This is a genomic window from Streptomyces sp. NPDC038707 (genome assembly GCF_040636485.1).
GTDB lineage: Bacteria > Actinomycetota > Actinomycetes > Streptomycetales > Streptomycetaceae > Streptomyces.
This window is the reverse complement of sequence record NZ_JBEZUP010000016.1, coordinates 57,672-115,342: the sequence shown is the minus strand read 5'-3', so window position 1 is coordinate 115,342 and position 57,671 is coordinate 57,672. Positions and strand designations below refer to the sequence as shown.

The following is a 57,671-nucleotide window of genomic DNA, read 5'->3' as shown; positions in this document are numbered from 1 at the left end:
CGCATGCGCCGGGTCACGGCGGACCGCTCCATCCCGCTGATCGCCGACGAGGTCCAGACCGGGGTCGGCCGCACGGGGGCCTTCTGGGCCGTCGACCACAGCGGCATCACCCCCGACGTCATGGTCCTGTCCAAGGCCATCGGCGGCAGCCTCCCGCTGGCCGTGATCGTCTACCGCGACGACCTCGACACCTGGCAACCCGGCGCCCACGCCGGCACCTTCCGCGGCAACCAGCTCGCCATGGCCGCGGGCACCGCCACCCTCGCCTACGTCCGCGAGAACGCCCTCGCCGAACGCGCCGCCGTCCTCGGCTCCCGCATGCTGACCCAACTCACGGACTTCGCCCGCGAGTACGCGTGCGTGGGAGACGTACGCGGCCGCGGGCTGATGATCGGCGTCGAGCTGGTGCACCCGGAACCGGACCGACGGGAGCCGGGGGCGCCGGCGCGCGGTGCCGGGGTACCAGAGGGTCCCGGTGAGGCCGGTGATCCCGGTGATTTCGGTGATTTCGGTGGAGCCGGTGATTTCGGTGGTGCCGGTGATGTCGGTGGTGCCGATGAGCCGGCCTGGTCCGGCGGTCGTCCGGACGCTCCCGGCGGTCCAGGGACCTCCGGCATCCCTGACGCCCGTACCGCTCGTACGGCTCCCGCCGCGTTCATGGGACCCGCCGCCCGCCCGCCGTACCCGCCCGCGCCCGGACTCGCCGCCGCCGTCCAGCGCGAGTGCCTGCGGCGGGGACTGATCGTCGAACTGGGCGGCCGGCACGCGTCCGTGGTCCGGCTGCTCCCGCCGCTGACGATCAGCGACGAACAGGCGACAGCGGTACTCGACCGCCTGACCGACGCGATCACGGCGGCGGCCCGCGACCACGAGGCCCACGGCCCCCACCAGCCACGGCATCCCGACCACGCCCCGCACGCGGGCTGAACACCCTACGAAAGCCGAGGAAGGACGGTCCCGGTGGCGGTGGCCACTGGGGCGTCCTCCCGAGACTTCGCCCTCCTTACGGGCCTCCGGGCCGGCACCGACCGCCGGCCACCCCCGCACCGCCCTTCCGCGCACTGTCCGCTCGCCCGGCAAGGAACCGGGCGGACGGCGGAGCCGACCCGCACAGCATCCGCAGACCAGCCCCGCAGGAGCCGTCATGAACGCCACTCCCCACCCCGACGGCCGCTCCGGCGCCCCCGACGACCAGCAAGACTCCGGCACCCCGCCCGCCGCCGTGCCGCTCACCGACTCCGTTCCCCAGCAGAAGAGGCGGCAGACGGACACCAGCCGGCGGACGGTGCCCGGTCCCGACCGGCTGCCCGGCCCCGACCGGCTGCCCGGCCCCCACCCGCTCCCCGGCTCCGATCCGCTCCCCGGCTCCGATCCGTTGGACGATCCCGATCCGCACACCGCGGCCCAGACCGCCGCCGTCGAGAACCTGCTGCGGTGCTGGGTCCGCGAGACGGGCTTGGCCGCCCCCGCCCCCGCTCCCGCCCCCGCGAGCCTGCGCATCCCGCTGCCCGCCAGCGGCACCGCCCTGATCGCACCGGTGCGGTACTGGTCCCCGACGGGCTGGCACCGCTTCGGCCCGCCCCGCCTCGCCTCCGCACCCGCCACCGCGCCCCCCGTGGACGCCGTGACCCTGGCGGCACTCCTGACCAGGGAAACCCCCGCCCCACCCGACTCCCGGGGCAGGACGGCTCCCGCCGCGGACCCCACCACACCCGGCCCCCGCACCGGCACCGGCCGCGCACCCGCGACCGCCACGGACTCCCGCCCCGGCAGCGAGGGCACCGGCTGTGTTCCCGGCGGCGGACCCGTTCCCGGTTGCCTCGGCGAACTCGTCACCGGCCCCGGCCCCGCGGCCGGCGGCGAACTCGTGGCCAGGGTCGCCGACTCCGTCCGCCGCACCACCGAGTTCATCCGGCACCGGCGCGAACACCCCGCGGACACCCCCGACCTCTTCCTCAGCGCCGAACAGGCCCTCCTCCTCGGACACCCGCTGCATCCCACCCCGAAAAGCCGGGAGGGCCTGACCGACGCCGAGGCCGACCGGTACTCACCGGAGTCGCACGGCTCCTTCCCCCTGCACTGGCTCGCCGTCGCACCCTCTCTCCTCGCGACCGACTCGGCCTGGACCGAGCGCGGCCGTCCCGTTCACGCCGGTCACCTCGTCCGGAGCCTCGCCGGAACCGACCTGCCGCTGCCCGACGGCCACACCGCACTGCCCCTGCACCCCTGGCAGGCACGCGAGGTACGGCACCGCCCGGCCGCCGCCGCTCTGTTCGACTCCGGGCTGCTGCGCGACCTCGGCCCGCTCGGCACTCCCTGGCACCCCACCTCCTCCCTGCGCACCGTCCACCGCTCCGGCGCCCCCGCGATGCTCAAACTCTCGCTGGCCCTGCGCATCACCAACTCCCGCCGGGAGAACCTGCGCAAGGAACTCCACCGAGGAGTCGAGGTGCACCGGCTGCTGCGCACCGGCCTCGCCGGGCAGTGGCGCACGGCCCACCCCGGCTTCGACATCGTCCGCGACCCGGCCTGGCTCGCCGTGGACGACCCGGACGGCCGGCCCGTACCGGGAATCGACGTGGTGATCCGGCACAACCCGTTCACCCCGGCCGACCGCGTCGGCTGCGTCGCCGGACTCGTATCACCCCGCCCCCTCGCGGTACCGCCGGCCAACGCCGGAGAACGCCCCGCCACTTGGCCGGTGCGGTCGCGGCTGGCCCATCTCCTCGCACGGCTCGCGGTCCGTACCGGCCGGTCCGTCGGCGCCGTGGCGGCGGAGTGGTTCCTGCGCTATCTGGAGCAGGTCGTCCGCCCCGTCCTCTGGCTCGACGGCGAGGCCGGCATCGCCCTCGAGGCGCACCAGCAGAACACGCTGCTCCTGCTGGACGGCGACGGCTGGCCGGCCGGCGGCCGCTACCGTGACAACCAGGGCTACTACTTCCGCGAGTCCCGGCGGACCGAACTGACCGCACGGCTGCCCGGCATCGGTGAGCGCAGCGACACCTTCGTACCGGACGAGGTCGCCGACGAACGCTTCGCCTACTACCTCGCCATCAACAACGTGTTCGGCCTCATCGGTGCCTTCGGCTCCCAGCGCCTGGCCGACGAGCGCCTGCTCCTCGCGGCCTTCCGCCGCTTCCTGACCACCCTGGCCTCGGGACCCGCCGCCCTGCGTACCTCTCTGCCCGGCCTCCTGCTCGACTCACCCGTGCTGCGCTGCAAGGCCAATCTGCTGACCCGGCTGCACGACCTCGACGAACTCACCGGCCCGGTCGACACCCAGTCCGTCTACGTCACCCTCACCAACCCCCTTCATTCCTGAGCGACCTACGCACCCGACCCACCTCGACTCCTGAGAGGAGAGCACCGTGCTTCCCACCGACGCGCTCGCCGGAACCGGCCCCGCCCCCGCCCACCCGGACAGCGCCGGCCCACGGCCCGGTACGGCGGGTCTCCGGCACTTCCCGTTCGGCCCGTTCCCCGTGGCGGACGACGAGCCGGACAGCGAGGAAACGCTGGAGCTGCGACTGCCCGCCGAGTTCCTCGGCCTCCGCGCCGGGGCGACGGCCGGCCTCCTGGACACGATCGGCACGTGGGGCGCGGTCACGACCACCGCCGGCTCCTTCCAACTGCTGCCCGTACAGCTCGACCGGGACCTGCCGCTCGTCCACCGCTGGATGAACGACCCGGCCGTCGCCGACTTCTGGGAACTCGCCGGACCCCCGCACCGCACGGAGGACCACCTGCGCACCCAACTGCGCGGCGACGGGCGCTGCGTACCGTGTCTCGGCGTACTCGACGACATCCCGATGAGCTACTGGGAGATCTACCGGGCGGACCTGGATCCGCTGGCCCACAGCTATCCGGCCCGGCCGCACGACACCGGGATCCATCTCCTCATCGGCGACGCGGCCGACCGGGGACGAGGGCTGGGCTCCGCCCTGCTCCGAGCCGTGGCCGACCTGATCCTCGACCGGCGTCCCCCCTGCCCACGGGTGGTGGCAGAACCCGATCTTCGCAACACCCCCTCCATCGCGGCCTTCCTGAACGCGGGCTTCCGGTTCACCGGTGAGATCGACCTGCCCGGCAAGCGGGCCGCCCTCATGATCCGGGACCGGGTCCTGCGCGATGCGTTGTAGCGGTCCGTACTTGTTTGCTCACCATGAGATACGAGCGGGGGTGGCGCGGTGTTCCCGGACCGGAGAGAAAAGTCCGGCGAGCCTTCCGCCCGCGCCGCCACTTGCCCCGGAGAGCCCGCCTGCCCCGGAGTGCCGGAGCCCGTGCGCCGATGGGCCATGCCTCGCCGATGAGCCGTGGCCCGCCCAGAAGCCGTGCCCCGCCCAGAAGCCGTGGCCCGTCCAGAGGCCGTGGCCGGGCGGGACGTCGCCGCCCCTCCTCCGCCGTCACCGTCCCAGCCACCCCCACCCCGCAGGAGCCCCGGCCGTGATCCCGCCCCCCGTCCCCCTCAAAACCCCCCGTTTGTCAGTGCGGGGCCGTAGGGTGGTCAGGCTATGACGAAGCCCTCCCTCTCCGAACTCCTGCATGCCGCCGTCGCCGCCGTCGGCGGCACGGAGCGCCCCGGCCAGGTGACCATGGCCGAAGCGGTCGCCGAGGCGATCGACGACGGATCCCACCTGCTGGTCCAGGCCGGCACAGGCACCGGTAAGTCGTTGGGCTATCTCGTGCCCGCGCTCGCGCACGGAGAGAGGGTGATCGTCGCCACGGCCACCCTCGCCCTGCAACGCCAGCTCGTCGAGCGGGACCTGCCGCGCACGGTCGACGCCCTGCACCCGCTGCTGCGCCGCCGCCCGGACTTCGCCATGCTCAAGGGCCGGTCGAACTACCTGTGCCTGCACCGTCTGCACGAGGGCATGCCGCAGGACGAGGAAGAGGGACTCTTCGACCAGTTCGAGGCCGCCGCGCCCACCAGCAAGCTGGGCCAGGACCTGCTGAGACTGAGGGACTGGGCGGACGAGACCGAGAACGGCGACCGGGACGACCTCACTCCCGGCGTCTCGGACCGCGCCTGGGCCCAGGTGTCGGTGTCCTCACGGGAGTGCCTGGGCGCGTCGAAGTGCGCGTACGGCGCGGAGTGCTTCGCGGAGATGGCCCGTGAGCGGGCCAAGCTCGCCGAGGTGGTGGTCACCAACCACGCCCTGCTGGCCATCGACGCCATCGAGGGCGCCCCCGTGCTGCCCCAGCACGAGGTGCTGATCGTGGACGAGGCGCACGAACTCGTCTCCCGCGTCACCGGCGTCGCCACCGGCGAACTCACCCCCGGCCAGGTCAACCGTGCCGTGCGCCGCGCAGCCAAGCTCGTCAACGAGAAGGCCGCCGATCAGCTCCAGACCGCCGCCGAGGGCTTCGAGCGGCTCATGGAACTCGCGCTTCCGGGCCGCCTGGAGGAGATCCCGGAAGACCTCGGCTACGCCCTGATGCAGTTGCGGGACGCGGCCCGCACGGTGATCTCCGCCATCGGCGCGACCCGCGACAAGTCCGTCCAGGACGAGGACGCGGTCCGCAAGCAGGCACTGGCGTCGGTGGAGACGGTCCACGACGTCGCGGAACGGGTGCTGAACGGCTCGGAGTGGGACGTCGTCTGGTACGAGCGGCACGACCGGTTCGGCGCGTCCCTGCGGGTCGCCCCCATGTCCGTGTCCGGCCTGCTCAGGGAGAAGCTGTTCGCCGACCGGTCCGTCGTCCTCACCTCGGCGACGCTCAAGCTGGGCGGCGACTTCAACGGCGTCGGCGCCTCCCTGGGCCTCGGCCCGGAGGGCACCCAGGGCGAGGACCTGCCGCAGTGGAAGGGCATCGACGTCGGCTCGCCCTTCGACTACCGCAAGCAGGGCATCCTGTACGTCGCCAAGCACCTGGCGCGCCCCGCGCGCGACGGTGAGCGCGCCGACATGCTGGACGAGCTGACCGAGCTGATCCAGGCGGCCGGCGGGCGCACCCTCGGCCTGTTCTCGTCCATGCGGGCCGCCCAGCTCGCGGCGGAGGAGCTGCGCTCCCGGGTCCCCGAGTTCCCCATCCTGCTCCAGGGGGAGGAGACGCTCGGCGAACTGATCAAGAACTTCGCCGCCGACCCGAAGACGTGTCTGTTCGGCACGCTGTCGCTCTGGCAGGGCGTCGACGTTCCCGGACCCAGCTGTCAGCTGGTCGTCATGGACAAGATCCCGTTCCCGCGCCCGGACGATCCGCTGATGAGCGCGCGCCAGAAGGCGGTGGAGGACGCCGGCGGCAACGGCTTCATGGCGGTCGCCGCCACCCACGCGGCCCTGCTCATGGCGCAGGGCGCCGGCCGTCTCGTCAGGGCCTCCGGTGACCGGGGCGTGGTCGCGGTACTGGACCAGCGGCTGGCGACCGCGCGTTACGGCGGTTATCTCAAGGCGTCACTGCCGGACTTCTGGTACACCACGGACCGCAACCAGGTCCGCAAGTCGCTCGCGGCGATCGACGCGGCGGCGAAGGAGGCGGAAGGGAAGTGAGCGCGGGTGGCCGGTCCCCGGCCACCCGGCGTCAGGCGCGGCGCCTGGCGGCCTCTCGGTGACGAGCAGGGCCCCGGAACCGGCGCAGGGGTTCCGGGGCCCGGTCAGGGAGCGAGCCGGATGGGGCTCGTCGCCGCAGCGGTCACACGCGCCGCAGCACGGCGACGACCTTGCCCAGGATGGTCGCGTCGTCGCCGGGGATGGGCTCGTAGGCCGCGTTGTGGGGGAGGAGCCAGACGTGGCCGTCCTCGCGCTTGAAACGCTTGACGGTGGCTTCGCCGTCGAGCATGGCGGCCACGATGTCGCCGTTCTCGGCGACCGGCTGACGACGCACGGTGACCCAGTCGCCGTCACAGATCGCAGCCTCGATCATGGAGTCGCCGACGACCTTGAGGACGAAGAGTTCGCCGTCGCCGACGAGCTGGCGGGGGAGCGGGAAGACGTCCTCGACGGATTCCTCCGCGAGGATGGGGCCACCGGCGGCGATGCGGCCGACCAGCGGGACGTACGACGCGGCGGGCTTGCCGGCGGTGTCCGTGGGCTGCACGGTGACGGTCTGGTCCGATCCGCGGACCTCGTAGGCGCGCGGGCGGTGGGGGTCGCGGCGCAGGAAGCCCTTGCGCTCCAGTGCCATCAGCTGGTGGGCGACGGAGGAGGTGCTGGAGAGGCCGACGGCCTGGCCGATCTCCCGCATCGACGGCGGGTAACCGCGCCGCTGCACCGAGTCCCTGATCACCTCGATCACCCGGCGCTGCCGGTCGGTGAGTCCGGAGCTGTCCGCCCGGATGCCTGGAGGTCGGCCCGGCAGGGAGCGCTTGTTTCCCTCGGGATTCGTGGCTTCGTTCATCGCGTGTACCGGCTCGACTCGGCCCTGGGAGCGGTCCTGGGCGGTGATGGTGGCACTGTCTGCGGTGGTGGTCACGGCGGCCCCTCTCGATGGTCTCCCTGCTGCACAACGGTAGTTGCTTTCGAAAGGTTGCGCCAAACACACGTTCGAGTGAAAAAGTGCGTTTCGCCTGACGTGATCCGGTGTCCGGGTGTATGGCTGGCGCGACACTCGACGGACAAAAGCGCCCATTGTTGTACTCTTCACCGCTGGGGTCGGCTCGCCTCGTGAGCGGCGTCCCCAGTCTGCCATCCGGAATCTCGCAGTCCGGTTCCGGGGCCCTTCCGGGCGGGAGCGCCGAGCGTTCCTCGCCGCGGCGCCCACCGTATCCCCGCGAGCGCGCGGTGCGGGGCAGTGCGCCCGCGTGTCCCCGCGGGCGGCCGCCGGCCGCCGGGACGCCGTTCCGGCGCGACACGCGTGCCTGCCTTGGTGAATGAGCCGATCCCCACATGTAGTGGTTGGATGGCTACAGCGGCCCACAGATTGTGGTCCCCCCGGTCGGAGACGGCTCACCGATCGCCTATGCTTAGGGCTGCTTCGCGAGGCCTGTGGGTCCAGCGAGGCTGACGAGTCTGCTGTGAGGAGGGTTGGAGAACATGCACTGCCCCTTCTGCAGGCACCCCGACAGCCGCGTGGTCGACAGCCGTACGACCGACGACGGCACGTCCATCCGCAGGCGCCGCCAGTGCCCTGACTGCTCCCGTCGTTTCACGACCGTGGAGACGTGCTCGCTCATGGTGGTGAAGCGGTCCGGAGTCACCGAACCGTTCAGCCGCACCAAGGTCATCAACGGCGTGCGCAAGGCGTGCCAGGGGCGGCCGGTCACCGAGGACGCGCTCGCCCAGCTCGGGCAGCGGGTCGAGGAGGCGGTGCGCGCGACCGGAAGCGCCGAGCTGACCACCCACGACGTGGGACTGGCCATACTCGGCCCCTTGCAGGAGCTGGACCTCGTCGCCTATCTGCGGTTCGCCTCCGTCTACCGGGCGTTCGACTCGCTCGAGGACTTCGAGGCCGCCATCGCGGAGCTGAGGCAGGCGACGCGCCCCGCCGCGGACCAGGAAGACGCCGGCGCGGGGAGCCAGGAAGACCATCGCGGGCCGGCCGGGACCACGCAGGTCCCCGAGCCCGCGCAAGCCGCCGACTGACCGACGGGCCGGAATCCGGACGGAGAACCGGGTCCCGGCCGTACGGCGGCGAGACCAAGACCTGTCGCGGGCGGCGGCTGAGGGTGCCCGCGACGCAAGACAGGAACATGTGCCCACGGGAACAACGGGGGCATTTCAGGGCGTTTTCGCCCGTAGGGAGGCGGCATGACAGAGACGGCGAGCGGTCCGGCACGAGGTTCCCGCGCCAAGGGAGCCAAGGTCACCAAGGGACTGCGCATCGAGCGCATCCACACCACCCCCGGCGTGCACCCGTACGACGAGGTGGCGTGGGAGCGCCGTGACGTCGTCATGACCAACTGGCGCGACGGCTCGGTCAACTTCGAGCAGCGTGGCGTCGAGTTCCCCGACTTCTGGTCGGTGAACGCGGTCAACATCGTCACCAGCAAGTACTTCCGCGGTGCCGTCGGCACCCCGCAGCGCGAGACCAGCCTCAAGCAGCTGATCGACCGCATCGTGAAGACGTACCGGAAGGCCGGTGAGGACCACAAGTACTTCGCCTCTCCCGCCGACGCCGAGATCTTCGAGCACGAGCTGGCCTACGCCCTCCTGCACCAGATCTTCAGCTTCAACAGCCCCGTCTGGTTCAACGTCGGCACCAAGCAGCCCCAGCAGGTCTCGGCCTGCTTCATCCTGTCCGTCGACGACTCCATGGAGTCGATCCTCGACTGGTACAAGGAAGAGGGCATGATCTTCAAGGGCGGCTCCGGCGCCGGCCTGAACCTCTCCCGGATCCGCTCCTCCAAGGAGCTGCTCTCCTCCGGCGGCAACGCCTCCGGCCCCGTCTCCTTCATGCGCGGCGCCGACGCCTCCGCCGGCACCATCAAGTCCGGCGGTGCCACCCGCCGCGCCGCCAAGATGGTGGTGCTCGACGTCGACCACCCCGACATCGAGGACTTCATCGAGACCAAGGTCAAGGAAGAGGAGAAGATCCGCGTCCTGCGTGACGCGGGCTTCGACATGGACCTGGGCGGCGACGACATCACGTCCGTCCAGTACCAGAACGCCAACAACTCGGTCCGTGTGAACGACGAGTTCATGAAGGCGGTCGAGGACGGCGGCAAGTTCGGCCTGCGTGCCCGTATGACCGGTGAGGTCATCGAGGAGGTCGACGCCAAGGCACTCTTCCGCAAGATCGCCGAGGCCGCCTGGGCGTGCGCCGACCCGGGCATCCAGTACGACGACACGATCAACAACTGGCACACCTGCCCCGAGTCCGGCCGGATCACCGCGTCGAACCCGTGCAGCGAGTACATGCACCTGGACAACACGTCCTGCAACCTGGCCTCGCTGAACCTGATGAAGTTCCTGAAGGACGACGGCAAGGGCAACCAGTCCTTCGAGACCGAGCGCTTCCAGAAGGTCGTCGAGCTGGTCATCACCGCGATGGACATCTCGATCTGTTTCGCGGACTTCCCGACCCAGAAGATCGGCGAGAACACCCGCGCCTTCCGCCAGCTCGGCATCGGCTACGCCAACCTCGGCGCCCTGCTGATGGCCACGGGCCACGCCTACGACTCCGACGGCGGCCGCGCCCTCGCCGGTGCCATCACCTCCCTGATGACGGGTACGGCCTACCGCCGCTCCGCCGAGCTGGCCGAGGTCGTCGGCACCTACGACGGCTACGCCCGCAACGCCGACGCCCACAAGCGCGTCATGAAGCAGCACGCCGACGCCAACGGCACGGCCGTCCGCATGGACGACCTGGACACCCCGGTCTGGGCCGCCGCCACGGAGGCCTGGCAGGACGTGCTGCGGCTCGGCGAGAAGAACGGTTTCCGTAACTCCCAGGCGTCCGTCCTCGCGCCGACCGGCACCATCGGCCTCGCGATGTCCTGCGACACCACCGGTGTCGAGCCCGACCTCGCGCTGGTGAAGTTCAAGAAGCTGGTCGGCGGCGGCTCGATGCAGATCGTCAACGGCACCGTCCCGCAGGCCCTGCGCCGCCTCGGCTACCAGGAGGAGCAGATCGAGGCGATCGTCGCCCACATCGCCGAGCACGGCAATGTGATCGACGCCCCCGGCCTCAAGCAGGAGCACTACGAGGTCTTCGACTGCGCCATGGGCGAGCGCGCCATCTCCCCGATGGGCCACGTCCGCATGATGGCCGCGATCCAGCCGTGGATCTCCGGCGCCATCTCCAAGACGGTCAACATGCCGGAGACGGCGACCGTCGAGGAGGTCGAGGAGATCTACTTCGAGGCCTGGAAGCTGGGCGTCAAGGCGCTCGCGATCTACCGCGACAACTGCAAGGTCGGCCAGCCGCTCTCCGCCAAGAAGAAGGAACCGGCGGACGAGAAGAAGGCCGAGGAGCCCGCGGCCGTCGAACCCAAGGTCGAGAAGGTCGTCGAGTACCGTCCCGTCCGCAAGCGCCTCCCGAAGGGACGTCCCGGCATCACCACGTCCTTCACCGTCGGCGGCGCCGAGGGTTACATGACGGCCAACTCCTATCCGGACGACGGCCTCGGCGAGGTCTTCCTGAAGATGTCCAAGCAGGGCTCCACGCTCGCGGGCATGATGGACGCCTTCTCCATCGCCGTCTCCGTCGGCCTCCAGTACGGCGTCCCCCTGGAGACGTACGTCTCGAAGTTCACCAACATGCGCTTCGAGCCGGCCGGCATGACGGACGACCCGGACGTGCGGATGGCGCAGTCGATCGTCGACTACATCTTCCGCCGCCTGGCGCTGGACTTCCTGCCCTTCGAGACCCGCTCCGCGCTCGGCATCCACTCCGCCGAGGAGCGTCAGCGCCACCTGGAGACCGGTTCCTACGAGCCGGCCGACGACGAGGTGGACGTCGAGGGCCTGGCCCAGTCGGCGCCGCGCGCACAGGAGCTGAAGGCGGTCGCCACGCCGAAGGCCGAGACGGAGGCGGCCAAGCCCGCCCCGAAGCAGGCCCACACCAGCGCCGAGCTGGTGGAGATGCAGCTGGGCATCCAGGCCGACGCCCCGCTGTGCTTCTCCTGCGGTACGAAGATGCAGCGGGCCGGTTCCTGCTACATCTGCGAGGGCTGCGGCTCGACCAGCGGCTGCAGCTGATGACACGCCGTTCGTGAGGTAAGGGGCGCCGGCCATGGCCGGCGCCCCTTACGCGTGCGGAGCAAGAACGTCAGGGCCGGTGGGCCCGGCCCATGACCCGGGTGAAGGTCGCCGGGTCCCCGTCGAAGCCGCGCAGCCCGGGACGGAAGGTCCACTCACCGGAGTCGTCCCGGACGAACTCGGCGATCGCGGCGGCCGTCGCCCCGGCCACCGAGCCGAAGGCGTCCTCCGCGAGCACGGTGTAACCCTCACGGATCCGGAGCGCGGGATTGAGCACCTCGGCGAACGTCTTGTGCCCGTACCGCTGTTGGATGACGGCGCCCACCACCACGCGCGCGTAGCGGCCGTCGAGACGGTCCAGTTCGAGCGTCATGACCTCGTCCCAGCCGAACCCCTTGCCGTCCGTGCTGTCGCGGTTCAGGGTGATCGTGCCGTCCGGCGAGCGGCTGTCGAAGTGCACCAGATAGGCCGGATCACCGTACGCGTCGTCCGACACGAAGGTCGCGGCGATGATGTCGAGATCGGCCGGCGAGTGACCCGCCGGACTGGGGTCCCACTTGAGCGCGACCTCGACCTTGCGGATTCCCTTGCTGAAGCCGGTCACCAGGCTTCCCCCTCCCCTCTGGCTCGACCCCAACTTCCCTGCGGCCGGGGTTTCTTGTCCATCGTGCCATGCACGGGGCCCCGCACGCGCGGACGATCTTCTCAAGATGTGACCGGTGCCACGCCCGGTGGCCGTACGATGGCGCGGTGCTGGTCAAGTGGATTCGCTGCACCGTGGTGGACCGCCGGGGTTTCGAGCGGGGGCAGCGGAAGTGGGCGGGGCTTCCGGGGGAGCCGGGTTTCCGGGGACAGGGTGGAGGATGGAGCCGGCAGCGGCCGGGCGTGGCGCACCTCTTCGCCTTCTGGGAGAGCCGTGCCTTCTACGACTCCTTCATGGCCCGCTCCCATGACCGTCTGGCCGCCGCCCAGTCCGGTACCTACAAGGACGCCCAGGTCAAGCTGTTCGAGTACCGCTTCGATGTGAAGACCGGATTCGAGCCGCGCTTCACCGACGCCGATCTGATCCGCGTGGCCCTGTGCACGGTCCGCGAGGAGCGCGTGGAGCACTTCACGCTCATGCAGGAGAAGGTCTGGAACCCCGCGATGGCCGGCTCGCCCGGCATGATCCGCGGCATGTTCGCCGAGGCGCCCGGGCACGAGTTCCTGGTCCTTTCGATGTGGCGTTCGGCGGCCGAACACGGCAAGTACCGCACCGAACGTATCGAACGCCTCGCCCTGCGTGCCCAGACCGAGGCGGACATCGCGGCGCTCTCCGGCGACCTCGTGGACCTCGAACCCTCGTGGACGGTGTGAGGAGACGCTGATTCGTGTGACGTACGCCGTATGGAGCCCGTACGAGTGCTCGACCCGCCGCCGTACGCTCTAGGGTTTCGGCATGGCACGACCACGGCGCATCGTCCTTGTCCGGCACGGCGAGTCAATGGGCAATGTCGACGACTCCGTGTACGAACGCGAACCCGACCATGCCCTCGCGCTGACCGAGCGCGGACGGCAGCAGGCCGAGGAGACCGGGAAACGGCTCCGCGAGCTGTTCGGCCGGGAACGGGTGAGCGTCTACGTCTCCCCGTACCGCCGTACCCACGAGACACTCCAGGAGTTCCACCTCGATCCCGGGCTGATACGCGTCCGGGAGGAGCCCCGGCTGCGCGAGCAGGACTGGGGCAACTGGCAGGACCGCGACGACGTGCGTCTGCAGAAGGCGTACCGGGACGCGTACGGGCACTTCTTCTTCCGGTTCCCGCAGGGCGAGTCCGGCGCGGATGTGTACGACCGGGTCGGCGGCTTCCTGGAGAGCCTGTTCCGCAGCTTCGAGGCCCCCGACCATCCGCCGAACGTCCTCCTGGTGACCCACGGGCTGGCCATGCGGCTGTTCTGCATGCGCTGGTTCCACTGGACGGTCGCGGAATTCGAGTCGCTGTCCAATCCGGGGAACGCCGAGATGCGGATGCTCGTTCTGGGAGAGGACGGCAAGTACACACTCGACCGGCCCTTCGAACGCTGGCGCGAGCCGGTGCCGCAATGGCTCGCCGGATAAACCGGATAAAGTGGCAGGGCGATGACCGCTGACTCCTCTTCCCCCGGCCGCCTGGAGCGCGCCCTGACGAGCCTGCGCGGACTGGCCGTGGGGGACGCGCTGGGCTCCCAGTTCTTCGCCCCCGCGAACTATCCCCTGCTCAAGCGCCGCGAGCTGCCCGCGGGCCCCTGGCAGTGGACGGACGACACCGAGATGGCCTGCTCCGTGGTCGCCGTCCTCGCCGCCCACCACCGCGTCGACCAGGACGCGCTCGCCCGCTCCTTCGCCGAGCACCACGACGTCGACCGGGGATACGGCCCCGCGGTCAGCCGGCTGCTGCGCCTGGTCCGCGAGGGAGAGGACTGGCGCCGGCTGGCCGCCGGACTCTTCAACGGCCAGGGGTCCTGGGGCAACGGCGCCGCGATGCGCATCGCCCCCCTGGGCGCGTGGTACGCGGACGATCCCGAGCAGGCGACCCACCAGGCGGAGATCTCCGCCTACACCACGCACCAGCACCGGGAGGCCGTGGTCGGCGCCATGGCCGTGGCCGCCGCGGCGGCGTTCGCCGGCTCCCCGGACGGCCCGCCCGGCCCCGAGGCCCTGCTCGACGGTGTCATCGCCCTCGTACCGAGGAGCGCGGTCGGTCAGGGCCTGCGCCGTGCCAGGGACATGCTCGACTACGGCGACGCGACCACCGTGGCGGCCGTGCTGGGCTGTGGGCGCCGTACCACCGCTCATGACACCGTCCCCTTCGCCCTCTGGTCCGCCGCGCGGTCCCTCGGCGACTACTCGTCGGCGTTCTGGACCACGGCCCAGGCCGGCGGGGACATGGACACCACCTGCGCGATCGTGGGCGGCGTGCTGGCCGCGGGCAGGGCGGGAGCGCCGCCCGCCGAGTGGGCCGAGCGCACCGAGGCCCTGCCGGACTGGGTGCCCGCGGACGCCTGACGGCTCCGCCGCCGCGGAGGGCCGGTCTGTACGGCGCGCGATACGGTTAGAAACGCTGCGTACCCAACGGGAACTCTCCGTGATCGCCGCTCGTTGGTCCGGTATCCGCTGCCCGCCGTCTGCCGCGTCCGCGTCAGGGAAGGCCGGCGGATCCGCGATCGGAAGGGACGGAGGGAGGGGAGATGGCGTTCGCGCTGGTGGTACCGCGGGGGCGGGGCCGGGTACCGGCCGGTTCCCTGCTCCCGGCCGTGGTCCCGGCTCTCCTCCTGGTTCTCTTGTGCGCTCTGACGATCGTGGTGCGGCCGACCGGATCTCCGTGTGTGCCGTCTGTCGCCCGGCGGTGGTCCGGCCGGCCGCGGCAGCGCGCGGCGCGGAGCGGCTCAGCCCAGGTGGGGGCCCGCCGCGCCCGCCAGGGAGTCGAGGTCGCTCTTGCGGACCCGCAGCACCAGCCAGGCGGTGACGAAGGCGAGCACGGCCATCGCGGCGGCCGGGATGAAGGCCGTGGAGATGCCGTGGGCGAGCACCTCGTTCCCCCACGGCGCGGGCAGCTGGTGGGTCTTGGCCAGCTCCGCCTTCTGCTCCGGCGAGGCCCCGGCGAGGAACTTCGGCAGCTGCTTGGCGGCCTCATCGGTGCTGGCCGACCCGAAGACGGTCGTCAGGATGGAAAGGCCGAGCGAACCGCCGACCTGCTGCATGGCGTTGAGCAGGCCGGAAGCCGCGCCCGCCTCGTGCGGGGCGACACCGGACACGGCCGTGACGGTGGCCGTCACGAAGGTCAGGCCCATGCCGAGGCCGAACACCAGCATCGGGCCCAGCACCCCGCCCGCGTAGGTGCTGTCGGGCTGGATGAAGGTCTGCCAGCCCAGTCCGACCGCCACCAGCGCCGCGCCCGCCATCATGAACGGCTTGGGGCCGAGCACCGGCAGGAAGCGCTGCGACAGGCCCGCGCCGATCGCGATCGCGGCCGTCACGGGAAGGAAGGCGATGCCGGCCTTGATGGCGCTGTAGCCGAGCACGTTCTGCACGAACAGCACGATGTAGAAGAACATGCCGAACATCGCCGCGGCCAGGCTCAGCATGATCACGTACGTGCCCCAGCGGTTGCGGTCCGCGAACATCCGCAGCGGGGTGATCGGCTCCTTGGCCCGCATCTCGATGAAGACGAACGCGAGCAGCAGCACCACGGCGGCGGCGAAGGACCCGATGGTGAGCCCGTCCCGCCAGCCGTCCTCCGCGGCGCGGATGAACCCGTACACCAGCGACGCCATGCCGACCGTGGAGGTGAGCGCTCCGGCGAGGTCGAAGCGGCCCGGATGACGTTCGGACTCGTTGATGTACATCGGAGCGAGGAACGCGATCAGCACGCCGATGGGCACGTTGACGAACAGCACCCACCGCCAGTCGAGCCAGTCGGTGAGCATGCCGCCCGCCAGCAGGCCGATGGCGCCGCCGCCCGCGGAAACGGCGGCGAACACACCGAAGGCCCGGTTGCGTTCCGGGCCTTCGGGGAAGGTGGTGGTTATCAGTGCCAGCGCCGTGGGGGACGCTATCGCGCCGCCCACGCCCTGCAGGGCCCGAGCGGCCAGCAGCTGCCAGGGCTCCTGGGCCAGACCGCCCAGCAGCGAGGCGAAGGTGAACAGCAGGATGCCGGTCATGAACACCCGGCGACGGCCGAGGATGTCACCGGCCCGGGCGCCGAGCAGCAGCAGGCCGCCGAAGGTGAGCGTGTAGGCGCTGACCACCCATGTCAGATCGGTCGTGCTGAAGCTGAGCGCTTCTTGAATGTGCGGGAGCGCGATGTTCACAATCGTCGCGTCGAGTACCACCATGAGTTGGCAGGCCGCGATGACGGCGAGTGCGATGCCGGGGTGCCCCGCCCGGCGGGCCGCGCCCGATTTCTGATTGTCTGGCAGAAGCTGAGAGGTTGTCACTGTGGGTCCCCCATACAGGCGTTAGTGAACGCTCGCGTTCACTGTTGCGCCCACCGTAGTGAGTCCCAGACAGTGAACGCAAGCGTTCACTCAAGCGCGCGCCGCGCCCCGCGTCCCCCGTTGCTGCGGTGCGGCGTCACTTCCCCGGAACCCCCCGCTCACCTCGCACGCTGGAGAAACACAGATGGTTACCTCGCGCTGTACGGCCGCGCCCACCGGGACGGCTTCCCCGCGCCGGCGCGGTGCGGTGCTGGAGCGGGCGATCCTCGACGCCGCTCTGGAACAGCTCAGTACGGTCGGCTGGAAGGGGCTGACCATGGAGGGCGTCGCGGCCGGCGCCCACACCGGCAAGGCGGCCGTCTACCGCCGCTGGCCGTCCAAGGAGGACCTGGTCGCCGATGCCCTGGTGTCCGGACTGCCCCGGGTGGAGAAGGCCCCCGACCTGGGCAGCGTGCGCGAGGACCTGCTCACCCTGTGCCGGGAGGTGCGGCGGATCATGTACTCCCGGCCCGGCACCGCACTGCGCTCGGTCATTCACGAATGCGATCAGGCGCAGGCCGAGCGCTTCGAAGGAGTGATCATCGGGAGCGTGGTCGAGCCGACCGTCGAGCTGGTGCGCGAGGTCATCGTCCGTGGAATAGAGCGAGGTGAGGTGCGAGAGGACGCGGCCAACGGGTATGTCTTCGACGCTATCCCGGCCATGATGATGTACCGATCGAAGATGTGCGCCAGCGAATGGAACGACCAAGATCTGGAGGAGATGGTCGACCAGCTGATGCTCCCGCTGCTGCGGCCCTACGGAGCCTGACGCTCCGCTCCGGCACCCCGTGCCCCCATCGGGAGACCGGGGTGTCGCGCGGCGATCCCGGCGGCGTACGCTAAGGGCGCCATGCCGTACGAACCGCCTACCCACACCGTCGAGCGCTCCCTGCGCGCCACGACCGGAGCGAAGGTCATTGCCGGTGTCGACGAGGTGGGGCGCGGCGCCTGGGCCGGCCCCGTCACGGTCTGCGCGGCGATCACCGGACTGCGCCGCCCGCCCGACGGACTGACCGACTCCAAGCTGCTCACGCTCAAGCGGCGCACAGAACTGGCCGAGATCCTGCGGACATGGGTGACGGCCTACGCGCTGGGGCATGCTTCCCCCGAGGAGATCGACGACCTGGGGATGACGGCCGCGCTGCGGCTGGCCGCGGTCCGCGCCCTGGACGCCCTGCCGGTCCGCCCCGACGCCGTGATCCTCGACGGGAAGCACGACTACCTCGGCGCTCCCTGGAGGGTCCGCGCGGTGATCAAGGGTGACCGGTCGTGCGTGGCCGTCGCGGCGGCGTCGGTGATCGCCAAGGTTCAGCGCGACAAAATGATGGCCGAACTGGGTCTCGACCATGCAGACTTCGGATTTGCGGCCAACGCCGGGTATCCGTCGCCCGTGCACAAGGCCGCACTGGCGGAGCGGGGGCCCACCCCGCACCACCGTTTGTCGTGGGCGTATCTTGATGCGTTGCCTCAGTGGCGGCACCTCAAGAAGGTCCGCAACTGGGCGGACGGAAGCGTTCCGGAAATTGAGGGTCAGCTCGGCTTCGATTTCTGACGATTCCGATCGCACTGATGTGCCACCCGGTCATCCGCGCCGCACCAACGTTTGATAAATATCAACTCATGCCTCTCATTCCCGAGGAGCCTCAGATTCACGAGAGTGCCCAGGGTCCCCGCGCCACGCCCGCCAGCGGCCGTACCGCGCCGACCCCCCGCCCCGTACCCGGCCCCCGCCCCGCGGCTCCGTCCCGCCCCGGTCGTCCCGGCCCCCTGCGGCCCACACCGCCGGCGCAGCGCACACCGCGAGACGCGGCTCCGGCCAAGCCCGGCCCTTCCGGCCCGGCCGCTCCCGCCGCCGCGGCGAGCCCGCAGATCCAGTTGATCCCGGCTTCGGCCGAGGGTGCGCTCGACGCCGCCGAGGAGGCGGTGGACCTGCTCCTGGACTCGGGCCGCGCCCCTGGCGACGTGCTCGTGCTCACCACCGGTGCCCAGCACCCGTGGGCCGAGCACGAACTGTCCTTCGGCGAAGCGTCCTACTGGGCGCAGCACGACGCCGGTGACGACGTCTTCTACGCGGACGCCGCCGTCGCCTCCCGTGCCGCCTCCCGCCCGGTGGTCGTCGTGGCCGTCAACGGAGGCCCCGCCTCCGCCGCTGCCGCCGCCCTCCCGCTGGCCCACTCCCGTGCCGGTGCACTGCTGATCGTCTGCGGCGACCCGCAGCAGATCAACTCGGTGCTGGGCGCCGGCGTCTGAGCCGCGTCCGGCACCCCGGGACACCGGGGTGCCGAGGGAGCCGCTCCGGCGGGAATCCGCACGGTGCGGCTTTTGGCGCGTCCGGACGGCGGTTCGACCTGCGCGGGCGCCGGATCTGTGGTGCTCCGACGGTTGCCTGACGTTCTTGGACGACGGGCCTGCCCTGCTCGGGTCATGGCCTGTACCGGCTCGGGCGACGGGTCTGGGCCTGACCGGCTCGGGCGACGGTTCTGACGTGCTCGGACGGCGGGGTTGACCGGCGTGGGCGGTGGGCCGGGGCTGTGACGCCGCCGGGGCCGCTCCGCCGGGCGTGCCCGGGAGTGCCGGCCGAGGCCGTGCGGGGAGTGACGCGGGCCGCCACTGCGGTGCCTGCCGTCCGGATACGCGCCCGTCGGTGCCGACCGGAGATCACCGGCGGCCGTCGCCGGGGCGCCCTCGTGACGGATCCCGCGGTCCCCGGGGCTCCTCGGGGCGCGGAAGGCGAGCCCGCCGTCACTCCTGGGGGCCGCTCACCGCGCACCCGGTTCAGCCCGGCTGTCGCGTGCCGGCCGGAGGCGCCGCGGCAGTCCCGGGTCAGTGGCGCGAACCGGCGCAGGCCCGCACCGGCGTAGGCCCGTACCGGCGTAGGCCCGCACCGCGTTGGTCAGCGAGCCGCCGCCCGGCGCAACACCTCGGAGACGGGGCCGCCGGTGCGCGGCGCGAGTGGCGGGGCGTCCGACGTGGCGAACGGCTCCGGTGCCGAGTGCGCGTTCGGCCGCCGCCCGCCGCGTCCCTCGCCGAGCACCTGCCAGCCGTCATGGGTCAGCGTGATGTACGCGCCACAGCGCAGCCCGTGCAGTGTGCAGGCATCGCGCAGCCCCCACATCCAGGCGCCATCCTCCTCGGTCCAACGTGCGTCGCCCTCACGGCAGTAGAGCAGGACGGCCGTGCGCACAGGGGTGCGGCGACGCAGGTCGTGCGGAATCACCCGGCGCAGCTGGGCCAGCAGCGCGTTGCGGAACATCCAGCCGTCGGCCGGGGCCGCACGGCGCGTGAACGAGGCACTCGCCCGCAGCCGTTCGTCCGGATCGAGCACCGCCACGACCGCCGTGAGCGGCTGCGGGTGATGGCGGGCATGGAGGCCGCTGACGACCTCACGGGGGTTGCGCAGCAAAGGGATTCCGGCGGCGGCCCACTCCGCCGGTTCCAGCAGACGACTGGCGGAAGCGGCGGACGCGGGTGTCGACAACGAGGCCGCCGAGGACGAGGCGAATCCGAAGGTCACGTTCCTCCCTTCGGCTACGCGCCCATACTGCGGGCGAGGTCGGATTCGGGGGAGCGCGCGCCGCAGCGGGGCCCAACCGGGTCACGGGTGAGTCGTGCGGGCAGCGGACCTCAATTCTTCCTGTCGAACTTGGCTGCGGCAACGAGCAATTGGCGCCGCCGAGCGTTATCTGGTAGTGCGTGGCTTATATCCCTACCCAAAGGTTGTGACGACGACGCCTGCGCCCTCCCCGAACCGGTCCGGAGGGCCGCTGTGAACGACTGCGCGGTGGCCCGGACCAGCGATGACGCGGCGCTCACCCCTGCACGGCGAGGACCAGCGGCAGCACGCCGGAGGCCCCGGACTTGCGGAGCAGACGTGCCGCGACCGCCAGCGTCCAGCCCGTCTCCGTGAAGTCGTCGACCAGCAGCACCGGACCGTCGGACCCGGCGAGTGCCGACGCCAGCGCCGGAGGCACTGTCAGCGCCCCGTCAAGGGCCTTCAAGCGCTGCGCGCTGTTGCTGCGGTGCACGCGGGGCGCCTCACCGGCGTATTCCACCGAGCCGAGCAGGGGCAGCCTGCCGACCTCGGCGATGCGCGTGCCCAGGGAGTGGATCAGCCTGGGCCGGCTGCGCGAGGCCATGGTCACCACGCCCACCGGCCGCGGCGGGGCGTCGGACGCACCGGAGGCCCAGCCGCCCGGGCCGCGGGCCCAGTCGGCCAGGACGCCGACCACGGCGTGCGCAACGTCGTCCGGCACCGTCGTGTCCGGTGTCTGCGGCGTGAACAGGGGCCGCAGCCGGTTGCCCCAGCCGATGTCCGACAGACGTCCCAGCGCCCTCCCCGGCGAGGCCTGTTCCCCTGCCGGGATGCGCCCCTTGAGGCCGATGCCGATGGCGGGGAGCCCGGTCGGCCACATACGCCGGGGCTCCACCTCCACTCCGGCCCGGCCCAGGTCGCTCCGCGCGGCGTCCAGGGCCGCCGGGGACAGGCCGGAGGTGAAGCGCGGCCCCGCGCAGTTGTCACAGCGGCCACACGGTTTGGCGTCCTCGTCGTCCAGCTGGCGCTGGAGGAACTCCATCCGGCACTCGGTGGTGGTCGCGTACTCGCGCATCGCCTGCTGTTCGGCCGCGCGCTGCCGGGCCACCCACGCGTACCGCTCGGCGTCGTACGACCACGGCTGTCCGGTGGCCGTCCAACCGCCCTTGACCCGACGCACCGCCCCGTCCACGTCGAGGACCTTCAGCATGGTCTCCAGACGGGAACGGCGCAGCTCCACCAGCGGTTCCAGGGCAGGCAGCGACAGGGGCCCGTCCGCCCGGGCGAGGACGTCGAGGGTGCGCCGGACCAGGTCCTCGGAGGGGAAGGCCAACGAGGCGAAGTACTCCCAGATCGCCTCGTCCTCCTTGCCCGGCAGCAGCAGGACCTCGGCGTGGGCCACTCCGCGTCCGGCCCGGCCCACCTGCTGGTAGTAGGCAATGGGGGAGGCGGGGGAGCCGAGATGGACGACGAATCCGAGGTCGGGCTTGTCGAAGCCCATGCCGAGGGCGGAGGTGGCCACCAGGGCCTTGACGCGGTTGGCGAGCAGGTCCTCCTCCGCCTGCTGCCGTTCGGCGTTCTCCGTCTTGCCCGTGTAGGAGGCGACGGTGTGTCCGCGCTGCCGCAGGAAGGCGGTGACCTCCTCGGCGGCGGCGACGGTGAGCGTGTAGACGATGCCGGAGCCCGGCAGGTCGTCGAGGTGGTCGGCGAGCCAGGCCATCCGGTGCGCGGCGTCCGGGAGCCGCAGCACGCCGAGGCTCAGACTCTCCCGGTCCAGCGGTCCGCGCAGCACCAGCGCATCGGTCGCGCCACCCGTGCCGAGCTGCTCGGCGACGTCCGCGGTCACCCGCGCGTTGGCCGTGGCGGTGGTCGCCAGTACGGGGACACCGGACGGCAGGTCGCTCAGCATGGTGCGCAGCCGGCGGTAATCGGGGCGGAAGTCGTGGCCCCAGTCGGAGATGCAGTGGGCCTCGTCCACCACGAGCAGGCCGGTGGCGGCGGAGAGCGCGGGCAGCACCTGGTCGCGGAAATCAGGGTTGTTCAGCCGTTCCGGCGAGACCAGCAGCACATCGACCTCGCCCGCCGCGATCTCGGCCTGGACGGCGTCCCACTCCTCGGTATTGGCCGAGTTGATGGTCCGGGCGTGGATACCGGCCCGGGCCGCGGCCTCCACCTGGTTGCGCATGAGCGCGAGCAACGGCGAGACGATCACGGTGGGGCCGCTTCCTCTGGCCCGCAGCAGCGAGGTCGCGACGAAGTACACCGCGGACTTGCCCCAGCCCGTGCGTTGGACGACCAGGGCCCGGCGCCGGTCGGCGACCAGCGCCTCGATCGCCCGCCACTGGTCCTCCCGCAGCCGGGCGGCACCCGTCGCGTCCCCGACGAGCCGGGCGAGAACGGCATCGGCCTCTGTCCGGAGATCCGCGTTGCTCGTGTGTTCCATGCGTTCCATACAACAGGACGGCACCGACAACCGGGCGGGCCCGGGCCGGGGCTGTGGACAACCCGACCGGCCTTGTCGTGTCCCTGATCCGACTTATCCACAGGCTCAAGCGGAATACTGGAATCCGCGAGATCGTCGGCGCATGACGAATCACAGCGAAACCGCCGGAGCCTTCGGAAACGACGACATCTCCGGGCACGACCCGTCGGCCGGACCGGCCGACCACACCGCACAGGTGACCCTGCGCACCCCCGCCGAACTGGCCGACGCCCTGCCTTACCTGCTCGGCTACCGCCCCGAGGACAGCATGGTGCTCGTCGCCCTGCACGACCGGGGAGGCAGCGGCAGGTTCGGCGGCCGGGCCCGGCTCGGCATCCCCGCGAACGAGGAGGACTGGGAGTCCGCCGCCCGGCAACTGGCCCGCGGTCTGGTGACCGGCAGTGAGCGGCGCGGCGCCCGGCCTGAGGGCATGGTGGCCTACGTCTGCCAGGAACCGGGTCCCGGAGAGTCCGGCCGGCAGGTCAAACTACGGCTGACGAGGCTCGCCCAGCTCATGCGCACCGAGTGCGGAAGCCTCGACGTGCCCGTCGTCGAGGCCCTGTGCGTCTCGGACGGGCGGTACTGGTCGTACTGCTGCCCGGTCAAGGACTGCTGCCCCGAGGACGGCTCCCCGATGGGGCTGCCCGGCACCTCCGTGCTCGCCGCGGCGGCCACCTATGCCGGTCTCCAGGTACGCGGCACGCTGAAAGAACTGCGCTCCAGGCTGCAGCCCTGCGAGTCCGCCGCGGCGCTGGACCAGGAGATCGCCCTCGACGCGGCGGGCATGAGCCTGGTGCCCCGCATCCTGGACGAGACGACCCGCGAGGAGGTGGCGCAGGAGACCCTCGTCCTCGCCGAGCGGGTCATCCACCGCTTCGCCGCGGCGGCGCCGGTCTCCGGCACGCATCCGGCTGACGTCCGTGACGACGGCCTCCTCGGCGCCGACGAGGCGGCGGCCCTGATCCTCGGACTCCAGGACCGCACGACCCGCGACAGGGCGGCCGCCTGGATGGAAGGGGATGTGGCAGGCACGGCGCTGCGGCTCTGGCGCGCCCTGGCCCGCCGCTGCGTCGGCCCCTACAGCGAGCACGCCGCCGCCCCCTTGACCCTGGCGGGCTGGGTCGCCTGGTCCACGGGTGACGAACTGGAGGCACGCGAGGCGCTGGCCATGGCACTGGGCGCGGATCCCGACTACCTCTTCGCACGCCTGCTGCACCAGGCGTGCAACGAAGGGCTCGACCCGGAAGCGGTCCGCCGCTGCCTGCGCGCCCAGGACACGCAGGAGCCGCAGGACGCGCAGAACGAGCCGGAGACACAGAACGCCCAGGGCGCGCACGACACGCAGGTCACAGCGGCACAGAAGGCGAGGCCGACGAACCCGGCACCGCAGCGGGCGCTCGCCGAGGCCCCGCAGGACCCGGCCCAGCCCTCCCTGGTCCCGGCGGAGGTCCCGATCCCAGGCCCCAGGCCCGACGGGCAGCGCAGGCGTCGCACGCGGAGCACGGACGGCGACGACAACCGTCCCACGGCCCGGTCCACGGCCGACCAGCGCAGGCCGGCCGGCTCCCGCCCCCGGTCGACCACGTCCGGGTCCGCCAGGCCCGGTCGCCGGAGCGCGAGCACCAGGCGCACACGTGCCACCGGTCCGGGCGACAGCGCGGCCGGCGGTGTCCCGTCGGAGGGCGGACACCCGCGCCCCGAGGGCAACCGATGAACGCCCACCGGTCCGAGCCCGGAAGGGCGCATCCCTGGCCGCACGCGGCTGCGGAGACCGAACAGGGCCCCGCGCGCCGACAGCGGCGAACCCCCGGTTCCATGCCGAACCGGCTTCCGCCCCGGCCGCGCCCGCGGGCCGGCCGCCGCACCACGGCTCCGCCTCGTGCAGGCCGCCGGTCATGAGAAGCATCCCGCTGCCACACACGGCGTCACACCTTTCCGCACCGCGAGCCGTCCCCCGGACAGGCTCGCCCGTGTTCACCCGGGTGGCGGAGTGCCTGCCCGGGCCTGTCCGCCGTACCTCTCCGTTCCCTGCGGACCCCGCGTCGCCGACACCCCCTTCGCCGCGCGTCACCGGGCTGGGAGGAGCGAGGAAGGAGGCGGGGGACGGTCTGCGACTGGGCGCGTGACCTCGCGGGACGAGGAGGACGACAGCGCGCGGGCCACCGAGCCGACGAAGGGGACGCGGTGCCGCGCGCCGTACCGGAACGACGCGGAACCGCCGCCGATGCGACCGCCGAGGGGAGTGTTTATCGTCAGGGAGACGACTATGATCGCGGCATGCCCTACGACCCGTCAGCCTTTCCGCCTTTCGCCGTCACTGTGGATCTGGTCGTGCTGACCGTGCGCCGCCATGCCCTGTGCGCGCTGGCGGTACGCAGGGGCGAGCCTCCCTTCCAGGGGCGCTGGGCGCTGCCCGGGGGCTTCGTACGGGCCGACGAGGATCTGTCCCAGGCGGCGGCGCGCGAGCTGGCCGAGGAGACCGGGCTGTGTGCCCACGACCCCGCCGCCCCGGCCCAGGACAACGGAGCGCACCTGGAGCAGCTCGCGACCTACGGCGATCCTGGGCGGGACCCCCGTATGCGCGTGGTCAGCGTCGCGCACCTCGCGCTCGCACCCGACCTGCCCGCGCCACGCGCCGGCGGCGACGCCAGCAACGTGCGCTGGGCGCCGGTCGAGGAACTGCTCCAGCAGGGCGGGTACGGCCGTGACGGCGAACCCCTGGCACCGCTCGCCTTCGATCACGCCCAGATCCTCGCCGACGGCGTCGAACGCGCCCGCTCAAAGATCGAGTACTCGTCGCTGGCCACCGCCTTCTGCCCGCCGGAGTTCACCGTCGGCGAGCTGCGCCGGGTGTACGAGGCGGTATGGGGCGTCGCGCTCGACCCGCGCAACTTCCACCGCAAGGTGACGGGAACCCCTGGATTCCTCGTCCCGACCGGAGGGACGACCACCCGCCAGGGCGGCCGCCCGGCCCAACTCTTCCGGGCCGGCGGCGCGACGTTGCTCAACCCGCCGATGCTGCGCCCCGAGGTCTGAGACACGGGAACCCGGCACCGGGGCTCGCCTGAACCCGTCAGCCGTCAGCCGTCAGCCGTCAGCCGTCAGCCGCCGGGCCGTCCGCTCAGCGCGTGGGCTCCGTCGAACGGCGGACAAGGAAGGAGGTAGGCCACACGGCATCTCTCCACAAATCGCCTTATACCCGAAAAACCAGACATGTCGCGCTATCTTGCTTCAGGTGATCGAGGCCTTCGGACTGACCAGCAATTCCCGCAAGGCGCATCCGCCCGCCGTCGACGACGTCTCCTTCGAAGCGCGCGCCGGGCAAGTCACCGCGCTCCTCGGACGCGCCGGCGCGGGCAAGACGACGACGCTCAAACTCATGCTCGAGCTTCAACAGGGGCGCGGAATCACCTACTTCAGAGGACGGCCACTGCACCGGATCGCCCATCCGTCGCGTGAAGTCGGCGTGCTCCTCGGCGATGTGCCGGGACACCCGGCCCGCTCGGTCCGCGGTCATCTGCGGATGCTGTGCGCGGCCTCGGGAGTTCCCGCACGGCGAGCCGACGAGGTGCTCGAAGTGGTGGGTCTCGTCAGCCTCCGCGAAGAACGTCTCGGCACGCTGTCACGCGGCATGGACCGCCGACTCGGTCTCGCCTGCGCCCTGCTGCCCGACCCGCACACGCTCGTGCTGGACGAACCCACCGACGGCCTCTCCACCCGGGAGACCCAGTGGCTGCACGGCATGTTGCGGGCCCACGCCGACGAGGGCGGCACGGTGCTGTTCACCACGGCCCAGCCCAAGGAAGCGGCCCGCACCGCAGACCGGGTTGTCACGCTGGACGGCGGGAGACTCGTCGCCGACCAGGAGGCGAGGGTTTTCGCCCGCACCCGGCTGCGTCGGCGAGTCGCCGTCCGCAGTCCCCATGCCGCACGCCTCGCGGCCCTGCTCGCCAAGGACGCCCGTACCGCCCGCCGCTCCGTCGAAGTCGTACGCGAGGAAGGCAACCGCCTGTCGGTGTACGGAAGCACGACCGCCGATGTCGGGGAGACCGCCTTCCGTCACGGCATTCTCGTTCACCAACTCGCCGACGAAGTGGGCGACATGGGGCCGGGCGCCGGATCCGGTGGGGGTGACGGCGCTCGCCCCGCCGAACCCCGGCCACCCGCACCGGACTCACCGCCTGCCCACCGACGGGCCCAATCGGAGCGAGGCCCGACGGCGTCCGACGTCTCGTACGGGGACCGGGGACCCGCCCCGGCCGGCCGGGCGCTGAAGGAACGCGGGCGCACGGTGCCCGGCTCCGCCCTTGACGGTGGCCGGGCCGGATCGCCGGGTTCACCCGGAGACCCGGCCCGGAGCGTGCGCGAGGCGTCGGCGGAGCCGCGACACGCGAAGTCCGCGGCCGGGTCACCAGAGTCCGCGAAGTCGGGCTTCCCGACGGCGGAACCCCGCACCGCGGAGCCGATGACGGAGCGGCGCCCGCCCCACCGGGCAGCGGCCGGACGTCACTCGACGACCCTCGACCGCTCCGCACCGGAACCGCACACACCAGCGCAGGGCCTCTCGGCGGGGAACACCACGGCGTCCGGGCACCCTGCCGGGCAGCGGCAGCCCATGGCGGCCGCACCGGCCGTACCGCGGGCCGAATGGCCGATGACCGGCCCGTCCCTGACGCATGAAGGGCAGCGGGCGGCCGGTCGTTCGGATTCGCGCCGGGCGGGGGGCGCCGACGGCGGGCGGACCCACGGTGCCGCTCAGCAGACGGAATCGGTGCCCCCCGCCGCCCCCGGTGACTCCCCCCGCGCCGCGGCCCCGGCCGGCCCGGCGTGTCCGGCCGACGGCACCGCGCACACCGCCACCGCATCCGGTGCGCACGGCGCGGCAGGCGAAGCGCCGGCCCGGCGGGCGCACCAGCGGGCCGAAGCCAGGGGCAGCGCCCGGGACGGCGGCAGCGGCGGCCGGTCGCGCGCAGACATCGCGGGCGATGCCGGTGAGGGAGGCCACGGCGACCGGACCGCCGGTCCAGCGGTCACCCCGGAGACCGGTTCCGGCGCGGTCGCGTCGTCTTCCGGGCCACACGGCGACGACACGCCCGCCACCGCGCCGACCCTTCCCGGTGCTCGCCCCCTCCTACCAGGGGCGAGGAACCCCGGTGCCCGGAAGGCGCGGGCCGGCCACGCCGGCCGCTTCGGCGGTGACCGTTCCGCCGCCGTCCTCTCCTCTCCCCTCCCGCCTCCCATCTCCGTCCGCTCCGCCCCGAGCCCGCTCCGCCCCCTGCGCTACGAGGTCCGGCGTGCCGCCGGCATCGGCACAGGCTTCCTGACCTGCGGCGCCGTGCTCGTCGTGTCCGCGCTCATGGCCCTGCTCCTGGCCAGGACCGGGCACACCCCGCAGGCGCGACTGTTCGCCGCCTGGCCGCGGGAACTGCCGCTGCCGCCCGCGGCGCTCGGGGCGGGGCTGCTGGGTGCGCTGGCCTTCGGGGACGAGTTCCGCCACCCCGCCCTGGCGGCGGACCGCGGTACCGTCCCCCGCCGGCTGGGGCTGCTCACCGCGAAACTGCTCGTCTCCGGAGCCACCGCGGGGCTGCTCGCCTTCCTCACCCTGGGCTGCGATGCCGAAGCGCTCTACATCGTCTACGGACGGGAGCTGACGGAAGTTCCCGCGGACTGGCTGGCGCTGACCGCGAGTTGGTTCGGGCTGGTGGTCGGTTGTTCCTGGGCAGGCGTACTGGCGGCCGGCGTGTTCCGGTCCACCACGGCCGGGCTGGCCGCGGTCCTCGCCGTTCCCGTCGTCGTCGTACCCCTGGTCCACAAGGCGCTCCAGGGCCCGGCCGTGCGCATGACGGCGGACTTCCCGGTGCGGATGCGGGAGGTCTTCCTGCTGCCGTGGCCCTTCGGAGGGGAGCGGTACCTGCTCGCCGCCGCGCGGGTCCTCGCCCAACCCATGGGCATCGCACTGGGGTTGTCGCTCGCGGGTCTTCTGTGCGCGTATCTGCTCACGGCGCTGCGGACGCGGCTGCGCTGACCACCCTTCGTGCACTTCCGGTCCCGCTCTGCCCACAACTCCCCGCAGAAAGGCCATTTCTTTCCGATAAGGCGTCAATTGCGACGGGGTGAGCGATCACCCTTTCGTGTGCTTTTCACCAAAGACCTCAAGGGAGTTGGAGGCGACGCCGACAAAGGATCCGTGAGTACCCTTGCGCACACCATGATGAACGCCGCCCGCTCCACAGACTCAGGTCTGGCCGGCCCGGGCGAACTCGACCGCTACCCCTACGCCGAGGCCTCGGTGGCCGGCCGCGTCGGCGTGCCCGCCTGGGAGGGTGGGGAACCCGAGCTCGGGCGTGTCGGCCGGCGGGCCGCGGCCAGCCGCGGGCGCGGGCTGCACGGCCAACTCGTCCAGCAGTTGGGGCAGATGATCGTCTCCGGCGACCTGGGCGCGGACCGACCGCTGGTGCCTGAGGAGATCGGCCAGCGCTTCGAGGTCTCCCGCACCGTCGTCCGCGAGTCGCTCCGGGTCCTGGAGGCCAAGGGCCTGGTCAGCGCCCGTCCGAACGTCGGCACGCGGGTGCGTCCCGTCAGCGACTGGAACCTCCTCGATCCGGACATCATCGAGTGGCGGGCCTTCGGGCCGCAGCGCGACGACCAGCGCCGGGAGCTCAGCGAGCTGCGCTGGACGATCGAGCCGCTGGCCGCCCGCCTCGCCGCCGGCCACGGGCGCGAGGAGGTGCAGCAGCGCCTGTGCGACATGGTCGAGATCATGAGCCATGCCATGGCGCAGGGCGACGCCCTCACCTACGCGCGCGCGGACACCGAGTTTCACTCGCTGCTGATCCAGATCGCGGGCAACCGCATGCTGGAGCACCTCTCCGGCATCGTCTCGGCGGCCCTCCAGGTCTCCGGCGGCCCGGTCACCGCCTGTGACCGTCCCAACGAGGCGTCCCTCGCCCAGCACGCGCGGATCGTCGACGCCATCGGCACCGGCGACGGCACGGCGGCGGAGACGGCCATGCGTCAGCTGCTGACGGTCCACCCTGAGGTGGAGCGCGTGGTGCCCGCCCCGCGCGAGCACTAGACCCCGCGAGGGACGTGGTGCGGTCGCCAGTGTGTGGCGTCCCAGTGGTGCTCGCGGCGGCGCCGGGCCCGGATACCGGCCGCCGCCGGACCTCGCCGGACCTTCTGGAGTCCGGCGGAGTCCGGCGATGCGACGGCCCCTCGGTGACGGGGTGAGCGGGACGGCGACCACTGGTGATCTCGTATGCGTACATCTGACCGCCTTTGACCGCTTATGGGGTGTGACTCGGGCCACGCAGAATGGGCGTAACGCTCGTGGAGACAGCGCGATGACCTAAGAGGTGATAGCCGCGGAGGGAATACGGACGCCGTGCATGGCGCTGTGCATCTTCCCGGCCCCCGCCCGCGCCGTCGGCCCATCCCCAGGCCGGTGGTCGGCTCCTGTCCGCAGTGGACGGTGCCGGAAGCCGTTTTCCAACGTTCCGAGAGGTTGTTCGTGTCGGCCAGCACATCCCGTACGCTCCCGCCGGAGATCGCCGAGTCCGTCTCTGTCATGGCGCTCATTGAGCGGGGAAAGGCTGAGGGGCAGATCGCCGGCGACGATGTGCGTCGGGCCTTCGAAGCTGACCAGATTCCGGCCACTCAGTGGAAGAACGTACTGCGCAGCCTCAACCAGATTCTTGAGGAAGAGGGTGTGACGCTGATGGTCAGTGCCGCAGAGCCCAAGCGCACCCGCAAGAGCGTCGCAGCGAAGAGTCCGGCCAAGCGCACCGCCACCAGGACGGTCGCGGCGAAGACGGTGACCACCAGGAAGGCCACCGCCACCACGGCGGCCCCCGCGGCACCCACCGCCACGGCCGCGGCCGATTCCGCCGAGGAAGCCGCCACCGCCAAGAAGGCTGCCGCCAAGAAGACCACCGCCGTCGCCAAGAAGGCGACCGCCAAGAAGGCCGTCGCCAAGAAGACGGCCGCCAAGAAGACCACCGCCAAGAAGGACGACGTCGAGCTTCTCGAGGACGAGGTCCTCGAGGACACCAAGGTCGCCGACGAGCCCGAGGGCACCGAGAACGCGGGCTTCGTCCTCTCCGACGAGGACGAGGACGACGCGCCCGCGCAGCAGGTTGCCGCGGCCGGCGCCACCGCCGACCCGGTCAAGGACTACCTGAAGCAGATCGGCAAGGTCCCCCTGCTCAACGCCGAGCAGGAGGTCGAGCTGGCCAAGCGCATCGAGGCGGGTCTCTTCGCCGAGGACAAGCTGGCCAACTCCGACAAGCTCGCTCCGAAGCTCAAGCGTGAGCTGGAGATCATCGCCGAGGACGGCCGCCGCGCCAAGAACCACCTCCTGGAGGCCAACCTCCGTCTGGTGGTCTCCCTGGCCAAGCGCTACACCGGCCGCGGCATGCTCTTCCTGGACCTCATCCAGGAAGGCAACCTCGGTCTGATCCGCGCGGTCGAGAAGTTCGACTACACCAAGGGCTACAAGTTCTCCACGTACGCCACCTGGTGGATCCGTCAGGCGATCACCCGCGCCATGGCCGACCAGGCACGCACCATCCGTATCCCGGTGCACATGGTCGAGGTCATCAACAAGCTCGCGCGCGTGCAGCGCCAGATGCTCCAGGACCTGGGCCGCGAGCCCACCCCGGAGGAGCTGGCCAAGGAACTCGACATGACCCCGGAGAAGGTCATCGAGGTCCAGAAGTACGGCCGTGAGCCCATCTCGCTGCACACCCCGCTGGGCGAGGACGGTGACAGCGAGTTCGGTGACCTCATCGAGGACTCCGAGGCCGTCGTGCCCGCCGACGCGGTCAGCTTCACGCTTCTGCAGGAGCAGCTGCACTCCGTGCTGGACACCCTGTCCGAGCGCGAGGCCGGCGTCGTCTCCATGCGCTTCGGTCTCACCGACGGCCAGCCGAAGACCCTCGACGAGATCGGCAAGGTCTACGGCGTGACGCGTGAGCGCATCCGTCAGATCGAGTCCAAGACCATGTCGAAGCTGCGCCACCCGTCGCGTTCCCAGGTGCTGCGCGACTACCTCGACTAGGCCGCGACCGAACGACCAGGTCGTCGGCCGGACGACGGCGAAGGCCCGGTTCTCCTCGCGGCTCTTTCTAGGGGTCGTCGCAACACGTGGTCGTGTTGATCAGGCCGCGAGCAGTTTATGCAGGCGCTCGGCTGGGGTTTCCCAGCCGAGCGTTTTGCGTGGACGGCCGTTGAGTTCGGCGGCGACGGCGGCCAGGTGCTCGCGGGTGTGGACCGTCAGGTCGGTGCCCTTGGGGAAGTACTGCCGCAGGAGGCCGTTGGTGTTCTCGTTCGAGCCGCGCTGCCAGGGGCTGGCCGGGTCGCAGAAGTAGACCGGGATGTCGGTGGCGATAGTGAACTCGCGGTGGCGCCCCATCTCGCTGCCCTGGTCCAAGGTCAGCGATCGCTTCAGGTGAGCCGACAGCGTCTGGACGGTCTCGACCAGGGCGTCGCGACCAACTCGGTGCCCCGGCCGTTGGGCAGGTGCACCAGCAGCACGTAACGGATAGAGCGTTCGACGAGGGTGCCGATGGCGGACGCGCCGTCCTTGCCGATGATCAGGTCCCCTTTCCAGTGCCCTGGTATCGCCCGGTCCTCCACCTCGGCGGGACGTTCGCTGATCATCGCCATCGGGTCGCGGAAGCGGGGCTGGTGCTGCTGGGCCAGGCGGCGGGGCTTGCGCCGGACCCGGCCGGTCCGCAGGGCGGTGGCGAGTTCGCGGCGCGGTTCGCCCCGGCCCTGGACGTAGAGGGCCTGGTAGACGGTCTCGTGGACCACGTGCATCTCCGGCCGGTCGGGAAACTGGGCGCGCAGGGCTTGGCAGATCTGCTCCGGGCTCCACCGTAGGTTCAGACGGTCCTGGACGAAGGCGCGCAGTTCGGGGTTCTGCTTGATCTTCCCGGGCTTGGGGCGGGGCCGGCGGGCTTCCGTGCGGGCCTGGGCGGCGTGCGGGTGGTAGTGCCACAGACCGCGGGTTCCGTCGGTGCGGTTGCGGCGTATCTCCCGGCTGAGGGTGGACGGGCTGCGGCCCGGCTCAGCGGCGATCTGCCGGACGGACGCCTTCTCCCGCAGGCGGTCGGCGATGTGGATCCGCTCGTCCGGGCGCAGGTACCGCGACGGACCGGAAGGCGGGACCACCGGTCGAACCGGTGGTGCCGCCTTCTGTTTGCGGTCGGCGTTGCGTCCGTTCCGCCGGCGGCGGCCGGTCTTGTCGTTGATGCCGACGATCCGGCACGCCTGGTTGTTGCTGAAGCCCTGCTGCATGAGCTGGAAGCATGGCTCCCGCTCACGCAGCAGCTTCTTCGGCCCCTGAGCCGTCCGGATCTCCCGAATCTTGAAGTCCATCGCACCCCCTAGAGCTGGGGTGTTGCGACGACCACTAGACGGAAGCGCGGAGCCGGGCCTTCGGGCTGCGCGATCCCGCTTCATGAATCACTCTTGGTGCCCCAGGAAGACCTGAGAGTGAGGAGCATGCATGCGCCGTTCGCTTGCCCGGGCACTGGTCCGGCCGCTGGCACTGGCGGCCGCCGTGGCCGCGATGCCACTGGTGGGCGCGGCTCCCGTACACGCCGGCGGCGTGGTCGTGGGGGGCTTCCCGATAGACGTCTCCCAGGCTCCCTGGACCGTCGCGCTGGCCAGCCGTGACCTGTTCGGCGGAGCGCGGGCGGGGCAGTTCTGCGGCGCTGCGGCCATCGGACCGACCACGGTGCTCACGGCCGCCCACTGTCTGACCCAGGAAGCCCTCGGCATGCCGCCGGACCGGGTGCGCGACCTGAAGGTCATCGCGGGCCGCACCGACCTGCTGTCGTCCGAGGGCGAGGAGATCGCCGTACGGGAGATCCGGCGCAACCCCCGTTTCGACCTTGCGACCAACTCCGGGGACTTCGCGGTGCTCACCCTCGCCGGACCCCTGCCGAAGGACGCGGTCATCACCATGGCGCGCGCGGGCGACCCGGCCTACCGGCCCGGTACGGAAGCACTGGTGTCCGGATGGGGCGACACGACCGGGGAGGGAGCCTATGCGCGGCGGCTGCGGGCCGCACGCGTACGGGTGCTCTCCGACGACATGTGCGCCAGGGCCTACCCGGGCGGCCGTGAGGGCGCCTACCAGGCCGCCACCATGCTGTGCGCGGGTGAGGTCGCCGGAGGGCCCGACGGCTGCCAGGGGGACAGCGGCGGTCCGCTGGTGGCAGCGGGGCGGCTGATCGGCCTCGTCTCGTGGGGGAGCGGCTGTGGGCGGCCGGAGCATCCCGGCGTCTACACACGCGTCTCCGAGGTCGTGCGGGCGCTCGAACCGGCCCAAGGGGCCCGGAGACGGCCCTACGGCGGCACGTAGCGCGTGAGCGGGTATGAGCACGGGCGGCCACTCCTGGTAGGGAGCGGCCGCCCGATCACCGGCCTGTGCCGGGGCTGGCTCGTCGTGTGTGCGAGATTCAGCGCTCTTCTTCGGAAACCGTGCCCGGAACGGACGTCAGTCGCTCGGTCTCGTCCTGTATCTCAGCGGCGATCTTCTTGAGTTCCGGCTCGAACTTGCGACCGTGGTGGGCGCAGAAGAGCAGTTCTCCGCCGCTGAGCAGCACGACGCGCAGGTATGCCTGGGCGCCGCAGCGGTCGCAGCGATCGGCGGCCGTCAGCGGGCTCGCGGGGGTCAGAACAGTAGTCACGTCGCCTCTTCTCTAGCTCGACGAGCTGTCGTACCAGGGTCAACATCCAACCAGCCCCAAACGTTCCCGCTCGTGGCCTTTCCGCGAAAATTTTTCCGGGGAAGGTCGTCTGCTGCCCGTTGGCGGCGAATGTGCCGTATTGCGTGTCTTTGGTGCGTACGGGTTCGCGCTCTCTTGCTGTCACGTCCTCCCGGCTGGGTTGCCGGTTGTTCATGAGGACGTGCCCGGAGCCTAAATGGTTCATGCCCCAAAGGGAACGTGATATGTGCTTCACTCCATCGAGGGATCGAACATGCATGCGAGGCTGGACTAGGGTGAGATGCCGACGAGGGTGGCGTTACACCGGCTCTACCAGGGCTCGGTACCCTCTGTGCGGCGACCGAAGCCGCCCCCTTACCCATGAGGGGGCCATCTGAAATTCAGCGAGGAGCGAACCGCGTGACCGCCGAGACGTCCGTGCCGTCCACAGCGCTGCTGGCAGGAGCAGACCGCGACGGTTCCAACTACACCGCGCGGCACCTGCTCGTCCTCGAGGGCCTCGAGGCCGTGCGCAAGCGCCCGGGCATGTACATCGGCTCGACCGACAGCCGCGGTCTGATGCACTGCCTGTGGGAAATCATCGACAACTCGGTGGACGAGGCCCTCGCGGGAGTCTGCGACCGCATCGAGGTGATCCTCCATGACGACGGCTCCGTGGAGGTGCGGGACAACGGCCGCGGCATCCCCGTGGACGTGGAGCCGAGGACCGGCCTGTCCGGCGTCGAGGTCGTCATGACCAAGCTGCACGCGGGCGGCAAGTTCGGCGGCGGCTCGTACGCCGCCTCCGGCGGCCTGCACGGCGTCGGTGCCTCCGTGGTCAACGCCCTCTCCGCCCGCCTCGACGTCGAAGTGGACCGCGGCGGCCACACACACGCCATCAGCTTCAGGCGGGGGGTGCCCGGCGCCTTCGCCGCCGACGGCGCCGAAGCCAAGTTCGAGGCCAAGAGCGGCCTGCGCAAGACCAAGAAGATCCCCAAGACGCGCACCGGCACACGCGTGCGTTACTGGGCCGACCGGCAGATCTTCCTCAAGGACGCCAAGCTCTCCCTGGAGACGCTGCACCAGCGCGCCCGGCAGACCGCGTTCCTCGTCCCCGGCCTGACCATCGTCGTCCGCGACGAGTTCGGCCTCGGCGAGGGCGGCAGCAAGGGGGAGGAGTCCTTCCGCTTCGACGGTGGCATCAGCGAGTTCTGCGAGTACCTGGCCAACGACAAGGCGATCTGCGACGTCCTCCGCTTCTCGGGCAAGGGTACGTTCAAGGAGACCGTCCCGGTCCTGGACGAGCACGGTCAGATGACCCCGACCGAGGTCACTCGCGAACTGGGCGTCGACATCGCGCTGCGCTGGGGGACCGGCTACGACACGACGGTCAGGTCCTTCGTCAACATCATCGCCACCCCCAAGGGCGGCACCCACGTCGCCGGTTTCGAACAGGCTCTCACCCAGACGATGAACGACGTGCTGCGCGCCAAGAAGCTGCTGCGCGTGGCCGAGGACAACGTCGTCAAGGACGACGCCCTGGAGGGTCTCACCGCCGTCGTCACGGTCCGTCTGGCCGAGCCGCAGTTCGAGGGGCAGACCAAGGAGGTCCTCGGCACCTCGGCGGCCCGCCGCATCGTGAACAACGTGGTCAGCAGCGAGCTGAAGGCATTTCTGACGGCCACCAAGCGGGACGCCGCCGCCCAGGCCCGGGTCGTCATGGAGAAGGTGGTCGCCGCCGCCCGGACCCGGGTCGCGGCCCGCCAGCACAAGGACGCCCAGCGCCGGAAGACCGCCCTGGAGTCCTCGTCCCTGCCGGCCAAGCTCGCCGACTGCCGCAGTGACGACGTCGACCGCAGCGAGCTGTTCATCGTCGAGGGCGACTCCGCGCTCGGTACGGCCAAGCTGGCGCGGAACTCCGAGTTCCAGGCCCTGCTGCCGATCCGGGGCAAGATCCTGAACGTGCAGCGCTCGTCGGTGAGCGACATGCTCAAGAACGCCGAGTGCGGGGCGATCATCCAGGTCATAGGAGCGGGCTCGGGCCGCACCTTCGACATCGACCAGGCCCGGTACGGCAAGATCATCATGATGACCGACGCCGACGTGGACGGCTCGCACATCCGCTGCCTGCTGCTGACGCTGTTCCAGCGCTACATGCGGCCCATGGTCGAGGCGGGCCGGGTCTTCGCAGCCGTGCCGCCGCTGCACCGCATCGAGCTGATCCAGCCGAAGAAGGGCCAGGAGAAGTACGTCTACACGTACTCCGACCGCGAGCTGCGGGACAAGCTCATGGAATTCCAGAGCAAGGGCATCCGGTACAAGGACTCCATCCAGCGCTACAAGGGCCTGGGCGAGATGGACGCCGATCAGCTGGCCGAAACCACCATGGACCCGCGTCACCGCACCCTGCGCCGCATCAACCTCTCCGACCTGGAGGCCGCCGAACAGGTCTTCGACCTGCTGATGGGCAACGACGTGGCTCCCCGCAAGGAGTTCATCTCCAGCTCGGCGGCGACGCTGGACCGCTCCCGCATCGACGCGTAGTCGCCGGGCAGCGGGCAGCGGGCAGCGGGCAGCGGGCAGCGGGCAGCGGGCAGCGGGCAGCGGGCAGCGCCGGGGTCGGGACGGAAGCGGCTCGGTCGGCCGTGGTGGGTGGCTGGCTGTGCCGACGACCGGAGCGGGGCGGGAGCGGCCAGGGCCCCGGGCGGGGTTAGAGGGTCGGGGCTGGGCGGTGCCGGAGGCCGGCCGGGCTGACGCCGCCTCGGCCGAGGCCGGGTGCCGAGGTCGGGTGCCGAGGTCGTTCGGGCTGAGGCCGGCCGACGGGAGGGTGGGTGCTGGACGGGCGGAGCCGTCGGCCCGGAACCCGAACGTTCGCCGCTGCCTTCCGCGCTGGGTACGCCCACCCGGTCACCGCCCCCAGCACACCGCGCCGCACGCCCCACCTGCCAGCCTCACCTGCCCCGCAGCTCCGCGACCGGGCCGTCTCTCCACCCGTGGGTGGAGGCGGGCCGCTTCAAGGTTCCACCCGTGATCCACCCCGGGGCCGATCAGTTGGCCTGCGGATTTCCGTAGCTTTGAAGGCGTCGGGAGCGCTCGCTCCGGCCCCACCTTCTCGCTCACGGAGGCTCTGATGTCCGGGCTCGTCAACGTGCTGGCGATCGTGGCCGTGGTCGCGGTCGTGATCGCGAGGCAGTTCCGTGCCCGCGCGATAGACACGGACCGGCGCTGGTGGCTGCCGCCCGCGATTCTCACCGTCGTGGCGCTGAGCGAACCCGGCGTACTCGACGCCCACCACCGCGCGGAATCCGCCGCCCTACTCGCGGTCGAACTCATCATCGGCGTGGCCACCGGCGTCGGCTGGGGCTGGACCACCCGGCTCTGGACAGCGCCGGACGGCACGGTGTGGACGAAGAGCACCAAGGCGAGCATCGCCGTATGGGCCGTAGGCATAGCCGCGCGTGCCGGTGTCTTCGCCCTCGGCACCGCACTCGGAGTGCAGCACCAGGACACCTCCGCACTGATACTCGGCCTCGCCGGCACACTGCTGGTCCGAGGCGGGATCCTGGCACAGCGGGCCCGGTCCTTCGGCCCGGCGAGGCGCCCCGCTCCGGCATACGGTGGCGGCAGCCCGCCGGCCTGGAAGGAGCGCGTGTGACGGAGAACGCCTGGACACGCTGGCCGTCCCGCGAAGCGCTCGGTCCAGCGGGTATCAGCCGGCCCCGACGGCTGCTCGCGTGGACAGTCCGCCTGCTCGTGCTGTCCATGCTGCTGTGGGCCGCCTTCAGCCAGCGACACGTCGGTCTCTGGGAAGCCCTCGCGGCAGCCGCGGGAGTCGCACTCACCGCTCTCGTCTCCTGGGCCTTCTTCCGGGCCACCTACGAGCACCGGCTGGTGCCGTCCCTCGCGCTCATGGGGATGCTCCTCGCTCTCGCGGTCGCCGCCGAGACGACGGGATTCCGGGGGCCGGCCCTGGTGATCTGGTGCGGCTGCGCGGTCAGCGCGCTGGAACGGCTGCCGCTCGGCGTAGGGGCCCCCGTCGCGTCGGTGGCGCTGGCCTCCTACTCCGTGTTCACCAACGACCCCTGGCCGACCACGGCCGCCACCGCGGCCGGCCTGGCCCTCGCCGGGTACGTGCTGCGGCTGGACGCGGAAGCCCGGGGCAACGCGCAGCGGCTGCTCACCCAGGAGCGCGCCGCCCGCGCGGCCGAAGCCGAGTCCGCGGCGCTCGCCGAGCGGGCCCGCATCGCACGGGAGATTCATGATGTGCTGGCCCACAGCCTCTCGGCGCAACTCGTGCACTTGGAGGCGGCCCGGCTGCTGATCGAGAACGGCGCGGACCGGAAACGGATCCTGGAGCGGGTGGTGGCCGCCCGGGGGATGGCCCGAGACGGACTGACCGAGACCCGGCACGCGCTGTCCGCGCTGCGTGGAGAGATGACTCCGTTGGAGGACTGCCTGGCCGAGCTCGTCCGTACGGCCGACGGCGCCGAGGTCACCGTCACGGGTGAACGCAGACCCCTGTCGGCCGAGGCGTCCCAGGCCGTGCGGCGGGTGGCGCAGGAGGCGCTGACGAACGTCCGCAAGCACGCCCATGGCGCCAGAGTGGATGTGCGGCTCGACTACAGCGAACACGAAGTCACGCTGCACGTGCGGGACTCGGGAGGCCGGCCGGGCGAACTCGACGGATGCGGAGGCGGGTACGGTCTGCTCGGCATGCGGGAGCGGGCCGAATTGCTGGGCGGTTGGCTGGACGCGGGGCCGGACGGAGAAGGGTTCGTGGTGACGCTGAAGGTGCCCGTATGACCGAAACGGAGGGACGGCGGAGGATCGCGCGGGTGGTCGTCGCGGACGATCAGACCGTGGTCCGTGAGGGGATCGTGATGCTGCTCGGGCTGCTTCCCGGAGTGGAGGTCGTGGGGGCAGCGGGTGACGGCGAGGAGGCCGTGCGGCTGGTCGGTGAACTCGCGCCGGACGTCGTCCTGATGGATCTCAGGATGCCTCGCTGCGACGGCGTGGAGGCCACTCGGCGGATCAGGGCCCAGTACCCCGGAACCCAGGTCGTGGTGCTCACCACCTTCTCGGACGACGAGTCGCTCTTCCCCGCGCTGCGGGCCGGCGCCCGGGGGTATCTGACCAAGGACGCGGACGGTGACGAGATCGTGCGTGCCGTGCACAGCGTGCTGTCGGGCGACGCCGGGCTGTCGCCGAGCGTTCAGAGACGGCTGCTGGAGCGGCTGTCGCGACCGGAGTCCCAGCTCGAACCGGCGGCCGGTCAGCCGCCCGACGGACTGACCACGCGGGAGTGCGAGGTCCTGGTGCTGATCGCCGAGGGGCTCAGCAATCAGGAGATCGCCCGGAGACTGCATGTGTCGACCGCGACCGTGAAGACCCACATCAACAACCTCTTCGCCAAGGCGGGCGTCAAGGACCGGGCGCAGGCCGTGCGGTACGCCTACAGCAAGGGGCTGGCGAAACCGCCCACCCGGTGACTCACATGAGGGGGCCATGGGAAGGAGGAGGTCCGGAGGCCGCGAAGATGCCCCGCGGACTCCTTCCTGGGGCACAGGTGGCCGCCGCCCGTCTTACGCCGGGCCCTGGGTCGCCCACACGTAACGGTGCTCCGGGCGGCCCGCGTCGCCGTACTTGAGGGTCAGCCGGGCCCGGCCGGTGCGTTCCAGCAGCTTCAGGTACCGCTGGGCGGTCTGCCGGCTCACCCCCGTCCGCTCGGCGATCTCCTGGGCCGACAGCGGGCGTTCGGCGCTCATCAGCGCCTGACGGACCAGCTCGGCCGTGGTGGGGGAGTGCCCCTTGGGCAACTCGGGTTCCGACCGGGCGGACAGCGCGCCGAAGATACGGTCCACCTCCGCCTGCTCCGCCTCGCCGCCGCCGTCCAGGGTGCGCCGCAGCTCGGCATAGGCCTCCAGCTTGGCCCGCAGGCCCGCGAAGGCGAACGGCTTCACCAGGTACTGCAGCGCGCCCTGCCGCATGGCCGCCTGCACGGTCGAGATGTCCCGCGCCGCCGTCACCATGATCACGTCGGTCTGGTGGCCGCGCCGCCGCATCTCCCGGACGACCGCGAGACCGGTGTCGTCGGGCAGGTAGTGATCCATCAGGACCAGGTCGAGCCGCGGCAGGCTCTCCACCTGACGCAGCGCCTCGGCCGCGCTGTGTGCCTCGCCGGCCACGTGGAAACCGGGCACCTTCTCGACGTAGGCGGCGTTGACACGGGCCACACGGGTGTCGTCGTCCACGACCAGGACCTCGATCATCACGCCTCCTCCCCGGACCCGGTGACGGCGGCGGTTCCGGTGGACTCGCCGGCCCCCGCGGGCACCGGTTCCGGCTCGGCCAGCGCCTCCGGCAGCACCACGGTGAACTCCGCGCCGCCCCCCGCCGCCCGGCCCACGGCCGCGCTCCCGCCCTGCCGTTCGGCGAGCCGCCGGACCAGGGAGAGCCCGATACCCCGCTTGCCGTGCGCGGGCGGCTTCTTGGTGGACCAGCCCTCCGTGAAGATCAGCTCCCGTTGGTCCTCCGGCACCCCGGGCCCGGTGTCGCGCACCACGAGGACGACCGTACGGCCCTCGGTGCGCAACTCGACCTCCACGCGCGCGTGCGGGGTGGCGGCGACCGCGTCGAGGGCGTTGTCCACGAGGTTGCCCACCACCGTGACCAGCCCCCGCGGATCGATCAGCCGGTCCGGTAGCCGGGTGTCCTCCGACACCCACAGGGCGACCCCGCGCTCGGCCGCCACGGTCGCCTTGCCCACCAGCAGCGCGGCCAGCAACGGATCCTGGATCCGCTCCGTGACCTGCTCCGCGGTGGCCCGGTGATCCCCCACCACCTCGCCGACGAACTCCACGGCGTCGTCGTACAGCTCCAGCTCCAGCAGCCCCAGCAGGGTGTGCATGCGGTTGGCGTGCTCGTGGTCCTGGGCGCGCAGCGCGTCGATCAGCCCGCGCGTGGAGTCCAGTTCGCGCCCCAGCTGCTCCAGCTCGGTGCGGTCGCGCAGGGTGGCCACGGCACCGCCGTCACCGGTGGGCATGCGGTTGGCGACCAGGACGCGCTGGCCGCGCACGGTGAGCAGGTCGGTGCCGGTCACGCGGCCGGCCAGCACATCCGTCGTACGGCCCGCGCCGAGCGCCTCGTCCGGGGTGCGCCCAAGGGCCTCGTCGCCGATGCCGAGCAGCCGTCGTGCCTCGTCGTTGAGGAGGCGGATACGGCCGCCCCGGTCGAGCGCGACCACCGCCTCCCGGATGCCGTGCAGCATCGCCTCACGCTCCGCGAGCAGCGCCGAGATGTCGGAGAACGCGAGGTCCCGGGTCTGCCGCTGGACCCGCCGGGAGATCAGCCAGGCGGCCAGCGCGCCCACCGCCAGGGCGCCGCCGGCGTACGCGAACAGTCCCGGGATCGCGCTGATCAGCCGCGCCCGCACACTGTCGTAGGCGATGCCGACCGAGACCGCGCCGACGACGCGGTGCCCGGCGTCGTACAGCGGCACCTTGCCGCGCGCCGAGCGGCCCAGGGTGCCCCGGTCGATCTCCATGACCTCCTTGCCGGACAGGGCGTCGGAAGGGTCGGTGGAGACACGGCGGCCGATCTCCGAGGGAGTGGGGTGGGACCAGCGCACCCAGTTCCGGTCCAGTACCACGATGTACTCGGCGTGCGTGGCCCGCCGGATCCGCTCGGCCTCCCGCTGCACGGGGCCGTTCCGGTCCGGTGAGGTGGTCCGGACGCCCTCGGCGATCTGCGGGTCCTGCGCGGTGGTCTCGGCGATGGCCAGCGCCCTGCGCATCGCCTCCTGGTCCAGCTGCTCGCTCAGCGGCGCCAGGAAGAGTCCGGTCGCCAGCACCGCGACCCCCGCGGCGATCGCCACCTGCATCAGCAGCACCTGGGAGAACATCCGCCGGGGCAGACCGAGGCGCAGGCGGCGGACGGGGGGAGTGGAGCGCATACCCATGACGGTACGTGGGACGGCCGGGAGCCCCCCAGCGGGTGTGGTGTGGATCTCTTGATCAGTGGTTGATCAACATTGACGGGACATGTGCCGGGTCAGCTCGCCAGCGCCGTAGACCTGAGTGCGCGCACCTCGACCACGTCCATCCGCGCGGGCGTGCCGAGCACCTCCGCGCCGCAGCTCTCCGGACGCGGCGGCAGCGACGCTCCCTGGACCACGGTCGCCCGCCACCGGCGTCCGTCGGCGTGAGCGACGGTGACCTCCCAGCGCGGCGCCGTGCCCGCGGTCCGTACGACGCTCAGCACACCCGCCCGGTACTCGCCCGCGGCACTCCGCACGGCCAGCTCCGCCGCCTGGCCGGGCCGCTCCCACGCGGAGCACCCCCGGCACCCCTCGACCAGCACACGCCCTTCCTGGGCGCCGTGCAGGGCCTCCTTGACGGTGTGGGCCTCGGCGCGACCGTAGGCGTAGCCGTACGGCAGGACGAGCACCGTGGGCGCGAACCGGTGTCCCCCCAGATGGGTGACCTCCCAGACGCCGCGCACCCCCGACGCGACCAGTTCCGCTGCGAGGGGCCGGCCCAGGAGGGCGCAGCAGCGGTCGCGCTTGCCGTTGGTGCACACGAGCGCCAGCGGGTCGCCCCGGTGGGGCCGCCCGCCGAGCACCGCGCCGAAGGAGCGGTGGTCGCCCGCCCCGAGCGCGGCGAAGTCCAGATCGAGCAGGCGTCGTGGATCGCGGGTGGTGGCACCGTGCAGCCACACCCGACCGGGAACGGTGTGCGCGGCGTACACCCGCCGTACGGGCGGCGGGCCGGGGTCGGCGTGGCGCCCGGGGCGGCGGATCAGCGCGATGCGCACGCCTGTTCGCTCGGCGGCGGCCTCCAGCGCCCGGCCCAGCGAGGGGTCGAGATGGCTGGACGTGAGAGCCCTGGCGCCCCACGGGCCGGGCTGTTCCAGCAGCAGCCACGTCGTCGCCGTGGCGGCCGTACCGGACACCGGCTCGTCGAAGCCGCGGGAGACGGTCGCACACCTACTCACAGAGGTGAGCCTAACCTGACTCTCCCGTCCTTGACTTCCGGCCCCGCCGGGCCCTGCTCCGAGAGGGTCCGGCCGCCGTCCGCGCCTACTCCGGCAGGGGCCGGGGCGGGCGGGGACCGACGTAGTGGCCGCTGGGGCGCATGCGCAGCGGGCGCTCGCCGTACTCCTCCAGGGCGTGCGCGATCCAGCCCGCGGTCCGGGCGACGGCGAAGATCGTCTCGGCGGCCGTGGCCGGCATGCCGCAGGAGGCGGTGAACACCGCGAGGGCCAGGTCCACGTTGGCGTGCAGCGGGGCGTGTCGGGCAGTGGTGGCGACGATGTCCCGGGCCGCGAGCAGCGCGGACTCGGCGCGCGGGACCTCCTCCAGCAGAGCGAACAGCACCCGGGCGCGCGGGTCCTCGGCGGTGTACAGCCGGTGGCCGAGACCGGGGACGCGGCGGCCCGCGCGCAGTTCTTCGGCGATCACCGGCACCGCCGTGCCCTGGTCGAGCACGTCCAGCAGCATCCGGTGGGCCAGGCCGCCGGCCGCGCCGTGCAGCGGGCCCTCCAGCACACCGAGCCCCGCCGAGACCGCCGCGTACGCGTGCGCCCGGGCCGAGGCGGCCACCCGGACCGCGAGCGTGGACGCGGCCAGGTCGTGGTCCGCCAGCAGGGCCAGCGCGGTGTCCAGGACGCGCAGGGAGGCATCGTCGGCCGGGCGGCCGGTCAGCCGGCCCCACAGGCGGCGGGCCAGCGGGCCGTCGTCCTGGTGGTCGTGCCGGACGGGCGGCAGCGCGGCGACGAGGGTGGGGATAAGGGTGCGCGCGGTGTGCAGCACGGCCTCCTCGGACAGGTCGAAGCGCAGCGGGTCCTCCGCCGCCGCGGCGACGGCCGCGACCCGCAGCCGGTCGACCGGGGAGGCGTGTTCGGACAGGGCGGCCACCGCGCGGCGGGCGACTTCGACGGTGCCCCCGGGTGCGGTGAACGCCGCTCCCGGCGCGGGCCGCCCGGTCCACAGCCACTCCGCGACCTCCTCGTAGGAGTGCCGGGTGGCCAGCTCGACCGCGTCGACCCCGCGGTAGTAGTACCGGTCCTGCTCGATCAGCGTGATGCGGGTGCGGACAGACAGCTCACCGCCGGTGCCCGGCCTCCCGGCGGCCTCCCGGCGGTTGCGGCGGGCCAGCGCCTCGACCTCCCCGGCCTCGAAGGTGCTGGCCCGGCCGCCGGGCTCGCGTGCGCTGCTGAGCAGACCGCGGCTCACGTACGCGTAGACCGTCTCGGGCTTCACGCCGAGCAGTTCGGCGGTCTCCTTGGTGGTCAGCCGGCGCCCGGGGCGGTGGGGAGCGGTGTCGTGATCGCGCATGGGCGCCACCGTAGTCCCATCCGCATGTGTGGACAGTCATCTGTTGATCCGAGCAACGTCGACCTGGGAAGCAATCAAGTACCGACGGTCTGATCAAGGGGACGCGCAGGGGGCCGGAGCCGGTTCTCCGGCCGCTCGTATCCTGGACGCTCCGTCCTGCTCGTCCGCGCACCGGGCGCGAGCCGGTGCGCGCCGGTACGTCTGAGAGGTCGCCCGTTGGGGAACAGCTTGGCAAGCGGCGCCAGCCCGCGGCAGATTCCGGTCGTCGTACTCGCCGGCTTCCTGGGCTCCGGGAAGACCACGCTCCTCAACCATCTGCTGCACCGCAGCGGAGGCAGCCGCATCGGGGCCATCGTCAACGACTTCGGCGCCATCGAGATCGATGCCATGGCCGTCGCCGGAGCCCTCGGCGACTCGACCGTCTCGCTCGGCAACGGCTGCCTGTGCTGCGCCGTGGACGCCGGTGAACTCGATGTGTACCTGGACCGGCTCGCCGCGCCCGCCGCCGGCATCGATGTGATCGTCATCGAGGCCAGCGGTCTGGCCGAGCCGCGGGAACTCGTGCGCATGGTCCTTGCCAGCGAGCACCCGGGCATCGTCTACGGCGGTCTGGTCGAGGTGGTCGACGCCGCCGAGTTCGACGACACGCGCGCGAAGCACCCCGAGATCGACCGGCACCTCGCCCTCGCGGACCTGGTCGTGGTCAACAAGCTCGACCGCGCCGATGACGCCGACCGGGCCCTGGGGCTGGTCCGCTCGCTCACCGACCGCGCGGCCGTCGTCCCCGCCACCTACGGGCGGATCGACCCCGAGTTCCTCTTCGACTGCCGGCCGAACGAGGAGCGCATCGGCCAGCTGTCCTTCGACGATCTGCACGACCACGACGGCCACGACGACGACCCCGGCCACCCCGGGCACCTGCACACCGGCTACGACAGCCTGTCCTTCACCTCCGCCGTCCCGCTGGAGCCCCGGCGGCTCATGCGGTTCCTGGACAGCCGGCCCGAAGGGCTGTACCGGATCAAGGGGTACGTCGACTTCGGGCCCTACGACGCGGGCAACCGCTACGCCGTGCACGCCGTCGGCCGGTTCCTGCGCTTCTACCCCGAACCCTGGAAGCCCGGCGACGACCGGCTCACCCAGCTGGTGCTGATCGGTTCCGGCATCGACGCGGGCGCCCTCCGCAAGGAACTGGAGGCGTGCGCGAACGACGCTCCGCACGCCGACGAGCACGGCATGTGGGGCGTCCTGCGCTACGTACAGGGACCGGACGAGGCGGACGCCGACGTGGAGGAGCCGCCCGTCTGACCCGTGCCGGACCGCCCGGCCCCAGCCGGCCGCGGTCCCTGCCCGGACCGCCTGGTCCCTGCCCGGACCGCCTGGTCCCTGCCCGGACCGCCTGGAGCACCGGCCCGGGCCGTCTGAAGCACCGGCCCGGGCCGTCTGAAGAACCCGGTGAAACACCGGTGAAGCGCCGGTCTAGAGCACCGGTCCCGCCACCACCGCCACCGTCTTCGGAAGCGACGTGCCCGAGCCGTCGCGGCGCGGGTCCGGCTCCGGCAGCTCCGCCGGGGTGCCGTTCTTCTGCGCCGCGAGCGCCGGTGCCGGGCCCGCCCAGGCCAGCGACAGGCAGTCCTCGCCCTTCAGGAACCGCTGGCAGCGCACGCCGCCCGTGGCCCGGCCCTTGCGCGGGTACTGGTCGAACGGGGTCAGCTTGGCCGTCGTCTGCACCGAGTCGTCCAGCGTGCCGCGCGAGCCCGCCACCGTGAACACCACCGCGTCGGCGGCCGGGTCGACCGCCGTGAAGGAGATCACCTTCGCGCCCTCGGCGAGCTTGACGCCCGTCATGCCGCCGGCCGGGCGGCCCTGCGGGCGGACGATGGAGGCCTGGAAACGCAGCAGCTGCGCGTCGTCCGTGATGAACACCAGGTCCTCCTCGCCGGTGCGCAGCTCCACCGCGCCGACGATCCGGTCCCCCTCCTTGAGGGTGATGACCTCCAGCTCCTCCTTGTTGGACGGATAGTCGGGCACCACCCGCTTGACGACACCCTGTTCGGTGCCGAGCGCCAGACCCGGCGACGACTCGTCCAGCGTGGTCAGGCACACCACCGTCTCGTCGTCCTCCAGGGAGACGAACTCCGCCAGCGGGGCCCCGCCGGAGAGGTTCGGCGCGGTCGCCGGCTCGGGCAGCTGCGGCAGGTCGACCACGTTGATCCGCAGCAGCCGGCCCGCCGAGGTCACCGCGCCGATCACCCCGCGCGCGGTCGTCCGCACGGCCGAGACGATCACGTCGTGCTTGACCCGCTTGCCGCCCGCCGTCCGCGGCAGCGGCGCGTCGGTCGCCGTACGGGCCAGCAGCCCCGTCGAGGACAGCAGCACCCGGCACGGGTCGTCGGCCACCTGCAGCGGGACGGCGACCGGGGTGGCCGCGGACTCCAGCAGGACCGTGCGCCGGTCGGTGCCGAACTTCTTCGCCACCGCGGCCAGTTCGGCCGAGACCAGCTTGCGCAGTTCCGCGTCGGACTCCAGGATCCGGGTCAGCTCCTCGATCTCCGCGGTGAGCTTGTCCTTCTCCGACTCCAGCTCGATCCGGTCGTACTTGGTGAGCCGGCGCAGCGGCGTGTCGAGGATGTACTGCGTCTGCACCTCGCTCAGCGAGAAGCGCTCGATCAGGCGCTCCTTGGCCTGCGCGGAGTTCTCGCTGGACCGGATGATCCGGATGACCTCGTCGATGTCGACCAGCGCGGTCAGCAGGCCCTCGACCAGGTGCAGCCGGTCGCGCTTCTTGCCGCGGCGGAACTCGCTGCGCCGCCGGACCACGTTGAAACGGTGGTCCAGATAGACCTCCAGCAGCTCCTTCAGGCCCAGGGTGAGCGGCTGGCCGTCGACCAGGGCGACGTTGTTGACGCCGAAGGACTCCTCCATCGGCGTCAGCTTGTACAGCTGCTCCAGGATCGCCTCCGGCACGAAGCCGTTCTTGATCTCGATGACCAGGCGCAGGCCGTGCTCGCGGTCGGTGAGGTCCTTGACGTCGGCGATGCCCTGGACCTTCTTCGCGTTGACCAGGTCCTTGATCTTCGCGATGACCTTCTCGGGGCCGACCGAGAACGGCAGTTCCGTGACCACCAGGCCCTTGCGGCGGGCGGTGACGTTCTCGACGGAGACCGTCGCGCGGATCTTGAAGGTGCCGCGGCCGGTCGCGTACGCGTCGCGGATGCCGTCCAGGCCGACGATCCGGCCGCCGGTGGGCAGGTCGGGGCCCGGGACGTGCTTCATGAGCGCGTCCAGGTCGGCGTTCGGGTGCCGGATCAGATGGCGGGCGGCGGCGATGACCTCGCGCAGGTTGTGCGGCGGCATGTTCGTCGCCATGCCGACCGCGATGCCCGAGGAGCCGTTGACCAGCAGGTTCGGGAACGCGGCGGGCAGGGCCACCGGCTCCCGCTCCTGGCCGTCGTAGTTCGGGGCGAAGTCGACCGTGTCCTCTTCGATGGACTCGGTCATCAGGCCCGTCGCCTCGGCCATCCGGCACTCGGTGTACCGCATGGCGGCCGGCGGGTCGTCGTTGCCGAGCGAACCGAAGTTGCCGTGGCCGTCGACCAGCGGCACGCGCATGGAGAAGGGCTGTGCCATGCGCACCAGCGCGTCGTAGATCGACGTGTCGCCGTGCGGGTGCAGCTTGCCCATGACCTCGCCGACGACGCGCGCGCACTTCACGTAGCCGCGTTCGGGGCGCAGGCCCATCTCGTTCATCTGGTAGACGATCCGGCGGTGCACCGGTTTCAGGCCGTCACGGGCGTCCGGCAGGGCGCGCGAGTAGATGACCGAGTACGCGTATTCGAGGTAGGAGCCACGCATCTCGTCCACGACGTCGATGTCGAGGATCCTCTCCTCGAACGAATCGTCGGGCGGCGGGGTCTTCGTGCTGCGGCGGGCCATCGCTGCCTGGCTCCTTCTGATCTGGTCGCTCGCCTACGGGGCGCTCTTGTGCTGAAGCGTTTGACGGATCTGACGCCGACCATTGTGGACCGAGGCACTGACAACCCGTGCACGGCCCGGAGCCGCGGGCCCGGGCCGGCGCCGGGGAGCGACTCGCCCCCGGCGCGGGAGAACCGTCCGTCCGGGGGTCCGGGGCAGGCTACGCGATCCGCTGTCGGCGTACGTCCGCGGGAACTTCGCGAAGGCCCCGCACGCTTTGCATACAGTGGCAGGAACGGCAGCACAACCGCGGTTTCCATCAACCGCCTCCGCTCGCGAAGGGACGTACATGCCCATGGGTCACACGACCACAGCCGAGGCAGGCTCCGGGGGCCTGACAGCGACCGAGCACCGCCTGGCCAACGGTCTGCGCGTGGTGCTCTCCGAGGACCACCTGACCCCGGTGGCGGCGGTCTGCCTCTGGTACGACGTCGGCTCCCGCCACGAAGTCAAGGGGCGTACCGGCCTGGCTCACCTTTTCGAGCATCTGATGTTCCAGGGCTCCGCCCAGGTCAAGGGCAACGGCCACTTCGAACTGGTGCAGGGCGCCGGCGGCTCGCTGAACGGCACCACCAGCTTCGAGCGCACCAACTACTTCGAGACCATGCCCGCCCACCAGCTGGAGCTGGCGCTCTGGCTGGAGGCCGACCGCATGGGTTCGCTGCTGGCCGCCCTGGACGAGGAGTCCATGGAGAACCAGCGGGACGTCGTCAAGAACGAGCGCCGCCAGCGGTACGACAATGTGCCCTACGGCACCGCCTTCGAGAAGCTGACCGCCCTCTCGTACCCGGAGGGCCACCCGTACCACCACACGCCGATCGGCTCGATGGCGGACCTGGACGCGGCCACCCTGGAGGACGCCCGCCAGTTCTTCCGCACCTACTACGCGCCGAACAACGCGGTGCTCTCCGTGGTCGGCGACATCGACCCCGAGCAGACCCTCGCCTGGATCGAGAAGTACTTCGGGTCGATCCCGTCCCACGACGGCAAGCCCGCGCCCCGCGACGGCTCCCTCCCGGACGTCATCGGCGAGCAGAAGCGCGAGGTCCTCGTGGAGGAGGTTCCGGCGCGCGCCCTGATGGCCGCCTACCGGCTCCCGCACGACGGCACGCGCGCGTGCGACGCGGCCGACCTCGCGCTGACCATCCTCGGCGGCGGCGAGTCCTCCCGCCTGTACAACCGCCTGGTGCGCCGCGACCGTACGGCCGTCGCCGCGGGCTTCGGCCTGCTGCGCCTGGCCGGCGCGCCCTCCATGGGCTGGCTGGACGTGAAGACCTCCGGTGACGTCGAGGTGCCGGTCATCGAGACCGCCATCGACGAGGAGCTGGCCCGGTTCGCCGAAGAGGGCCCCACCCCCGAGGAGATGGAGCGCGCCCAGGCCCAGCTGGAGCGCGAGTGGCTGGACCGGCTCGGCACGGTCGCCGGCCGCGCCGACGAACTGTGCCGGTACGCCGTCCTGTTCGGCGACCCGCAGCTCGCCCTGACCGCCGTCCGGCGCGTCCTGGAGGTCACCCCCGGGGAGGTCCGGGAAGTGGCCGCGGCCCGCCTGCGGCCGGACAACCGCGCGGTCCTGGTCTACGAGCCGAAGTCCCCGCAGGCCGCCCCGGACGCCGATGTCCCCGAGGACCCGGAGCAGGAAGCGACCGTAGAGGCGGGCCGCGACGAGACCGAGAACGAGGAGACGGCCAAGTGACCGAGCTCGCCACCATGGAGTTCCACCCCCAGCCGCAGCCCGGCGAGGCCAGGCCCTGGGCGTTTCCGGCCCCCGAGCGCACCGCGCTCGACAACGGCCTGACCGTGCTGCGCTGCCACCGCCCCGGCCAGCAGGTCGTCGCCGTCGAGGTGCTGCTGGACGCGCCGCTGGACGCCGAGCCGGCCGGCCTGGACGGCGTCGCCACGATCATGGCGCGGGCCTTCTCCGAGGGCACCGACCGGCACTCCGCCGAGGAGTTCGCCGCCGAGCTGGAGCGCGCGGGCGCCACCCTGGACGCGCACGCCGACCACCCCGGGCTCCGGCTCAGCCTGGAGGTCCCTGCCTCCCGCCTGGCCAAGGGCCTCGGCCTGCTCGCCGACGCGCTGCGCGCGCCCGCCTTCGCCCCGGGCGAGGTCGAGCGCCTCGTCCGCAACCGCCTGGACGAGATCCCGCACGAGCTGGCCAACCCGTCCCGCCGGGCCGCCAAGGAACTCTCCAAGGAGCTGTTCCCGGCGACCTCGCGCATGTCCCGGCCGCGCCAGGGCACCGAGGAGACCGTCGAGAAGATCGACGCGGCGGCCGTACGCGCCTTCTACGACCGTCACGTGCGGCCCGCCACGGCCACCCTGGTCGTCGTCGGCGACCTGACCGGCACCGACCTGGACGCGCTGCTCGGCGACACCCTGGGCGCCTGGACCGGCACCCCCGGCGAACCGCGCCCGGTGCCCCCGGTGACCGCCGACGACACCGGGCGCGTGGTCATCGTGGACCGGCCCGGTGCCGTACAGACGCAGCTGCTCATCGGCCGGATCGGCCCCGACCGGCACGACCGGGTGTGGCCCGCCCAGGTGCTCGGCACGTACTGCCTCGGCGGCACCCTCACCTCCCGCCTGGACCGCGTGCTGCGCGAGGAGAAGGGCTACACCTACGGCGTGCGCTCCTTCGGGCAGGTCCTCAGGTCCGCGCCGGACGGCACGGGCGCGGCGATGCTGGCCATCAGCGGCTCCGTGGACACGCCGAACACCGGCCCGGCGCTGGACGACCTGTGGAAGGTGCTGCGCACTGTCGCGGCGGAGGGCCTGACCGACGCCGAGCGGGACGTCGCCGTGCAGAACCTCGTCGGCGTGGCGCCGCTGAAGTACGAGACCGCGGCGGCCGTCGCGAGCACGCTGGCCGACCAGGTCGAGCAGCACCTGCCCGACGACTTCCAGGCGACGCTGTACCGGCAGCTGGCGGCCACGGGCACGGTGGAGGCCACCGCGGCCGTGGTGAACGCCTTCCCGGTGGACCGCCTGGTGACCGTCCTCGTCGGCGACGCCGCCCAGATCAAGGCACCGGTCGAGGAGCTCGGCATCGGTGAGGTGACCGTGGTGTCGGCCGAGTAACGGCCCGGCACGTCCGGCGCACGCGCGCGTGGGGCCCTGACGGTCACGAGCCGTCAGGGCCCCACGCTGTTCCACTCGGTCCCTCAGATGCCCGTTTTGGGGCGGAGGTTGCCTGTCTGACCTGTGGGATGCGCTACAAAAACCCGGATCCGTTTGAGGATCGAAAGCGGGCCGCCGTAGCGTCGTCCGGGCTGTTCGTCAGGCAGTGCGCCGCACCCGCGGCACCGGACAGCCATCGCCGAGTCCCCGTACGGCGCGAGCCAGGGGAGCCGGGGACCCACCGTCCCTGGGGTGAATCGGGCGCCCGCGAGGGGGCCCGTAGGAGACCTTCCTGCTCCGAACCCGTCAGCTAACCCGGTAGGCGAGAGGGAAGGAAAGGACCAGCCACTCCATGGCGTTCATGTGCGCCACCGGGAAGCACCGCAAGCCCGGCCGGGTCAAGCGCACCACCGCTCAGGCGGCCGGCGTCGCGGCCCTGACCACCACCGGTGTCATCGGCACCCTCGCCGCCTCTCCGGCGCTCGCCGCCGGCAGCCCCGTGGACCAGACCGGCCTCACCCCGGTCCTCGCCGCCACCGAGGACGTCGCCGCGCAGATCGACGCGCAGGCCACCGCCCAGCAGCAGGCCGCCGACCGCAAGGCGGCCGAGGAGGCCGCGGAGAAGGCGGCCGCCGAGCGGGCCGAGGAGGAACGGGTCCGCGCCGCGCGCGAGGCCGAGCGCCGCAGGCTGAACACCTTCGTCGCCCCCATCGCGCACTCGTACGTCTCCACGGCCTACCAGGCGTCCAGCTCGCTGTGGTCCTCCGGTTCGCACACCGGCATCGACTTCCACGCGGCCGCCGGCACCACCGTGCACGCGGTGGGCTCCGGCACGGTCGTCGCCACCGGCTGGGGCGGCGCCTACGGCAACCAGATCGTGATCCGGATGGCCGACGGCATGTACACGCAGTACGGGCACCTGTCGTCCATCGGCGTCACGGTGGGCCAGAAGGTGGAGCCGGGCCAGCAGATCGGTCTGTCCGGCGCCACGGGCAACGTCACCGGCCCGCACCTCCACTTCGAGGCGCGCACGAGCCCGGACTACGGCTCCGACATCGACCCCGTCGCCTATCTCCGCGGGCACGGCGTGCACATCTGACGCTCCGCGCGTTCCCTGGCGGCCCCGGCTCACCGAGCCGGGGCTTTCGCCGTTTTTCACGGTGTCCGCCGGACCCGTTGTCCAAAAAATATCCATGGATTACCGCCCCCCGTCGGAAATTCCGGTGCATTGGAATAGAGTCGCGGAACAGGCGTCCAGTGTCGGCGTTTCACGGGGATTAAGGCGGAGGTCGGTCATGCGTATTCCGGCGCACTCGGTGTGCACCGCTGTCCGGGACGACATCGTCGCGGGTGTCTACGAGCGCGGCAGCCGGCTCACCGAGGAAGTCCTGGCCCGTCGCTACGGCGTCTCGCGTGTCCCCGTCCGCGAGGCGCTGCGCACCCTGGAGGCCGAGGGGTTCGTGGTGACGCGCCGGCACGCGGGCGCGTGCGTGGCCGAGCCGACCGAGCAGGAGGCCGCCGACGTGCTGGAGATGCGGACGCTGCTGGAGCCGCTGGGCGCCGCGCGGGCCGCCCAGCGGCGCACGGAGGCCCACCTGAAGGTGCTGCGCGGCCTGGTCCGGCTGGGCCAGGAGCGGGCCCGGAAGGGCAACAGCGAGGATCTGCGCTCGCTCGGCGGCTGGTTCCACGAGACGCTCGCCCAGGCCTGCGGCAGCCCCTCGCTGACCTCGATGCTGACCCAGCTGCGGCACAAGATCGCCTGGATGTACGCGGTGGAGGCCCCGGTGAGCCCGGTGGAGACCTGGGTGGAGCACGGCGCGATCGTGGACGCGGTGGCGCGCGGGGACGGCGAACGCGCGCGGGCGCTGACCGCCCTGCACACCGAGCGCGCGACGGGCGCGCACCGGCTCCGCTTCTCCGGCACCGGGGAGCGTGTGAGGACTTCGCAACACCCCGTAAACATGTCGGGCCTACGGCATTAACACGCGCGCCGTATACAAAGAAGGGTTATTCGGTGGCGGGTGTTTTCCGCTGCCCTTTTTGCGGTGCCGGAATTTCCGCTCGCGGATGTCCGGCAGGTGCGGTCGCCGGAACGGACGGCCCGCCCGGAATTCGGCGGAGTGCGAGGGGTCGCGAAAACGCGGAAGCCGCGCCGTCCGGTGCGGACGGCGCGGCTTCCCGGTCTGCTCAGACGGTCTCGGGCAGCTCCTCCAGGCCCTCGGAGACCAGCTTGGCCAGACGGTCCAGGGCGGCGTCGGCGCCCTCGGCGTCGGAGGCGAGGACGATCTCCTCGCCACCCTGGGCGCCCAGGCCCAGGACGGCCAGCATCGAGGCCGCGTTGACGGGGTTGCCCCCGGCCTTGGCGATCGTCACCGGGACGCCTGTGGCCGTGGCGGCTCGGACGAAGAGAGAAGCGGGGCGGGCGTGGAGGCCCTCGGCCCAGCCGACGTTGACGCGGCGCTCAGCCATGTGTTGCTGCCCTTCAGTGCTCAGGTTGTCTAGACCAGTTTCCCATATCGTGAAGCGTGCCCGGAGCGGGCCCGCGGGACCGCCCCGGCGCGAGGCCGGACCGCGGCCTCGGTCCGGCGTTCGCCCCCATAGACTGCCTCGCGCCGTTGTCGTACGCGAGCCTTACTCTGGGGCCCATGCAGACCTCGGCGGACCGGCAGGACCGGCACCAGTACCCCGCCCACTGGGAGGCGGACGTGGTGCTGCGCGACGGCGGCACCGCGCGCATCAGGCCCATCACCGTCGATGACGCCGACCGCCTGGTCAGTTTCTACGAGCAGGTCTCGGACGAGTCGAAGTACTACCGCTTCTTCGCGCCGTACCCCCGCCTGTCCGCCAAGGACGTCCACCGCTTCACGCACCACGACTTCGTGGACCGGGTGGGGCTCGCGGCCACCATCGGCGGCGAGTTCATCGCCACCGTACGCTACGACCGCATCGGCGCCGACGGCCTGCCCGCCTCCGCGCCCGCCGAGGAGGCCGAGGTCGCCTTCCTGGTGCAGGACGCCCACCAGGGCCGCGGGGTCGCCTCCGCGCTCCTGGAGCACATCGCGGCCGTCGCGCGCGAGCGCGGCATCCGCCGCTTCGCCGCCGAGGTGCTGCCCGCCAACACCAAGATGATCAAGGTGTTCACGGACGCCGGCTACACCCAGAAGCGCAGCTTCGAGGACGGCGTCGTACGCCTGGAGCTGGACCTCGAACCCACCGACCGCTCCGTGGCCGTGCAGCACGCCCGGGAACAGCGCGCCGAGGCCCGCTCGGTACGACGGCTGCTCGCGCCCGGCTCGGTCGCGGTCATCGGCGTCGGCCGCGCCCCCGGCGGGGTGGGCCGCGGCATCCTCGGCAACATCCGCGAGGCCGGCTACCCGGGCCCGCTGCACGCCGTGAACAAGGCCTTCCCCGACGGCCTCGAGGAGATCGACGGGGTGCCCGCACACCGCTCGGTGCGCGACATCGGCGGGCACGTGGACCTCGCCGTCGTCGCCGTACCGGCCGAGCACGTGCCCGCCGTGGTCGCCGAGTGCGGTGAACACGGCGTCCAGGGGCTGGTCGTGGTCTCCGCCGGGTACGCCGAGAGCGGACCCGAGGGGCGCGAACGGCAGCGCGCGCTCGTGCGGGCGGCGCGCGCGTACGGCATGCGGCTCATCGGCCCCAACGCCTTCGGAATCATCAACACCGCCGGGAACGTGCGGCTGAACGCCTCGCTCGCCCCCGAACCGCCGCGCCCCGGCCGCATCGGACTCTTCGCCCAGTCCGGCGCCATCGGTATCGCCCTGCTGTCCCGGCTGCACCGGCGCGGGGGAGGGGTGACCGGGGTCACCGGCGTCTCCACGTTCGTGTCCGCGGGCAACCGCGCGGACGTCTCGGGCAACGACGTCCTCCAGTACTGGTACGACGACCCGGACACCGACGTCGTCCTCATGTACCTGGAGTCCATCGGCAACCCCCGCAAGTTCACCCGGCTCGCCCGGCGGACGGCCGCGGCCAAGCCCCTGGTCGTCGTGCAGGGCACCGGCACCGCCCCCCAGGGGCACGCGGTACGCGCCACCCGGCTGCCGTACGCGACCGTGTCCGCGCTGCTGCGGCAGGCCGGGGTGATCCGCGTCGACACCATCACCGAACTGGTCGACGCGGGACTGCTGCTCGCCCGCCAGCCGCTGCCCGCCGGGCCGCGCGTGGCCATCCTCGGCAACTCGGAGTCGCTGGGCGTGCTGACGTACGACCGGTGTGTGGCGGAGGGCCTGCGGCCGGCCCGGCCGGTGGACCTGACCACCGGGGCGACGGCGCAGGACTTCCACCGGGCGCTGGCCGCCGCGCTCGCCGACGACACGAACGACGCCGTCGTGGTCACGGCGATCCCCGCGATCGGCGAGGGCTCACCGGGGGACGCGGAACTGGCCGAGGCGCTGCGGTCGGCCGCGGCGGCGGTGCCGGGCAAGCCGGTGCTGGTGGTCCATGTCGAGCTGGGCGGGCTGGCACAGGCGCTGTCGGCCGCGACGAGCACGGCCCCGGGAGCTCCCGACAAGGCGGCCGGCGCGGAGCACGGTACCCACCCGGCCCGCCCGTCCCGCGCGGGAGCGGACCGATCCCCCACGGCCGAGGTGGGGCCTCCGTCCACCCCGACAACAGGACGACCCCCCGCCCCTCCCCAGCGCCGGCCGTCCGCCGAGGCGGCGGGACGACCCCCCGCCCCTCCCTCCGGGCCGGCCGGGCAAGCCCCCGCGTCCCCCCGGGACGGCACCCGGCTCATCCCCGCGTACCCCGCCGCCGAACGCGCCGTGCGGGCGCTCGCCGAAGCCGTGCACTACGCGCGGTGGCGGCGGGAGGCGGCCGATCCCGGGAAGGTGCCGGAGTTCGACGACATCGACGAGAAGGGGGCCGCCCGGCTGATAGGCGAGCTGCTCGCCCGCGGGGAAGGGCTCACGCTCTCCGCCGAGCACACCTGCGAGCTGCTCGGCCGGTACGGCATCCCCGTGCGCCGCGCCCTGCCCGCGCCCGGCCCCGGCGCGGCCGTGGACGCCGCCCGGGCGCTCGGCTACCCGGTGGCCCTCAAGGCGACCGCCCCGCACCTCAGGCACCGCGCCGACCTGGGCGGCGTCCGCCTGGACCTCGCGGACGAGGAGCAACTGCTACGGGCCTACACCGAGTTGACCGAGCTGTTCGGGCGGCCCGAGGAGCTGCGCCCGGTGGTGCAGGCGATGGCACCCCGGGGCGTGGACACCGTCGTGCGCGCGGTGATCGACCCGGCGGCCGGGGCCGTGCTGTCCTTCGGCCTGGCCGGCGCCGCCTCCCAGCTGCTCGGGGACATGGCCCACCGGCTGATACCCGTCACGGACCGGGAGGCGACCTCGCTGGTGCGCTCCATCCGCACCGCGCCGCTGCTGTTCGGCTGGCGCGGCTCCACGCCCGTGGACACCCCCGCCCTGGAGGAACTGCTGCTGCGGGTGTCCCGGCTGGTCGACGACCACCCGGAGGTGGTCGCGGTCACCCTGGAGCCGGTCGTCGTCGCCCCGCACGGCGTGAGCGTCCTCGGCGCCACGGTGCGGCTCGCGCCCCCGCCCGCCCGCGACGACCTCGGCCCGCGCACGATGCCGGCCTACTGAGAAGCCCGCGCCCGATGCCGGCGTACCGGGAAGCCCCGCCGCCTCCCGGAACCCCGCGGCCACACCCGCCCCCGGTCCGTCCGACTGGCCCGGAGCGCCCTTGCCCACGGATTAGGATGGACGCCATGGCCAAGACCAGTACGACGACCCAGGGGCTGCGCGCGGCGATCGAGCGCAGCGGCTACTACCCGGCCCTCGTGGCCGAGGCGGTGGAGGCCGCCGTGGGCGGCGAGCCCGTCCGGTCGTACCTGGTCCACCAGGAGACCACCTTCGATCAGAACGAGGTGCGGCGGCATGTGACCGTCCTGGTGCTCACCGGCAACCGCTTCATC

General features: G+C 72.1%; 41 protein-coding genes, 1 pseudogene and 1 riboswitch (2 of these 43 cut by a window edge). Of the genes and pseudogenes, 29 read left to right on the top strand and 13 right to left on the bottom strand.

Going from position 1 to position 57,671, the window contains the following annotated elements:
* From AB0E62_RS22655 to AB0E62_RS22640, 4 genes are all read left to right on the top strand, one after another.
* Positions 1-927, top strand: partial view of a diaminobutyrate--2-oxoglutarate transaminase family protein gene (locus AB0E62_RS22655; protein WP_362196698.1) — the 3' portion only. Its footprint begins 729 nt before the window's first position; 927 of the gene's 1,656 nt are visible here — the last part of the coding sequence; the start codon falls outside the window, past its left edge; it ends in the stop codon at positions 925-927.
* Between the two features lie 217 nt (positions 928-1,144).
* On the top strand, positions 1,145-3,322 hold the full coding sequence (locus AB0E62_RS22650) for an IucA/IucC family protein (protein WP_362196537.1): 2,178 nt from the start codon (positions 1,145-1,147) through the stop codon (positions 3,320-3,322).
* A gap of 46 nt (positions 3,323-3,368) precedes the next feature.
* Positions 3,369-4,139: a GNAT family N-acetyltransferase gene (locus tag AB0E62_RS22645; protein ID WP_362196534.1), complete on the top strand. Its 771-nt coding sequence runs from the start codon at positions 3,369-3,371 to the stop codon at positions 4,137-4,139.
* Positions 4,140-4,511: 372 nt separating this feature from the next.
* Positions 4,512-6,488: an ATP-dependent DNA helicase gene (locus AB0E62_RS22640; RefSeq protein WP_362196531.1), complete on the top strand. Its 1,977-nt coding sequence runs from the start codon at positions 4,512-4,514 to the stop codon at positions 6,486-6,488.
* A 142-nt stretch (positions 6,489-6,630) separates the two neighbouring features.
* On the opposite strand, the gene lexA is transcribed toward AB0E62_RS22640, so the two are convergent.
* Positions 6,631-7,410, bottom strand: coding sequence for a transcriptional repressor LexA (gene lexA / locus AB0E62_RS22635; protein WP_030785435.1), 780 nt, complete (start codon positions 7,408-7,410; stop codon positions 6,631-6,633).
* Positions 7,411-7,970: 560 nt separating this feature from the next.
* Here lexA and nrdR point away from each other — a divergent pair.
* Both nrdR and AB0E62_RS22625 read left to right on the top strand, forming a co-directional pair.
* Entirely contained in the window at positions 7,971-8,519 is a 549-nt protein-coding gene (nrdR, locus tag AB0E62_RS22630) for a transcriptional regulator NrdR (RefSeq protein ID WP_362196528.1), read from the top strand.
* Between the two features lie 165 nt (positions 8,520-8,684).
* Positions 8,685-11,576 (top strand): vitamin B12-dependent ribonucleotide reductase, encoded by a 2,892-nt coding sequence (locus AB0E62_RS22625; protein WP_362196525.1) that lies wholly within the window; start codon positions 8,685-8,687, stop codon positions 11,574-11,576.
* A gap of 70 nt (positions 11,577-11,646) precedes the next feature.
* On the opposite strand, the gene AB0E62_RS22620 is transcribed toward AB0E62_RS22625, so the two are convergent.
* Complete coding sequence (locus tag AB0E62_RS22620; protein ID WP_362196522.1) at positions 11,647-12,213, bottom strand: TerD family protein; 567 nt, start codon at positions 12,211-12,213, stop codon at positions 11,647-11,649.
* Between the two features lie 113 nt (positions 12,214-12,326).
* Here AB0E62_RS22620 and AB0E62_RS22615 point away from each other — a divergent pair, with 113 nt between their 5' ends.
* The 3 genes from AB0E62_RS22615 (at position 12,327) to AB0E62_RS22605 (ending at position 14,601) form a co-directional block, all read left to right on the top strand.
* Entirely contained in the window at positions 12,327-12,932 is a 606-nt protein-coding gene (locus AB0E62_RS22615; protein ID WP_362196519.1) for a YdbC family protein, read from the top strand.
* A gap of 82 nt (positions 12,933-13,014) precedes the next feature.
* A complete protein-coding gene (locus tag AB0E62_RS22610; RefSeq protein WP_362196516.1) occupies positions 13,015-13,674 on the top strand; it encodes a histidine phosphatase family protein in 660 nt (219 codons plus the stop codon).
* Between the two features lie 21 nt (positions 13,675-13,695).
* Positions 13,696-14,601 carry an ADP-ribosylglycohydrolase family protein gene (locus AB0E62_RS22605; RefSeq protein ID WP_362196513.1) on the top strand — a complete coding sequence of 302 codons (906 nt, stop codon included), beginning with the start codon at positions 13,696-13,698 and terminating at the stop codon, positions 14,599-14,601.
* 380 nt (positions 14,602-14,981) lie between these two features.
* Here the strand turns inward: AB0E62_RS22605 and AB0E62_RS22600 are convergent, their stop codons facing one another.
* Positions 14,982-16,532: an MFS transporter gene (locus AB0E62_RS22600; protein WP_362196510.1), complete on the bottom strand. Its 1,551-nt coding sequence runs from the start codon at positions 16,530-16,532 to the stop codon at positions 14,982-14,984.
* A gap of 184 nt (positions 16,533-16,716) precedes the next feature.
* Here AB0E62_RS22600 and AB0E62_RS22595 point away from each other — a divergent pair, with 184 nt between their 5' ends.
* The 3 genes from AB0E62_RS22595 to AB0E62_RS22585 all read left to right on the top strand — a co-directional run bounded on the left by AB0E62_RS22595 (position 16,717) and on the right by AB0E62_RS22585 (position 18,821).
* Complete coding sequence (locus AB0E62_RS22595) at positions 16,717-17,340, top strand: TetR/AcrR family transcriptional regulator (protein WP_362196507.1); 624 nt, start codon at positions 16,717-16,719, stop codon at positions 17,338-17,340.
* 81 nt (positions 17,341-17,421) lie between these two features.
* Positions 17,422-18,123 carry a ribonuclease HII gene (locus tag AB0E62_RS22590; RefSeq protein WP_362196504.1) on the top strand — a complete coding sequence of 234 codons (702 nt, stop codon included), beginning with the start codon at positions 17,422-17,424 and terminating at the stop codon, positions 18,121-18,123.
* A gap of 68 nt (positions 18,124-18,191) precedes the next feature.
* Complete coding sequence (locus AB0E62_RS22585; RefSeq protein ID WP_362196500.1) at positions 18,192-18,821, top strand: hypothetical protein; 630 nt, start codon at positions 18,192-18,194, stop codon at positions 18,819-18,821.
* A gap of 643 nt (positions 18,822-19,464) precedes the next feature.
* Here AB0E62_RS22585 and AB0E62_RS22580 read toward each other — a convergent pair.
* Both AB0E62_RS22580 and AB0E62_RS22575 read right to left on the bottom strand, forming a co-directional pair.
* The gene (locus AB0E62_RS22580; RefSeq protein WP_362196497.1) at positions 19,465-20,085 is read right to left on the bottom strand and encodes a hypothetical protein; all 621 of its coding nucleotides are present in this window, start codon (positions 20,083-20,085) and stop codon (positions 19,465-19,467) included.
* A gap of 295 nt (positions 20,086-20,380) precedes the next feature.
* Positions 20,381-22,546: a RecQ family ATP-dependent DNA helicase gene (locus AB0E62_RS22575; RefSeq protein ID WP_362196494.1), complete on the bottom strand. Its 2,166-nt coding sequence runs from the start codon at positions 22,544-22,546 to the stop codon at positions 20,381-20,383.
* A 142-nt stretch (positions 22,547-22,688) separates the two neighbouring features.
* Between AB0E62_RS22575 and AB0E62_RS22570 the strand changes: the two genes are divergently transcribed.
* From AB0E62_RS22570 to AB0E62_RS22550, 5 genes are all read left to right on the top strand, one after another.
* Entirely contained in the window at positions 22,689-24,299 is a 1,611-nt protein-coding gene (locus AB0E62_RS22570) for a DUF4192 family protein (RefSeq protein WP_362196491.1), read from the top strand.
* Between the two features lie 563 nt (positions 24,300-24,862).
* Positions 24,863-25,621 (top strand): NUDIX hydrolase, encoded by a 759-nt coding sequence (locus AB0E62_RS22565; protein WP_362196488.1) that lies wholly within the window; start codon positions 24,863-24,865, stop codon positions 25,619-25,621.
* A 199-nt stretch (positions 25,622-25,820) separates the two neighbouring features.
* On the top strand, positions 25,821-28,610 hold the full coding sequence (locus AB0E62_RS22560; RefSeq protein WP_362196485.1) for an ATP-binding cassette domain-containing protein: 2,790 nt from the start codon (positions 25,821-25,823) through the stop codon (positions 28,608-28,610).
* 162 nt (positions 28,611-28,772) lie between these two features.
* Complete coding sequence (locus AB0E62_RS22555) at positions 28,773-29,660, top strand: FadR/GntR family transcriptional regulator (protein WP_362196482.1); 888 nt, start codon at positions 28,773-28,775, stop codon at positions 29,658-29,660.
* A 435-nt stretch (positions 29,661-30,095) separates the two neighbouring features.
* Positions 30,096-31,643: an RNA polymerase sigma factor gene (locus tag AB0E62_RS22550; RefSeq protein ID WP_362196479.1), complete on the top strand. Its 1,548-nt coding sequence runs from the start codon at positions 30,096-30,098 to the stop codon at positions 31,641-31,643.
* Between the two features lie 99 nt (positions 31,644-31,742).
* Here the strand turns inward: AB0E62_RS22550 and AB0E62_RS22545 are convergent.
* Positions 31,743-32,965 (bottom strand): annotated as a pseudogene (locus tag AB0E62_RS22545) (IS30 family transposase).
* A 130-nt stretch (positions 32,966-33,095) separates the two neighbouring features.
* On the opposite strand from AB0E62_RS22545, the gene AB0E62_RS22540 reads away from it, so the two are divergent.
* Positions 33,096-33,956, top strand: a complete 861-nt coding sequence (locus tag AB0E62_RS22540) for a serine protease (RefSeq protein WP_362196476.1) — start codon at positions 33,096-33,098, stop codon at positions 33,954-33,956.
* Positions 33,957-34,053: 97 nt separating this feature from the next.
* Here the strand turns inward: AB0E62_RS22540 and AB0E62_RS22535 are convergent, their stop codons facing one another.
* On the bottom strand, positions 34,054-34,284 hold the full coding sequence (locus AB0E62_RS22535; RefSeq protein WP_189756060.1) for a hypothetical protein: 231 nt from the start codon (positions 34,282-34,284) through the stop codon (positions 34,054-34,056).
* Positions 34,285-34,722: 438 nt separating this feature from the next.
* Between AB0E62_RS22535 and AB0E62_RS22530 the strand changes: the two genes are divergently transcribed.
* From AB0E62_RS22530 to AB0E62_RS22515, 4 genes are all read left to right on the top strand, one after another.
* Entirely contained in the window at positions 34,723-36,846 is a 2,124-nt protein-coding gene (locus AB0E62_RS22530; protein WP_362196472.1) for a DNA topoisomerase IV subunit B, read from the top strand.
* Positions 36,847-37,432: 586 nt separating this feature from the next.
* Positions 37,433-37,957, top strand: coding sequence for a DUF1453 domain-containing protein (locus AB0E62_RS22525; RefSeq protein ID WP_362196469.1), 525 nt, complete (start codon positions 37,433-37,435; stop codon positions 37,955-37,957).
* Positions 37,954-39,105: a histidine kinase gene (locus AB0E62_RS22520; RefSeq protein WP_362196466.1), complete on the top strand. Its 1,152-nt coding sequence runs from the start codon at positions 37,954-37,956 to the stop codon at positions 39,103-39,105. Before AB0E62_RS22525 ends, AB0E62_RS22520 begins: the two co-directional genes overlap by 4 nt.
* Positions 39,102-39,791: a response regulator transcription factor gene (locus tag AB0E62_RS22515; protein ID WP_362196463.1), complete on the top strand. Its 690-nt coding sequence runs from the start codon at positions 39,102-39,104 to the stop codon at positions 39,789-39,791. Before AB0E62_RS22520 ends, AB0E62_RS22515 begins: the two co-directional genes overlap by 4 nt.
* Before the next feature lie 93 nt (positions 39,792-39,884).
* Here AB0E62_RS22515 and AB0E62_RS22510 read toward each other — a convergent pair whose 3' ends face one another.
* The 4 genes from AB0E62_RS22510 to AB0E62_RS22495 all read right to left on the bottom strand — a co-directional run bounded on the left by AB0E62_RS22510 (position 39,885) and on the right by AB0E62_RS22495 (position 44,635).
* Positions 39,885-40,571, bottom strand: a complete 687-nt coding sequence (locus tag AB0E62_RS22510) for a response regulator (RefSeq protein ID WP_362196460.1) — start codon at positions 40,569-40,571, stop codon at positions 39,885-39,887.
* Positions 40,571-42,253: a sensor histidine kinase gene (locus AB0E62_RS22505; RefSeq protein ID WP_362196457.1), complete on the bottom strand. Its 1,683-nt coding sequence runs from the start codon at positions 42,251-42,253 to the stop codon at positions 40,571-40,573. The genes AB0E62_RS22510 and AB0E62_RS22505 overlap by 1 nt, the downstream gene beginning before the upstream one ends.
* 98 nt (positions 42,254-42,351) lie before the next feature.
* On the bottom strand, positions 42,352-43,293 hold the full coding sequence (locus tag AB0E62_RS22500) for a sucrase ferredoxin (RefSeq protein WP_362196454.1): 942 nt from the start codon (positions 43,291-43,293) through the stop codon (positions 42,352-42,354).
* Between the two features lie 85 nt (positions 43,294-43,378).
* Positions 43,379-44,635, bottom strand: a complete 1,257-nt coding sequence (locus AB0E62_RS22495) for a citrate synthase (protein WP_362196451.1) — start codon at positions 44,633-44,635, stop codon at positions 43,379-43,381.
* A gap of 228 nt (positions 44,636-44,863) precedes the next feature.
* Here AB0E62_RS22495 and AB0E62_RS22490 point away from each other — a divergent pair, with 228 nt between their 5' ends.
* Positions 44,864-45,943 carry a GTP-binding protein gene (locus AB0E62_RS22490; RefSeq protein WP_362196448.1) on the top strand — a complete coding sequence of 360 codons (1,080 nt, stop codon included), beginning with the start codon at positions 44,864-44,866 and terminating at the stop codon, positions 45,941-45,943.
* Positions 45,944-46,114: 171 nt separating this feature from the next.
* Here the strand turns inward: AB0E62_RS22490 and AB0E62_RS22485 are convergent, their stop codons facing one another.
* Entirely contained in the window at positions 46,115-48,571 is a 2,457-nt protein-coding gene (locus AB0E62_RS22485) for a DNA topoisomerase IV subunit A (RefSeq protein ID WP_362196445.1), read from the bottom strand.
* Positions 48,572-48,899: 328 nt separating this feature from the next.
* On the opposite strand from AB0E62_RS22485, the gene AB0E62_RS22480 reads away from it, so the two are divergent.
* From AB0E62_RS22480 to AB0E62_RS22465, 4 genes are all read left to right on the top strand, one after another.
* Positions 48,900-50,303, top strand: coding sequence for a pitrilysin family protein (locus tag AB0E62_RS22480; RefSeq protein WP_362196442.1), 1,404 nt, complete (start codon positions 48,900-48,902; stop codon positions 50,301-50,303).
* A complete protein-coding gene (locus AB0E62_RS22475) occupies positions 50,300-51,688 on the top strand; it encodes a pitrilysin family protein (RefSeq protein ID WP_362196439.1) in 1,389 nt (462 codons plus the stop codon). Before AB0E62_RS22480 ends, AB0E62_RS22475 begins: the two co-directional genes overlap by 4 nt.
* A gap of 226 nt (positions 51,689-51,914) precedes the next feature.
* Positions 51,915-52,067, top strand: a riboswitch (cyclic di-AMP (ydaO/yuaA leader).
* A 12-nt stretch (positions 52,068-52,079) separates the two neighbouring features.
* On the top strand, positions 52,080-52,826 hold the full coding sequence (locus AB0E62_RS22470; RefSeq protein ID WP_362196436.1) for a M23 family metallopeptidase: 747 nt from the start codon (positions 52,080-52,082) through the stop codon (positions 52,824-52,826).
* Between the two features lie 196 nt (positions 52,827-53,022).
* Complete coding sequence (locus AB0E62_RS22465) at positions 53,023-53,709, top strand: GntR family transcriptional regulator (protein WP_362196433.1); 687 nt, start codon at positions 53,023-53,025, stop codon at positions 53,707-53,709.
* Positions 53,710-53,914: 205 nt separating this feature from the next.
* Here AB0E62_RS22465 and AB0E62_RS22460 read toward each other — a convergent pair whose 3' ends face one another.
* Complete coding sequence (locus AB0E62_RS22460; protein ID WP_030609104.1) at positions 53,915-54,196, bottom strand: HPr family phosphocarrier protein; 282 nt, start codon at positions 54,194-54,196, stop codon at positions 53,915-53,917.
* A gap of 176 nt (positions 54,197-54,372) precedes the next feature.
* On the opposite strand from AB0E62_RS22460, the gene AB0E62_RS22455 reads away from it, so the two are divergent.
* The gene (locus AB0E62_RS22455) at positions 54,373-57,339 is read left to right on the top strand and encodes a GNAT family N-acetyltransferase (protein ID WP_362196430.1); all 2,967 of its coding nucleotides are present in this window, start codon (positions 54,373-54,375) and stop codon (positions 57,337-57,339) included.
* Positions 57,340-57,455: 116 nt separating this feature from the next.
* On the top strand, positions 57,456-57,671 hold the 5' portion of the coding sequence (locus tag AB0E62_RS22450) for a DUF5998 family protein (RefSeq protein ID WP_362196427.1). Its footprint extends 381 nt past the window's final position; the window shows 216 of its 597 coding nt (coding positions 1-216); the start codon lies at positions 57,456-57,458; its stop codon lies off the right edge, out of view.

Excerpts from the sequence above, each read along its gene's own strand:
- AB0E62_RS22650 (WP_362196537.1), top strand. The coding sequence starts at position 1,145 with ATGAACGCCACTCCCCACCCCGACGGCCGCTCCGGCGCCCCCGACGAC.
- AB0E62_RS22640 (WP_362196531.1), top strand. The coding sequence starts at position 4,512 with ATGACGAAGCCCTCCCTCTCCGAACTCCTGCATGCCGCCGTCGCCGCC.
- nrdR (WP_362196528.1), top strand. The coding sequence starts at position 7,971 with ATGCACTGCCCCTTCTGCAGGCACCCCGACAGCCGCGTGGTCGACAGC.
- AB0E62_RS22625 (WP_362196525.1), top strand. The coding sequence starts at position 8,685 with ATGACAGAGACGGCGAGCGGTCCGGCACGAGGTTCCCGCGCCAAGGGA.
- AB0E62_RS22610 (WP_362196516.1), top strand. The coding sequence starts at position 13,015 with ATGGCACGACCACGGCGCATCGTCCTTGTCCGGCACGGCGAGTCAATG.
- AB0E62_RS22605 (WP_362196513.1), top strand. The coding sequence starts at position 13,696 with ATGACCGCTGACTCCTCTTCCCCCGGCCGCCTGGAGCGCGCCCTGACG.
- AB0E62_RS22595 (WP_362196507.1), top strand. The coding sequence starts at position 16,717 with ATGGTTACCTCGCGCTGTACGGCCGCGCCCACCGGGACGGCTTCCCCG.
- AB0E62_RS22590 (WP_362196504.1), top strand. The coding sequence starts at position 17,422 with ATGCCGTACGAACCGCCTACCCACACCGTCGAGCGCTCCCTGCGCGCC.
- AB0E62_RS22585 (WP_362196500.1), top strand. The coding sequence starts at position 18,192 with ATGCCTCTCATTCCCGAGGAGCCTCAGATTCACGAGAGTGCCCAGGGT.
- AB0E62_RS22575 (WP_362196494.1), bottom strand. The coding sequence starts at position 22,546 with ATGGAACACACGAGCAACGCGGATCTCCGGACAGAGGCCGATGCCGTT.
- AB0E62_RS22570 (WP_362196491.1), top strand. The coding sequence starts at position 22,689 with ATGACGAATCACAGCGAAACCGCCGGAGCCTTCGGAAACGACGACATC.
- AB0E62_RS22565 (WP_362196488.1), top strand. The coding sequence starts at position 24,863 with ATGCCCTACGACCCGTCAGCCTTTCCGCCTTTCGCCGTCACTGTGGAT.
- AB0E62_RS22540 (WP_362196476.1), top strand. The coding sequence starts at position 33,096 with ATGCGCCGTTCGCTTGCCCGGGCACTGGTCCGGCCGCTGGCACTGGCG.
- AB0E62_RS22525 (WP_362196469.1), top strand. The coding sequence starts at position 37,433 with ATGTCCGGGCTCGTCAACGTGCTGGCGATCGTGGCCGTGGTCGCGGTC.
- AB0E62_RS22515 (WP_362196463.1), top strand. The coding sequence starts at position 39,102 with ATGACCGAAACGGAGGGACGGCGGAGGATCGCGCGGGTGGTCGTCGCG.
- AB0E62_RS22510 (WP_362196460.1), bottom strand. The coding sequence starts at position 40,571 with ATGATCGAGGTCCTGGTCGTGGACGACGACACCCGTGTGGCCCGTGTC.
- AB0E62_RS22505 (WP_362196457.1), bottom strand. The coding sequence starts at position 42,253 with ATGCGCTCCACTCCCCCCGTCCGCCGCCTGCGCCTCGGTCTGCCCCGG.
- AB0E62_RS22495 (WP_362196451.1), bottom strand. The coding sequence starts at position 44,635 with ATGCGCGATCACGACACCGCTCCCCACCGCCCCGGGCGCCGGCTGACC.
- AB0E62_RS22485 (WP_362196445.1), bottom strand. The coding sequence starts at position 48,571 with ATGGCCCGCCGCAGCACGAAGACCCCGCCGCCCGACGATTCGTTCGAG.
- AB0E62_RS22480 (WP_362196442.1), top strand. The coding sequence starts at position 48,900 with ATGCCCATGGGTCACACGACCACAGCCGAGGCAGGCTCCGGGGGCCTG.
- AB0E62_RS22470 (WP_362196436.1), top strand. The coding sequence starts at position 52,080 with ATGGCGTTCATGTGCGCCACCGGGAAGCACCGCAAGCCCGGCCGGGTC.
- AB0E62_RS22465 (WP_362196433.1), top strand. The coding sequence starts at position 53,023 with ATGCGTATTCCGGCGCACTCGGTGTGCACCGCTGTCCGGGACGACATC.
- AB0E62_RS22460 (WP_030609104.1), bottom strand. The coding sequence starts at position 54,196 with ATGGCTGAGCGCCGCGTCAACGTCGGCTGGGCCGAGGGCCTCCACGCC.
- AB0E62_RS22455 (WP_362196430.1), top strand. The coding sequence starts at position 54,373 with ATGCAGACCTCGGCGGACCGGCAGGACCGGCACCAGTACCCCGCCCAC.